Origin of the sequence: Streptomyces sp. NPDC002573, assembly GCF_042889625.1 — a bacterium.
GTDB lineage: Bacteria > Actinomycetota > Actinomycetes > Streptomycetales > Streptomycetaceae > Streptomyces > Streptomyces gibsoniae.
Window position 1 is genome coordinate 1 of record NZ_JBIARC010000021.1, and the last position, 57150, is coordinate 57150.

The window sequence follows — 57150 nt, forward strand, 5'->3', positions numbered from 1 at the left end:
TCAAGGAACGGACGCTTCCTTCGTACTCACCCGAGAGACTCTCTCAGGCTTTCCTCCGGGCGCTTCCCTTCGGTGTTTCCGACTCTATCAGATCTCTTCTCGACCCGATTTCCTCGACGCTTTCCAGGTTCCCGCTCCCGCGTTTCCCTTTCCGGCTTTCCAAACTCTATCAGTGTTTTTCCGTCTCCCTGACCACCGTTCTGCAGACATGCAAAAACGATCCCGAGATAGGATCTGACAAGTTGGGTGCTGCCGGGCAGCAACGCGTGATCGCGTCACCTGCTCCCAGGCAGGGATACGACTGTACATGCATCCACGCCGCGGTGCAAATCAACCGGGCCGCGTCCGGCCGTCCGTCAACCCCTACGTCTCATGCGGAACCGTCACTTCATATGACATACGCTGCTGCCCAGTGCGCCGTCCCGGACAGGCAGTGACGGCCCAACTGGATCTCCACCCCTGGGAGGCTTCCCATGACTACCGTGACGTCCCCTCTTGCTGGGCATGCGATCGGACTTGCCGCAGTGCCGGACCCCGTCTTCGCCGGAGCGATGGTCGGGCCCGGCATGGCGATCGACCCCGTGCGTGAGCCCGTGGAGGCCGTCTCCCCCGTGGAGGGGATCATCGTCTCGCTCCATCCCCACGCATTCGTCGTGGTCGACGGAGAGGGACATGGCGTGCTGACCCACCTGGGCATCGACACCGTGCAACTGAACGGCGAGGGTTTCGAGCTGCTGGTCAACAAGGGCGACACCGTCACCCGTGGTCAGGGCATCGTGCGCTGGAACCCGGCCGCCGTGGAGCAGGCCGGCAAGTCCCCGGTGTGCCCCGTCGTGGCTCTGGAAGCCACGGCCGACGCCCTCTCCGGCCTCCGCGAGGACGGCGATGTGAAGGCGGGCGACCAGCTCTTCTCCTGGCAGTGAGGCCCCTGCCGTGGTGAACGGCACGACAGACAACCATCGCGGTGGCGGGGAAGCCGCACGATTCGGAGACGGGTGAGATGGAGACAACGCTGCGAGGCGTCGGTGTTAGCCACGGTGTGGCGATCGGCGAGGTCCGGCACATGGGAACGGCGGTGCTGGAACCGCCGGCGAAGCAGATCCCTGCCGAGGAAGCGGAGCGCGAACAGGGGCGCGCACGCCAGGCCGTCGAAGCCGTGGCAGCCGACCTGACCGCGCGCGGCAATCTGGCCGGTGGCGAAGCACAGGCCGTGCTGGAGGCCCAGGCCCTGATGGCCCAGGACCCCGAGCTGATGGCGGACGTGGACCGTCGTATAGCCGTGGGCAGCACGGCGGAGCGCGCCGTGTACGACGCGTTCGCCGCTTACCGGGAGCTGCTGGCCGGCGCCGGGGAGTACCTCGCCGGGCGCGTGGCCGACCTGGACGACGTGCGGAACCGTATCGTCGCCCGTCTTCTCGGGGTTCCCATGCCAGGTGTCCCGGACAGCGACGAGCCGTACGTCCTCGTCGCCCGTGACCTTGCGCCTGCCGATACGGCGCTGCTGGACCCGGCCCTGGTGCTCGGCTTCGTCACCGAGGAAGGCGGGCCGACCAGCCACAGTGCCATCCTGGCGCGCGCTCTGGGCGTCCCCGCCGTTGTGGCGCTGCCGGGTGCAGGCGAGCTGGGCGAGGGCACGATGATCGCCGTCGACGGCAGTACCGGCGACATCTTCGTGAATCCGAGCGACGAGAAGAAGGCTCAGCTCCGGGCGGCGGCCGCCGAGCGCAAGGCCGCCCTCGCGGCCACCAGCGGACCGGGAGCCACCGCGGACGGGCACAAGGTGCCCCTGCTGGCGAACGTCGGCGGTCCCGCGGACGTGCCGGCCGCCGTCGAGGCCGGTGCCGAGGGTGTCGGTCTGTTCCGCACGGAGTTCCTGTTCCTGGACGACAGCAAGAACGCGCCGTCCGGGGAGAAGCAGGTCGAGTCCTACCGGCAGGTTCTGGAAGCCTTCCCCGAGGGCCGTGTGGTCGTGCGTGTGCTCGATGCCGGTGCGGACAAGCCTCTGGATTTCCTGACTCCCGCCGACGAGCCGAACCCGGCGCTGGGCGTGCGGGGTCTGCGGACGCTGCTGGACCACCCGGAGGTGCTTCGCACGCAGCTGACCGCCCTCGCGAAGGCTGCCGAGGGGCTGCCGGTCTATCTCGAGGTCATGGCGCCGATGGTCGCCGACCGCACCGACGCGAAGGCGTTCGCCGACGCGTGCCGTGAGGCGGGGCTGCAGGCGAAGTTCGGCGCGATGGTGGAGATTCCGTCGGCCGCGCTGCGGGCGCGCTCGATTCTGCAGGAGGTCGAGTTCCTGTCCCTCGGGACGAACGACCTCGCGCAGTACACGTTCGCCGCGGACCGGCAGGTGGGTGCGGTCTCGCGTCTGCAGGACCCGTGGCAGCCCGCGCTGCTCGACCTGGTCGCGCTGTCCGCCGAGGCGGCCAAGGCCGAGGGCAAGAGCTGTGGTGTGTGCGGCGAGGCCGCCTCGGACCCGCTGCTGGCGTGTGTGCTGACCGGCCTGGGTGTCACCTCCTTGTCGATGGGTGCGGCGTCGATTCCGTATGTGCGGGCCACGCTGGCCAAGTACACGCTGGCGCAGTGCGAGCGTGCCGCGGCGGCCGCGCGTGCGGCCGACACGGCCGACGACGCGCGCAAGGCGGCTCAGGCGGTGCTGTCCGGCGAGTAGCCGGGGCGCGTCAAAGCGTCGATCTTCGTGTGGCCGGGGCGCTCCACCTGTGGGTGGGGCGCCCTTCGCCCGTTCAGGTCCTCAATGAGGGTGCCCGGTCATGGGCGGGTCGTCGCCGAGGTCGGGTGGGGTGCTGTAGTCGACGCCGGACTCGGGTGCGACCAGGTCGCCGGACTCTACGTCGGTGCAGTAGGCGTCGAAGACCTCTCCGGCGGTGAGCGGTTCCAGCCGCTCACCACGCAGGCGCCAGCCGTAGACGCGGTCCGTCCCGTCGGGTGCGGTGGTGCGCATGACGAGTCCGCCGGCCGCGTGGGTGGCGATGCCCAGGGCGAGGACGGTGGTGAATTCGAGGGCCTCCGTCTCGTCGATCCGGTTCGTGCCGTCGGGGTCCTCGTCCGAGTGGAGCACTGCGACGAGGGTTTCGGGCTGTGCCGACACACTGCAGACGAGGTGGCGGTGGCCCGGGCTCGCGGTGTCGAGGATGCGGGTGAGAAGTCGCGAGGCATGGGCGAAGGCGGCGTGTCCGATGTCCTCCCCGCAGGAGGCGCAGACCCCGAGGTGGGCCAGCACGGTCGTGGCGTACTGCCAGGTGGCCTGGCGGACGGCTTCGTCGACCAGGTCAGGGACGAGTTCGTCCAGCGGCTGGCCCTCGTACGGGACGGCCGCTCCGGTGGCGGCCAGTTCCGCCGTGAAGCGGGTGCGGCTGGACGGGGCGTCGGGTTCCAGGCCGCTGTCGGCGCAGAACTCCGCGTACTCCTCCGGGTCGAAGAGGGCGACCGTGGTGTGGCTGCCCTGGGCGGCGAGGGTCCTCAGCAGGGCTTCCACCTGCTGGAGATAGGTCGCGTGGTCGTCGAAGGTGAAGGTGCGGTAGCGCCGCATCGCGACGAAGTCGTGTTCGTCGGTCAGCAGGCCGATGGTGCCGGCGATCTCGCGGCGCAGAACACGTCGCATGGTCCGGTGCTCGGTGTGTGTCATGACTCCCCCTACAAACAGTCGATCGGTCATTACACACAGTAACGAGCACCACTGACAGCGCCCGCCGGTCGCGGTGACCGGCGGGCGAAGGTGGCACCTCACCCCAGCCTGGGCGCGGTGGGTGCGGCGAGGTGGGTCAGGCGCGTTTGCGGGCCAGGTCCTCGTAGAAGCGGAGCAGGTCGAGGTCGTCGATCGAGCCGGGGTTGACGGCCTTGTCCAGCGGGGTGCCCTGCATCAGGCGCTTGACCGGGACCTCGATCCGCTTGCCCGTCAGGGTGTGCGGGACGCCGGGGACCTCGATGATCTCGTCGGGGATGTGGCGCGGCGAGAGCTCCTCGCGGATGGTCCGCTTGATGCGGTCCAGCAGGGGTTCGTCCAGGACGGATCCGGGGGTCAGGTGCACGAAGAGGGGCATCCAGTAGCCCCCGTCGGGCTGCTCGACGCCGATGACCAGGGATTCCTTGATCTCCGGCAGGCGCTCGACGGCCTCGTAGATGTCGGCGGAGCCCATGCGCACGCCCTGGCGGTTGAGCGTGGAGTCCGACCGGCCGTGGATGATCACGGAGCCGCGTGAGGTGAGCGTGATCCAGTCGCCGTGGCGCCAGACTCCCGGATACATGTCGAAGTAGCTGTCGCGGTAGCGGCTGCCGTCGGGGTCGTTCCAGAAGCGGATCGGCATGGAGGGCATGGGCTCGGTGACGACCAGTTCGCCGACCTCGTCGATGACCGGGTTGCCGTTGGGGTCCCAGGACTGCAGGTCGGTGCCGAGGCCCGGGGCCTGGAGTTCGCCGATGTACACCGGGAGGGTCGGGACGGCTCCGGCGAAGCAGGAGCACACGTCGGTGCCGCCGCTGACGGAGGCGATCCACAGATCGTCTCGGACCTCGTCGTGCAGCCAGCTGAAGCCGTCCGGCGGCAACGGGGAACCCGTGGTGGCCACACACTGCACCCGGGAGAGGTCGTAGTCGCGCGCCGGGCGCACACCCGCCTTGCGGCAGGCCATGATGTAGGCCGCGGAGGTCCCGTAGAGGGTGGCTCCGGTGCGTTCGGCGACGCGCCACTGGGCGCCCGTGTCGGGATGGCCGGGGCTGCCGTCGTAGAGGACGATCGTGGTGCCCGTCAGAAGGCCGGAGACGAGGAAGTTCCACATCATCCAGCCGGTGGACGTGTACCAGAAGAAGCGGTCCTCGGGGCCGAGGTCGCAGTGCAGGCCCAGTTGCTTGAGGTGCTCGACCAGGATGCCGCCCTGGGACTGGACGATGGCCTTGGGCAGGCCGGTCGTGCCCGAGGAGTACAGCACCCACAACGGGTGGTCGAACGGCACCTGTTCGAAGACGGGCTCGGTGTCCGCCGAGGTCAGGGCCGACCAGTCCAGGGCGCCTTCGGGGGCCTCGGAGCCGAGCAGCGGGATGTGGACGACGGCGCGCAGGGTGGGCAGTTCGCGGCGCAGCTCGGCGACGATCTCGCGGCGGTCGTGTTCCTTGCCGCCGTAGCGGTAGCCGTCGACGGTGAACAGTACGACGGGTTCGACCTGCTGGAAGCGGTCCAGGACGCTGCGCGCGCCGAAGTCGGGGGCGCAGGAGGTCCACACTCCGCCGACGGCGGCCGTCGCGAGGAGGGCGACGACGGCCTGCGGGATGTTGGGGAGGTAGCCGCTGACGCGGTCTCCCGGGCGTACGCCGAGGGCGCGCAGTTCGGCGGCGAGCGAGCCGACCTGGCGCCGCAGCTCGGACCAGCTGACCGGGCGGAGCTCATGGGTCTCGTCGATCGCGAGGAGGGCCGGTTCGTCGGCGCGGGCCGCCGCGGCGCGGAGGGCGTGTTCGGCGTAGTTGAGGGTCGCGCCGGGGAACCATTCGGCGCCCGGCATGGAGCGGTCGCCGAGCACGCGCGCGTACGGGGTGGAGAACCGTACGTCGAACCACTCCGTGACGGCCTTCCAGAAGGTGTCCAGTTCGTCCACCGACCAGCGGTGCAGGTCCGCGTAGCCGCCCTCGGAGGGGGCACCGTGGTGTTCGGCCGCCCAGGCCTGGAACCTGGTGATCTGGGCCCGTGCGATGCGGTCGGCGTCGGGCCGCCAGAGCGGCGTGGGGTTCGCTGAGGTCATGGGGCGGCTCCCGGACTGTACGCGTCGTGTGCGTGTGTCGCGCACGTGCTGGGTTGTGCGCGTTACGCGGCTGACACGGACGATGCCATGTGATCGACTTCTGCACCAGGGTGTGCCCCACATAGTTGGCATCGTGAAGCTGTGCTCCCAGCACGGGTGAACGGCAGTTGAACGGCGCCCCCATATGGGGACATCGATGACAGGGTGAGGAGTATGGACGGTCGTGACCTGGTGCGTTCGGTGAAGGCGGTCAGTTCGGGGGGCGCGGTGCAGGGCCTGCGCAGCGTACGGGCCGCGTGGCGCAGGAGGCGTACCGACGCCACCGGGTTGCCGCGACGAGGAGCGGAGCGGGCGCGGGTGCCGGGTCTCGTGCAGAGTGCGGAGCCCGGTCCCGGTGGTGGTGTCGTGCGGTTCGCCCGGACCGAGCTGCGGATCACGGTCGCCGTGAACGGGGCCGTGTTCTGGGGCTGGGACGGGGCGGAGCCGGAGCCGTCGTACGCGCTGGCGGGCCACTGTCCGGAGCCGGATCCGCGGGCCGTGCTGGAGCCGGACAAGGACGGCGGCTGGCGGGTCGTGGCGGAGCGTGTCACGGTCGTGGTCTCGCGGCACGGCGCGGTCGAGGTGCGCACGCCGGGCGGGGTGACCCTGCGCCGGGATCTGCCGCCCCGGTGGTGGGAGCCTGCGGAAGGGGGCGCTGCGCGCTGGATGCAGCGGTCCGAGGTGGCCGCGGACGCCCGGTTCTTCGGGCTGGGCGGGCGGGCTGCGGGCACGCGGTTGCGGGACGGGACGTACCGCTTGTGGAACACCGACCCGGGCCGGCCCTTCGGGCCCGGCGACGACCCGCTGTACATCACCATGCCGGTGCAGATGGTGGTCGCCGACGCAGGTACTCATCTCATGTTCCTCGACACGTCGTGGGACGGGACGGTGACCCTGCGCGAGGGCGCGGAGGGCGCGGGTTCCGGCCACGACCGGGCGGGCACCTGCGAGGTGCGGATGGACGGCGGGCCGCTGCGCTGCTGGGTGATGGTGGGCGCCCCCGCGCGCGTACTGCTCGTCTGGGCGTCGCTGACCGGGGCGCCGGCCGTGCCGCCCGCGTGGGCCCTGGGGCACCATCACGCGCGGTGGGGCTTCGGCAGCGAGCAGGAGGTGCGGCGGATCGTCGCGGGTTACCAGGAGCACGGCCTCCCGCTCGATGCCGTCCATCTGGACATCGATCACTACGACGCCCACCGGGTGTTCACGGTCGACCGGGAACGCTTCCCGAAGCTGCCGCTGCTCGCCGAGGAGCTGGGCCGGCAGGGCGTTCGCCTGGTATCGATCGTGGACCCGGCGGTCCGGGCCGAACCGGGCGACCCGGTGTTCGACAGCGGGAGCGCCGAGGACGCGTTCGTGCGGGACGCCTCGGGCCGGATGGTCGAAGGGGTGGTCTGGCCCGGGGAGGTGGTCTATCCGGACTTCACGCACGCGCGCGTACGGCAGTGGTGGGGCCGGCTCCTGGAGGAGCGTCGCGCGCAGGGCTTCGCGGGTCTGTGGCTCGACATGAACGAGCCGGTGTCGTTCACGGCCTTCGGGGAGAAGACCCTGCCCCGCTCGGCCCGGCACGCGCTGGAGGGCCGTGGGGGCGACCACCGGGAGGCGCACAACGTGTATGCGCTGTGCATGGCGCGGGCCGGGTACGAGGGCCTGCGGAATCTGACTCCCGAGGAGAGACCCTTCCTGTTCTCGCGCTCGGGCTGGGTGGGGCTGCAGCGCTACGGGGGGACCTGGTCCGGGGACGTGGCCACGGGCTGGCCCGGGCTGCGCGCCTCGCTGTCGCTGGTGCTGGGACTCGGCCTGTGCGGGGTGCCGTACTCGGGGCCGGACGTGGGCGGCTTCGACGGGAGCCCGTCGCCCGAGTTGTATCTGCGCTGGTTCCAGTTGGCCTCGTACCTGCCGCTGTTCCGTACGCACGCGAGCATCCGCGCCGGACGTCGCGAACCCTGGGAGTTCGGTGACGACGTCCTGGAGCACGCGCGCGTGGCGCTCGCCGAACGGCGCCGACTGCTGCCGTACTTCGTCACGCTCGCCCATCTGGCCCGCCGCACGGGGGCGCCCTATGTCCGGCCGCTGTGGTGGGGCGCGCCCGAGGACCGGGCGCTGCGGGACTGCGAGGACGCCTTCCTGCTCGGCGACGGTCTCCTGGTGGCGCCGGTGCTGGACCCCGGCGCTGAGCGGCGGACGGTGCTGCTGCCGCGGGGGCGTTGGTACGACACGGCGACGGAGGAGGCGTACCAGGGGCCGGGCCCGGTGGTGGTCGATGTCTGCGAGGCGCGGATCCCGGTGTTCGCACGCGCCGGTGCGGTGCTGCCCGTGCGCGGTGAGGACGGCGGTCTGGAGCTCGAGGTCTGGGCGCCGGCGCGCGGGAGGTCCGGGGGCGGGCTGGTGGTGCCGGACCCGGGCGACGGCTGGGACGAACCGGAGGCCGAACGCTATGTGACGCGCTGGAAGGGCCGTCGGGTCGTGGTGCGGCGGGACGGCCGGGAAGGCCGGACCGAGCCCGCGTATCCGGTACGCGTGCGGGGACTCGGCCGCGGGTGACGCGAGGCAGGACGCGCGCGTAGGCGCCTCCGGGTGGGGACGGGAGGCGGGACGGCTCAGGTGCCGTCCCGCCGTCGGCTCACATGTAGCGGCCCTCGAACCAGCCCTGCACGGCGAGTGTGTGCAGCGGAAACGCGAGTTGGGCCGGCCGGCGCAGAAGGTGCCAGCCCGTCGTCTCGTCCGTGCCGAAGGACGGCGGCAGGTCGGCTGCCGGTCGCTCGGGCAGGAGTCCGAAGAGCAGCAGATGTCCGTCGGGCGAGCTCATCGCGTCGACGAGCCGCACGTCGCGCCCTGCCGCGTCGATTCCGGTCTCTTCTTTGAGCTCGCGGACGACCGCATGCCGCCAGTCCTCGCGGTGGTCGATGAACCCTCCGGGCAACGCGACGCCGCCGCGGGCGGGAGGGATGGTCCGGGTGATGACGATCAGGGCGGTGCCTTGGGCGTCGTACACGGGCTGGAGAGCCACCGCGACGGGCAGCGGATTGCGGTAGGCCACCGTGCCGCAGGCGGTGCAGGTACGGGGCCAGCCGGAGATGCCCTCTCCGTAGGGCGCCCCGCAGCTCGAGCAGTGGGAGCCGGGCACGGAGGCGGAGGATGGGAACGGGGATTCGGACACGGGCGGACTGTATCCGATGACACGGAGGGCGTCTGCCCTGGCAGGGCGGCGCTTCTTCGTGACGCCTCCCGGATTCCGGGAGCCCGTGCCACACTGCATTTCTGACGTTCCGTCAGCCCTCTGATCGGGAGGCGCCGTGCCGCGTGAACTCACACCTGTGGTGCCCGGATGGTTCGCCGGCGGCGAGGACGACTTCCACCTCGTCGGCACGCGCTGCGCCGCGTGCGGCTCGGTGCACTTTCCGCGCGAGGACGTCCTGTGCCGGAATCCCGGCTGCGCGGGCGGCGACCTGATCGCAGTGCCCCTGTCCAGAGTCGGGCGGATCTGGTCGTACACCGACGCCCGCTACCGGCCTCCGTCACCCTATGTGACGAATGTGGAACTTCCGTGGGAGCCCTACGCGTTGGTCGCGGTGGAACTGGCAGCAGAGCGGATCGTGGTGCTCGGGCAGGCCGTTCCGGGAGTGACCGTCGCCGATCTGGCGGTGGGCATGGAGATGCGGGTCGTACCCGGCGTGCTGCACGAGGACGCGGGCACGACCTGGACGACCTGGCACTGGCGGCCGACGGGGGTGGCGGCATGACGGACGATGTGGCGGTGCTCGGTGCGGGGCTGCACCCCTGGGGCAAATGGGGGCGGAGCTTCGTCGAGTACGGGACGGTGGCGGCGCGGGCGGCGCTCGCCGACGCGGAGATCGACTGGCGGGACATCGGCTCGATCGTGGGTGCCGCCACGGTGCGGGGCGGCTATCCGGGTCATGTGGCGGGGGCGACGTTCGCCAAGGCCCTGGGCTGGCAGGGTGCCCGGGCCGCGAGCGTGTACGCGGCCTGCGCGTCAGGGGCTCAGGCCGTCAACGCGGCGCGGGCCCAGATCCTTGCGGGGCTTGCCGACGTGGTGCTGGTGGTCGGTGCGGAGTCGGCGCCCAAGGGCTTCTTCCGCCCGGCGGGCGGCGACCGGCCCGACGATCCCGACTGGCTGAGGTTCCGGGTCCTGGGGGCGGCGAATCCGACGTACTTCGGGCTGTACGCACGCCGGCGCATGGCGCTCCACGGGGACACGGTCGACGACTTCGCCCAGGTCAAGGTGAAGAACGCGGCGCTGGGTGCGCTCAATCCGTACGCCCGCTATCGCAAGCGGGTCACCCTGGACGAGGTCGCCGCCTCGGCCGTCGTCGCCGACCCCCTGCGGCTGCTCGACATCTGCGCGACCTCGGACGGAGGCGCGGCACTCGTGCTGTCGAGCATGGAGTTCGCGCACCGGCACGGAGCGGCGGGTCCGGTGCGCATCCGGGCGGTGTCCACGGTGACACCGCGCTTTCCCAACACTGTGCTGGATCTGCCGGACATCGCGACGGACTCAGCCGTGGCGGTGGAACCGCCCGGCGAGACGTTCCGCGCCTCGATCGCGCGCACCGCCTACGAGGAGGCGGGCATCGGGCCGGAGGACCTCTCCCTCGCCGAGGTCTACGACCTGTCCACGGCCCTGGAGTTGCAGTGGTACGAGGATCTGGGGCTCTGCGGGGAGGGCGAGGCGGCGAAGCTGCTGCGTGAGGGCACGACGGCGCTCGGCGGGCGCATACCCGTCAACGTCAGCGGCGGTTTGGCGTCTTTCGGAGAGGCGGTTCCGGCGCAGGCGATCGCCCAGGTGTGCGAACTGACCTGGCAGTTGCGGGGCGACGCGGGCGACCGGCAGGTGGCGGGAGCCCGGGTCGGGATCAGTGCGAATCAAGGCCTGTTCGGACATGGCTCCGCGGTGATCGCTGTGCGGTGATTCCCATCCCTGCAGATCACCGCGTGTCGGCCCGGCATGGCATGGGATGGGATTTCCGTGCCCCGGCGAGCGAGCGACAGGCCCGGTGGTCCGAAGAATCGTTCCGTCGACGCTTCGCACATATGCGAAGGCCGTTTGCGGCTATTCACACGCTCCGTGACCACCCGGGAATCCTGTGTGAACAGGTCATGAACTGGGCCTCCGGACGCGCCGACGGCGCCATCATGCTCCCGTGCCCTCCTGGACGGATACTCTCCGCTTCGCCTTCCAGCCGGTGGTCAATCTGACGACGGGAGGGGTCACCGCGCTGGAGATCCTCGCACGCCCCGAGACCGGCGACGTCCTGGCTCAGGCCCGCCGGGACCCCGAACTCGACGGAAAACTGGCCGCGTTGGCGATCCGCGCCGCGGCGCGGATGGATGCGCTGCTGCCCCTGCATGTCAACGTGTTCGCAGGGACCCTCGCCGACCTCGGGGGCCTCTCCGCACTGCGGGATGCCGTACGCGAGGCGGGGCGGCTGCCCTGGGAGGTGACGGTCGACGTCGGACCGCCCTACACGCACGTGCCGCACCGGGCACTGCTCGAGGCGGTCGCCGTGCTGCGCGGGGAGGGCTTCCGGATCTGCGCGGACGGAATCGGCGACGGCGACGTACCGCTGAGGGTGCTCTCGGACCTGGCACCGGACCTGATGAAGCTCGATGTGTCTCTGGTGACCCGGCCGGCCGCGATACGGGCCATGCGCACGCTGTGCGAGGAACTGGGCGCGCTGCTGTCGGTCGAGGGGGTGGAGACCGAGCGGCAGTACGCGGCCGTGGTGGCGGCCGGGGCCCAGTTGGCGCAGGGGGAACTGTTCGCGCCTCCGTCCCGGCTCCCCGTAGCGGACGTATACCTTCCGACGCTGTCCGCCGCGGTGCCGTCCACACAGCGCACCGGGCCATCGGTGCGGCAGTTTCTGCGACCGGCCGCGCTGCTGCCGGCGACGGCCTCGGCCGGACACGTGCGGGCGCTGCTCACCGGCTCCCCCGACGTGTCCGGGGTACTGCTGGTCGACCCGGCCGGGGTGCCGGTCCGTTCGGTGCACCGCTCGCGCTTCCTGCTGTCGATGTCGGGACGCTACGGGCATGCCCTTTACGCCGACCGGCCCGCGGCGAAGCTCGGTGACCCGCCGCGTACGGTCGGGGTCGACGCCACGGCGTGGGAGGTGCTCGACGTGGTGGCGGACGGAGAGCGGGACCGCACCTCGGACGACGTCGCGGTGGTCGACCACCACGGGCGTTGCGTGGGGGTCGTCCGGCTCGCGGATCTCGTACGGGCGCTGGCCGAGAGCCAGGTCGAGGAGGCGGCGGGGCTCAATCCGCTGACGCGGCTGCCAGGTTCGGACGCGATCACCGGCGAGGTGGACCGGCGCATCGCCGACGGGCGGATGTTCGCGCTGAGCTGGCTCGACGTCGACCACTTCAAACAGGTCAACGACGGGGCGGGGTTCGCCGCCGGGGACGAGTTGATCCGTGCGGTGGGGCAGGCGTTGCAGGGCGCCGCGTCCGGGAGCACACGCGTGGGGCACATCGGCGGGGACGACTTCCTGGTGCTCGCGGATCCGGAGGGCCTCGATCCGCTGGCCGAGTCGATGCTGGACGCGCCGTGGTCGGCCGGCGGACGTGCCGTCACCCTCTCACTGGCCACGGTGCTGTGCCCGCCCGGGAGTGTCACCGACCACCGCCAGGCGGCCGCCTGCCTCGCACCGCTCAAGCAGGCCGCCAAGGCGCTGAGCGGCGCCAGTTGGGTGCTGGGCCGGGCCGGTCTGCCGGGTCATGAGATACGCCGCGGTTCATCGGGGGCCCGGGCCGAGGCCGGCCAACCGGCCTGGGGCTGACCGTCACCACGGCCCGGCGGTCCGCGACACGTGCCGACCGGTCCGGTGGTCCCCGGCCCGGTGGCGGCCTCAGGACGCCCTGTGACGCCGGTCCGTGAGGGTCGGCCGCAACCGGTCCCGTCACCGACCTTGACGCTCCGTGGGTGCCGGTGAACACTTCCGGATGTCAGCCGGCATCGCCGTTTTCAGGCGTATTCATGTGATGCGCCCCTGAGGCCCGCCTCCGCATGGGCCGTCCCCCACCGGGCGATTCCGCTGCACAGGCACGCTCGTCGCGGACGCCGGGCGGGGCGCGGGACCCGCCCTGCCTTCGGCTGAAGTCGCCAAGGGACACGCACCCTGCACGGAGGACGGACTCGGGGCGGGACCGCCCCGGGCGAGGGCCCAGGAGCCGCCATGACCCATGGAAGCATCATCTTCGGCGAGTTGATCGGAACAGCCATCCTCATCCTGTTCGGCGCGGGTGTCTGCGCCGCCGTCACGCTCAACCACTCCAAGGCCCAGGGCGCGGGCTGGGTCGTCATCGCCTTCGGCTGGGGCTTCGGCGTGCTGGCCGGCGCCTACACCGCCGCCCCGAAGTCGGGCGGACACCTCAACCCGGCGGTGACCCTCGGTCTCGCCATCGCCGGCATCACCCGTTGGGGCGACGTGCCGTACTACCTGCTGGGTCAGCTGGCGGGCGCGATCCTCGGCGCCGTGCTGACCTGGCTGCTCTACTTCGCCCAGTTCCAGGCCAACGCCGAGGAGGACAAGGCGCTGCCCACGCTCGGGATCTTCTCCACGGCTCCCGAGATCCGCAATCCGGCCGCCAACCTGATCACCGAGATCATCGCGACCATGGGTCTGGTGCTGCCCATCCTGTTCTTTGGCAAGAACCTCGGCACCGGCATCGGCCCGATACCCGGCACGACCGCGTACGGCTCGGGTATCGGCATCCTGCTCGTCTCCCTGCTCGTCGTCGGCATCGGCCTCTCTCTCGGCGGGCCGACCGGCTATGCGATCAACCCGGCCCGCGACCTCGGCCCGCGCCTCACCCACTCCGTGCTGCCGATCCCCAACAAGGGTTCCTCCGACTGGGGCTACGCCTGGATACCGGTGGTGGGTCCGCTGATCGGCGGGGCGCTCGCGGCCCTTGTGTACAAAGCAGCCTTCTGACCCTTTGACGAAGGGGACGTCATGACGGACACCGCTCAGAAGTACGTCGCCGCGATCGACCAGGGCACCACGTCCAGCCGCTGCATCGTCTTCGACCGGGACGGCGCGATCGTCGCCGTCGACCAGCGCGAGCATCGCCAGATCTTCCCCAAGCCCGGCTGGGTGGAGCACGACGCCACGGAGATCTGGTCCAAGGTGCAGGCCGTGGTCGCGGGCGCGATCGCGAAGGCGGGACTGCGCGCCGACCAGCTCAGCGCGCTCGGCATCACCAACCAGCGCGAGACGACGGTGCTGTGGGACCGCGCCACGGGCAAGCCCGTGCACAACGCGATCGTCTGGCAGGACACCCGGACGGCCGCACTGTGCAACGAACTCGGGGGATCCGACGGGCAGGATCGTTTCCGCGAGCAGACCGGTCTGCCCCTCGCGAGCTACTTCTCCGGCCCCAAGGCGGCCTGGCTGCTCGACAACGTGCCCGGCCTCAGGGCCCGGGCCGAGCGTGGCGAGATCGCCTTCGGCACCATCGACTCCTGGCTGATCTGGAACCTGACCGGGGGCACGGACGGCGGGCGGCACGTCACCGACGTCACCAACGCGGGGCGCACGATGCTCATGAACCTGGAGACGCTCCAGTGGGACCCCGCGCTCCTGTCCGCCATGAACATCCCCGAGGCCGTACTGCCGGAGATCAGGTCCTCCTCCGAGGTGTACGGAACCGCCGTGGGCCAGTTGGCCGGTGTGCCCGTCGCCTCGGCGCTGGGCGACCAGCAGGCGGCCGTGTTCGGACAGGCCTGCTACGACGTGGGCACGGCGAAGAACACCTACGGCACGGGCAGCTTCCTGCTGCTCAACACCGGCAACCGGCCGGTGCCGTCGAAGAACGGCCTGCTCACGACCATGGGGTACAAGATCGGCGACGAGGCACCGGTCTACTGTCTGGAGGGCTCCATCGCGATCACGGGCGCCCTGGTGCAGTGGTTCCGCGACCAGCTCGGCATCATCCGCGGCGCGGACGAGATAGAGACGCTGGCGGCGAGCGTCGAGGACAACGGCGGCGCGTACATCGTGCCGGCCTTCTCCGGCCTGTTCGCGCCGTACTGGCGCTCCGACGCGCGCGGCGTCGTCACCGGTCTGACGCGCTACGTCACGAAGGCACACCTCGCGCGGGCGGTGCTGGAGGCCACGAGCTGGCAGACGCGGGAGGTCGTGGACGCGATGTTCCAGGACTCCGGGGTACAGATCACCACCCTCAAGGTCGACGGCGGCATGACGAAGAACCAGCTGCTCATGCAGCACCAGGCCGATGTGCTCGGCGTTCCCGTGATCCGTCCGAAGGTCTCCGAAACGACCTGCCTGGGCGCGGCGTACGCGGCCGGGCTTGCGACGGGGGTGTGGCACGACCTCGACGAACTGAAGTCTCACTGGCAGCAGGAAGTGGAGTGGACACCCGTCATGGAGTCCTCGGTGCGCGACCGTGAATACCACAACTGGCGCAAGGCCGTGGAGAAGAGCTTCGGCTGGCACGAGGACGGCGTGGGCTGAATACGTCCTCCACGCGTGCGTGCTTCTCGCGTGTGCCCCACGCGCGCGTGGACGTCCCCGGTCCGTGCCCCGGGCGGCGGGGTACGGGCCCGCGGACGGCCGGTACGAGGCTCAGGTGGTGACGCCGGCGCGCCGGCCGGCCGAGTACGCCATCGCGTGCCGTACGACGTCGACGAGGATCTCCTTCACCGACTCGCGCTCGCGTGCGTCACAGAGAACGACCGGCACACCGTCGTCGAGGTCGAGGGCCCGCCGGACGTCCTCGGCCGGGTATCGGGGCGCGCCCTCGAAGCAGTTGACGCCGACGACGAAAGGTATGGAGCGGCGCTCGAAGTAGTCGACGGCGGCGAAGCAATCCTCCAGGCGCCGGGTGTCGGCGAGGACGACCGCTCCCAGGGCTCCCGTGGCCAGTTCGTCCCACAGGAACCAGAAGCGGTCCTGGCCCGGCGTGCCGAAGAGGTAGAGCGCCAGGTCCTCGCGGAGGGTGATACGGCCGAAGTCCATCGCGACGGTGGTGGTGTGCTTGCCCTCCACACCGCTGGTGTCGTCGACCGGGCGACCGGCCTCGGTGAGCACCTCCTCGGTGCGCAGCGGCCTGATCTCGCTGACCGCGCCGACGAGGGTGGTCTTGCCCACGCCGAAACCGCCAGCCACGAGGATCTTGAGCGTGACGGGCTCGACGGGAGGCTTGCCGCGCTCACTGCGCCCCAAGATCATCGTTCTCTTCTCCTGCTTGATGGAGGTCGGTCGGCGGCGGTCCATAGCCTCCGCCGCCGGGGGTTTCGACGACCAGTACGTCGCCGGGGCCCACGTCTGCCGAATCGCTGCCCTCAAGATGCAGCACCGTTCCGTCCGCGCGTTCCACGCGGTTGGCTCCGAGCGCGCCCGGCCCACCGCCCGCCATGCCGTAGGGAGGGACTCTGCGGTGCTGGGAGAGCGTGGAGACGGTCATGGGTTCCTGGAAGCGGATCCGGCGGACTGCTCCGTCCCCGCCACACCAGCGGCCGGCGCCGCCACTGCCGTACCGTACCGCGAACTCGTCCAGCAGAACGGGCAGTCGCCATTCGAGGATCTCGGGATCGGTCAGTCGCGAGTTGGTCATGTGGGTCTGGACGACGGGGGCGCCGGGGAAGCCGTCGCCCGCGCCGGAGCCGGAGGCCACTGTCTCGTAGTACTGGTACCGATCGTTGCCGAAGGTGACGTTGTTCATGGTGCCGGAGCCCTCCGCCTGCACACCGAGCGCCGCGTAGAGCGCGCCGGTGAGGGACTGGGAGGTCTCGACGTTGCCGGCGACGACGGCGGCCGGGGGTTCGGGCGCGAGCATGGAGCCGGGTGCTACGACGATGTCGAGGGGGCGCAGACAGCCGTCGTTCAGCGGAATGTCGTCGGCGACCAGGGTGCGGAAGACATACAGGACCGCGGCGTTGACGACCGCAAAGGGCGCGTTGAAGTTGGTGGTCAGCTGCGGGGACGTACCGGTGAAGTCGATGGTCGCGGAGCGGCTGTCGCGGTGTACGCGCACACGGACGCGGATGACCGCTCCGGAGTCCGTCTCGTAGGCGCACTCGCCGTCGTCCAGGGCGTCGACGACGCGGCGGACCGCTTCCTCGGCATTGTCCTGGACGTGCTTCATGTACGCCTGGACGACGTCCAGGCCGAAGCTCTCGATCATGCGGCCGACTTCGTCCACACCCTTGCGGTTGGCGGCGATCTGGGCGCGCAGGTCGGCGAGGTTGGTCTTGGGGTTGCGTGACGGGTGGGGTGCCTCGGTCAGCAGCCGGAGGGTCTCCTCCTCGCGGAAGCGGCCGTTCTCGGCGAGCAGCCAGTTGTCGAAGAGGATGCCCTCCTGCTCGATGGTGCGGCTGTGCGCGGGCATGGAGCCGGGGGCGATGCCGCCGATCTCCGCATGGTGGCCGCGGGAGGCGACATGGAACAGGATGCGCTCACCCTCCGTGTCGAAGACCGGGGTGATGACGGTGACGTCGGGCAGATGCGTACCGCCGTGGTACGGGTCGTTGACGGCGTAGGTGTCTCCCGGGCGCATGGCGCCGGCACGCCGGCGGATCACCTCTTTGACGCTGGTGCCCATGGAGCCCAGGTGGACGGGGATGTGGGGGGCGTTGGCGACCAGGTTGCCGTCGGGGTCGAAGAGGGCGCAGGAGAAGTCCAGCCGCTCCTTGATGTTGACGGACTGGGCCGTGGACTCCAGCCGGGCGCCCATCTGTTCGGCGATGGACATGAAGAGGTTGTTGAACACCTCGAGCAGGACGGGATCGACTTCTGTGTCGAGTTCGGAACTCTCCGTAACCGCCAGCCGTTCCATGACCAGATGCCCGTCGTCGGTCGCCGCGGCCCGCCAGTCGTCGTCGACGACGGTCGTGGCACTGGTCTCCGTGATGATCGCGGGGCCGGTGACGGTCTCGCCGGGAGGCAGATGCTCCCGGCGGTGCAGAGGTACGTCGCGCCAGGCGCCGCCCGTGTGGAGACGGACGGTCTCGGGGGCGGCGGCGCGGCCTTCGTACGGGGCGAGGGCGGACAGATCGGGGGGTTGAGTGATGCCGGTGGCTTCCACGGAGAGGGCTTCGACGACGATCGGGCGGTCGAGCGTGAAGGAGTACGTGGCGCGATGACGATCTTCGAAGGCGCGTCTCATCCTGTCCGGCTCGGTCAGCTCGACGGTGAGGGTGGTGTCCGTGCCGTCGTAGCGCAGCTGGGCCCGGCGGGCGACGCGGATGCGGTCCTCGGGCACGTCCTCCGCGAGGAGTTCGGCGCGGGCGGCGTCCTCCAGGTCGTCGGCGGTCTCGCGGACCCGGGGCATCGAGTCGGGTTCCAGGGGCGCCTCGACGGACTGCTCGCGCATGGCCGTGGTGTCGGCGAGCCCGATGCCGAGCGCGGAGAGGACACCGGCCATGGGGGGTACGAGGACGGTGCGGATGCCCAGGGAGTCCGCCACCTTGCACGCGTGCTGGCCGCCGGCCCCGCCGAAGGTGGTGAGCGCGTAGCGAGTGACGTCGTGGCCCTTCTGGACCGAGATCCGCTTGACGGCGTTGGCGATGTTGGCGACCGCGATCTGGAGGTAGCCCTCGGCGACCTGCTCCCGGGTGCGGTCGTCTCCGGTCCGCTCGCGGATCTCCTGGGCAAGGGCGGCGAAGCGTTCGCGGACCAGGGCGTCGTCCAGCGGCTGGTCCCCGTCGGGGCCGAACACCCGGGGGAAGTGGGCGGGCTGGATCCGGCCGAGCATGACGTTGGCGTCCGTGACGGTGAGCGGGCCGCCGCCGCGGTAGCAGGCCGGCCCCGGGGCCGCGCCGGCCGAGTCCGGCCCTACGCGGTAGCGGGAGCCGTCGAAGTGGAGGACCGAGCCGCCGCCGGCCGCGACCGTGTGGATGTCGAGCATCGGCGCGCGCAGCCGGACGCCTCCGATCTGCGTGGTGAAGACCCGCTCGTACTCACCGGCGAAGTGGGAGACGTCGGTGGACGTGCCCCCCATGTCGAAGCCGATGACGCGGTCGAAGCCGGCGAGCTGCGACATCCGGGCCATGCCGACGATGCCACCCGCGGGCCCGGAGAGGATGGCGTCCTTGCCGCGGAACTGTCCGGCCTCCGCCAGTCCCCCGTTGGACTGCATGAACATCAGCCGCACGCCTTCGAGTTCGTCGGCGATGTGCTGGACGTAGCGCCGCAGGACGGGCGAGAGGTAGGCGTCGACGACGGCCGTGTCACCGCGCGGGACCAGTTTCATCAAAGGGCTGACCTCGCTGGAGAGCGAGATCTGCGGAAAGCCCGTACGGGCGGCCAGCTCCCCGAGGGCCCGCTCGTGCGCCGGGTGCAGATGGCTGTGCATACAGACAACGGCGACGGCGCGGATCCCGTCGTCGTACGCCTCTTGGAGCGCTCCGGCGAGGGCCTCCAGATCGGGGGCGCGCAGGACGGTGCCGTCGGCGGCGATGCGCTCGTCGACCTCGACGACCCGCTCGTAGAGCGGCTCCGGGAGCTCGATCGCGCGGGCGAAGATGCTCGGGCGGTTCTGGTAGGCGATGCGCAGGGCGTCGCGGAAGCCGCGGGTGACGACGAGGAGGGTGCGTTCGCCCTTGCGTTCCAGGAGCGCGTTCGTGGCGACGGTGGTGCCCATCCGGACGCCGTCGATCGATCCGTCGTGGTCGAGGAGTTCACGCACGCCCGCGACGGCCGCGTCGGCGTAGTGGTGGGGGTTGTCCGACAGCAGCTTGTGGGTGAGCAGATGGCCGTCCGGGCGGCGCGCCACGACATCGGTGAAGGTGCCGCCGCGGTCGACCCAGAACTGCCAGCCCGTGGTCACGTCCGTGTCTCCGATCGCGCTGCTCGGAACCGGGTCCGCGGGAGGATGATCGGCTCGCCGCAGCCGGTGGTCGACGATCGAGCAGATCATAACCGGCGGTGCCTGGCGCCGCCGGTCCACGCGCGGCAGGCCGCACCGGCGCGCACTGAAGCCACCGGGCTCTGCCTGGCCCGGACGGCTCCCGCTGCGGGCTCCTCCCGCGCCCGGGCAACACCTTCTCGCCGGTCCTCCCGGGGCCGGACGCTTCCCGCTTCCGGGTGTCCGCGCCTCTTCCGGGGCGGCGCGGACATCCCGGGTTCACAAGGCCCGCAGGCCGTTGATCACATCGCGCAGGATGCTCTCGTCCACCAGCTCGGCGGGCGGCACGGGACGGGACACATGCACCAGCTCCTCGTCCACGAGGTCTCCCACGAGAACGCGGACCACTCCGACGGGCAGATCGATTTCGGCGGCGAGTTCGGCGACCGACTGGGGGGTGTCACGGCACAGCTCGACGATGTCCACGTGTTCCGGGGACAGCGACGGATCCGCCTCGGGGTGGTCCACATGCGGTTCGGTGACGACCACCGCGATCAGATCGAGGCGGTGCTGCACACCGTGGCTGGTGCGGCCGCGCGTCACGGCGTACGGACGGACCACGGGCCCGGCCTCGTCGTCGAACCAGTGGCTGCTTCCCTGACCATCTCCGCTCATACCATCTCACTACCCGCCCGAGGGCAGATCGGTGCGCGGAGTGGAGGCGAGATGTGCGCCGACGCGCTTGACCAGGAGGGTCATCTCGTAGGCCACCTGCCCGACGTCGGAGTCCGCGTCCGACAGGACGGCGAGGCAACTGCCGTCACCGGCGGCCGTGACGAACAGGAACGCCTCGTCGAGTTCCACGATGGTCTGCCGGACGCCGCCGGCGTCGAAGTGCCGTCCGACCCCCTTGGCGAGGCTGTGGAATCCGGAGGCGACCGCGGCGAGGTGCTCGCTGTCCTCGCGGCTCAGCTCTGTGGAGACCCCTGTCGGCAGGCCGTCGCTGGAGAGCACGAGCGCCTTGCGAATGCTGGCGACGCGCTCCACCAGGTCGTCGAGAAGCCAGTTGAGCTCCCCCGACGCCTTGTTCGTCGCGGTGGGCCCTGCGGCCTTCGGTGCGGTCATCGACCGTCTCCCTTTGTCGTTCCTCGTGCTGAGCCGTCACGGGCCTCGTCGCCCCCGGCGTTCTCCTCGCGGCCACGCTGCCAGCCTCGCTGGAGCGAGGCGAACCGGCTGCGGACCTCGTCGGCGTCGCGCTCGGCCGGGCCTGCCCCGTTCGCGGTGCGGGACCGGTCCCGTTCGGCGAGCCGGTCGGGGCCTTCCTTCAACTGCGGTGCCAGGCTGGCCTGCCGAACCCGGCGGGGCAGGGCGCCCGCGCCCGATTCTGCCTGGCCCTCCTCCGTGTGCCGCTGCGAGACGGTCCCCTCCGGTCCTGCCGGGGGCCGGGTGCGAGGCCGCTGCGGCAGGGCGGGGACCTCGGACTGTTCCCCGTGTGAACGTGGAGCGCCACCCGTGGGTTCCGTCGGGCGACCGGGCGGCCGTCTGGCCTCCTGCAGATCCGTCACCCGCCGTTCCAGGGGCTCCGCCTCGGCGTCGGTCCGCCCGCGCCGTGGCCCCGATCCCGTCACCGGGCGGCCGTGCGAGCTGACAAGCTTGGGGGTGTGGTGGCGCGGCAACGGAACAGGTCCGCCAGGGTGGTCGGCGTCGGCGGATCGGGCCGGTTCGCGCCGGGAGTCGCGTGCGGAGGGGCGATGGACTCCCGGGCCGTCGGCGAGCGAGCGGCGGGGGCGGAAGAGACCTCCGCGTTCGCTGTCCTCGTCGCCGAGGGTGCCGGGGAAGTCGTCGATCGCGTCCAGGTCGACGGGGGCCTCCAGCTCCACCGGACCGTCCAGGATCGACGCCGGGATGCCCGGAAGCTGGACCGGCATGGCGGAGAGCCCCGGCGTGTGCTCCTCGGCCCCGGCCTCCTTCGTGTCGGGCAGCGGGCGGTCGAGACGGAAGCCGATTCCGTGGGTGTCCGGGGCGTCGTCGGTGAGCAGCACCTCGGGGATGAGGACGACGGCCGTGGTCCCGCCGTAGGGGGAGGGCTGGAGGGAGACGCGGACGTTCTGGCGCCGGGCGAGTCTGCTGACCACGAAGAGGCCGAGCCGGTCGGTGTCGGACAGCTCGAACTCGGGAGTCTCGGCGAGTCGGAGGTTGGCGTCCAGGAGCGCCTCGGCCCCCATGCCCAGGCCGCGGTCGTGGATCTCCAGGGTGAAGCCGTTGGCCACGCGTTCGCCGATGACCTGCACGGCGGTGTGGGGCGGCGAGAACACCGTGGCGTTCTCCAGGAGTTCGGCGACCAGGTGGGTGAGGTCGGCGACCGCGGGGCCGGTGACGGCGACGCGGGGCAGCCGTCGTACCTCGATGCGCTCGTAGTCCTCGACCTCGGCGACGGCGGCGCGCACCACGTCCATGAGCTGCACCGGCTTGCGCCACTGCCGGGAAGCGGCGGCGCCGGAGAGGATGACCAGGCCCTCGGCGTGGCGGCGCATACGGGTGGTGAGGTGGTCGAGCCGGAAGAGGTCGGCGAGTTCCTCGGTGTCCTCGGTCCTGCGTTCCATGGTGTCGAGGAGGGTGAGCTGTTTGTGCAGCAGGACCTGGCTGCGGCGGGCGAGGTTGACGAAGACCTCGGAGACCCCGGCGCGCAGCTCTGCCTGCTTGACGGCGGCCTCCACGGCGGCGCGCTGGAGGGTGTTGAGGGCCTGGCCGACCTCGCCGATCTCGTTCTGGTCGTACTCCAGACGCGGGACCTCGGTCTCGATGTCGACCTGTTCGCCCACCGAGAGACGGCGCATCACGCTGGGCAGCCGGACCCCGGACGCCTCGTGGGCGTCCAGACGCAGCCGGCGCAGATCGCGGATGAGGCCGCGGCCGATGCGTACGGACATGATCAGGGAGACCAGCAGGGCGAGGAGGCCCAGGAGGCCCGCGACGGCCGCTTTGACGATGACGTCGACGGCCAGGGGGCGGACCCGGCCGTGGTAGCGGTCGTCGGCCTGGCTGCCCATCGAGTCGAGCCGGTCGAGGACCGGCCCCGCGGCCTCGTCCCAGCTCTTCGCGGTGACGCCGTGCGGGGTGCCGGGCGTGGCGTCGACGACGGACTGCTCGGCCGTGCGCAGGGGCGCGGTGTCGGCGTTGCTCCAGTAGCGCCGGAAGCGGTCGCTCTCCGAGCCCGGCAGCAGGGCCAGGCTGACGTCGTACATCACGGTGCGCTGCGCGACGAGGCCGGAGACCTGGTGGATGTCGTCGCGGGTGATCCGTCCTCCGACGAGCGCGGAGCCGAGGAGCGCGTCCTCGCGGGAGAGGAGTTCGCGGGCGCGCGAGACACCGGCGAGCGCACGGCCTTGTTTGTCCATGTCGACGTTGTCGAGGAGCTGAAGGTTGGCCAGGAGCGTGAAGCAGGGGTCGATCAGACGGTTGTAGAGGTCGAAGGCCTGGGTGCGCTTGACAGTGCCTTCCTCGACGCTGCGGCGCAGCGACTTCATGCCCTCCAGGGCGTCGAAGATCGAGGTGAGGCGGTTGGTGGTGCCCGGACCCATCTCATCGTGCAGGTCCTCGTCCTTGCCGTTGCGACGGAGCTTCGCGACGACCTCGTCGGTGGCGGCGCGGCTGCGGTGGAGCGTGGCGAGGGCGTCGGAGGCGCGCGGGTCCGCGAGGTAGACGAGGGTCTGGCGGCGTTCCTCCTGAAGGAGGCGCACGGTGTCCTCGGTGGGGTAGCCGACCTTCTCGACGATGTACGAGGCATGGAACACGGACTGGGCGGCACGGCCGGTGAGCACCGTCGCAAAAGCCCAGATGGCGGTCAGCGACAGGAGCGGCACGAGAAGGAGCGCCACGATCTTCCGGCGGATGGACTTCCCGCGAAAGCGCATGGCCTCCCCCAGCTCGACCCCCTCCGGCCGGGGGTACACGTGTGCGTCAACAAACGGCGTGAGCCTACTACCGACACACAGGTATCTCGAAGGGTCGACCGGGCGCACCACCCATGGACACTGAACAGGACATGGGGAGTTGTCCCGCCATTACGGGGAATTTGCTCCCCGGAACCCGCATGCGGCGCAGGAGGACAACGGATCGGGCATCCTGGGCGGTTGGCCGGAATTTTTCGTTCTTCGGGAATCTTCACAGATCGTCGATCGTCCATCTCTACGGGAATCGGGGGCGGATTCGGCCACAGGCGCCGCAAGCCACGCTCAGGCGGCGTAAAGCAGCGCAAGCCGGGCAGCCACTGAGGAGCCGGAGTCGTACGACACCGGGACAAGGGGCCTGCGGGCGGTGGGGAGTGACGGGTTGATGGGCACGGCGGAGCGGCGTGGGACGCCGGGGCCGGGTGGTGCTACGCCCACCACGGCGCGAGGGGATGCAGGGAAGCCGGATCGCGGCGCCTCGGTGCGCGCCTCCCGAGAGGCGACGCGGGAGCAGGGCGCGGCGCGCGCAGGGGCTGTCCCGGCGGCCCGGCAGGGCTCGTCGAGGGACGAGAAGCGGTACGAGACGCCGCGCTACCGGCCGTTGTGGGTGGAGGAGCCGGCACGCAGGCGGCGGCTTCCGGATCCGGTGCGTACGGCGGCGGTGCGGGCCGTGCTCATCATCGCGGTGACACTGATCCAGGCGGTCATCGCCTTCCTGTGCACGATGGCCGACTCCTGGCTGGCCTTCCCGATGGTCCTCTCGAGCGTCGCCAGCACGGTCGTGGCGACGTGGGGCGTGCTCGACGTCTGGGTGACGCGCCAGATATGGCATCAGCGCCATGGAGTGGTGTCGGCCCCCAGCAGCACCGCTCGCCAGCTGCGCCGCGAGCGCCGCACGGAGCGTCGGCGTGCGCGGGAGGCGGAGCGGGCTCAGCGTCGAATACCCGGGCAGGGCGGCGCCGGCCAGTTGTCGCACCCGTAGCCATCGACGTCTGTCGTGACGAACTTCATGTCGCGTGTCTCGCCTGTCGCTTCAGACGAACCGCACGCTCGGGCCGGCCCGGTACGCCCGGTCAGGGTCAGGCCCGCAGATACGTGAGGACGACCAGGACCCTGCGGTGGGTCTTGCTCGTCGGACGCGGGGTGAGTTGCTCCAGTGGGTCGCGACGGCGGCGCAGCAACTGGCGCACCACCTCGGGATCGACCACCGTTCCGCCGTCCGCCGCCTTGTGCAGCGCTTCCACGAACTCCTCGACCTGGCCGACCCGGTTCTTGAGCAGATAGCCGACGCCCGATCCGTCGCCGGAGTCCAGGAGTTCGGCGACGTACGTCCGTTGCACGTACTGCCTGAGGACCAGCACCGGCAGAGTGGGCCGCTTCTCGCGCAGCCGCACTGACGCGTGCAGGCCCTCGTCCTGGAAACCGGGCGGCATGCGTACGCCACGTACCCCGAGACCGACCGGACGACCCGGATGGGCTTCGTCCTGGTCCTCGGGATCGCCCTCCTCTACACCGGCATCTCGCTGGCCGACACCATGGTCATGACGACCTCAGTCCAGTCCGCGAACTGGCCGTGCTGCGACTGGCGGGCGCCGAGGCGCTGATGGTGGTCATGGTCGGCGGACTGCTGGGAGCGTCGGTCGCCGGGCTCAACCTGGTGGGCATGTGGAGCGCGCCGGGCCTGCTCTCGGTGTGGACGCCCATCTAGATCCCCTGGGCGACGATCACGGCGGCCATGGGCGCCTGCGCGGTGCTCGCCGTGATCTCGGCGGTCGCTCCGGCCGCCCTCTCCCTGCGGCGCAGAGCATTGGAGCCGGCGAACGTACGCGAGTGACCGAGGTCGACGGGTTGCCGGTCGTGGACGGCTGCGTCATGGCGGATCCGATCCGCGTCCACCCGTGTATCACCACGACGGTGAACGGCGGGAAGAGCGCGGATCGGCCTCGGGGAGGGCGCGTGGGGTCACGCGGGTCGTTTGAACATCCTCGTCGCGGTGATCTCGCTGTGCACCGCCTCTTCAGTCTGGGGCTGCTCTGGAAGACCCGGCCGCAGGTGTTCCTCGACGCGGATGTACTTCAGCCCAGCCCTTAGGTCGGCGTCGTTGCGCAACCGGATGACCAGCGGGAACTCCGCAAGCGCGGTGGTGTCGAACAGCCCCGTGGTGTACAGGAGCTGGACGCCGAGCGCGTCCGAGACGGCCCGCTGGAGCTCCAGCAGATAGGTCGCGTTGGCGCGGCCGATGGGATTGTCCAGGAACAGCGTGCCCGCGTGGCGGTGCTTGTCCCGGCCTCGGTCGTTGGAGCGCAGCGCGGCCATCGTGCAGTACAGGGCGATGGCGGCGGTGAGCAGCTGGCCGCCCGAGAACACGTCTCCCATCTGGCCGACCGGGACCCGTTCGGCGCGCAGCACGGCGTCCGGTTTGAGGATCTCGACCGCGACGCCCTTGGGCTGGAGCGCCGCGCCGACCCCCCTCAGCAGCAGCGACATACCGTCGCGCCGCAGGTCGGAGTTCTTCTTGACGGCCGCGCGGGTCGCCTCGTCGATGACCTCGCCCAGGCGTTCGATCAGCGTGGACTGGTCGGGTTCCTCGAAGCGGATCCGCAGGAACTCCTGCCCGGACCACTCCCCGAGGCCCTCGGGGAGCCTGGACAGCCGCTGCGCGGACCGCAGGGTCGCGAGGGCCGACTCCACGAGGCCCCGCAGACGGTCCACGATGGAGTCCCGGTTGCGTTCCAACTGCGCCAGTTCGTCGGTCAGGACGCGCAGCCGGGGTGCGAAGGCGTCCGCCCAGCGCTGTGCGTGCTCCGGCAGCGCGGATGCGGGCAGTTCGCGGATCTGCTGCCGGGCGGGGGTGCGAACCTGCTCGTAGCGGGTGGAGTTGGCGTGCCGGACCAGGACGTCGCAGGCCTCGCGCACGGCGCCCTCGGCGGCGGACAGATCGGCGGCGCAGCCACGCAGCGACCTGCGGGTCTCCGCGGCGGCCCGGCGGGCCTCCTCCAGCGTGCCGGGATAGGGCTCCGGCTCCTCCGGTTCCTCCTCCGAGGCGTGCTCGCGCAGCAGATCGCGGAGCATCGCGGCGACCTCGTCGAAGCCGCCGGCCGCGTCCTCGGCGGCCCGGTGGGCCTCGAGGAGTTCCGCGTGGGCCTCGCGGGCCTGGCCGAGCGCCTCGACGCGGGAGGCGAGTTCGGCGGTCGCGGTACGCAGCAGGGCCTGCGCGTGGTCGGCGTCCCGGGGCATCAGTTCCTCGGGCAGCTCGGTGTGAGCCTCGCCGTTCTGGGGCGCGTGCCGCTCGGCCTCGCCGCGCAGCCGCCCGAGCTGCTCGCTGGCCGTGGACATACGGGTCTCCAGCAGCTGTACCCATTCCTCGGCGCGCGCGGCGGCGGCCTGCCGGGACGGGCCGTCGGAGCCGTCGGGTGACTGAAGGAGCTGTTCGGCGCGTGTGCGCACCTTGTTGCTGAGCCGGTCCAGTTCGGCGAGGGCGGCGGACTCGTCGCTCTCGGCCCGCGCCTGCTCGGCCCGCAGATCGGCGTCGACGCCGACCTTCTCGTACACCTGGGAAGCGGCCCGGTAGGCCTCGCGGAGGGCGGGCAGGGACGTCCTGGGCGCGTCCGCGTCGTCCTCCGGTACGTCGTCGGGGGCGCCCGCGATCTCCGCGCGCTCGGCGCGCAGCGCACGCGCCGTGCGACGGGCGTCGTCGGCGGCGCGCTGTGCGGCGCGGCGGTCCTCGTCGGCGGCGCGGGCGCGCTCCAGGCAGGTCTGGGCACGGGCCTCCGCGTCGACCGCCTCGTCGGCGAGTTCCCGCAGCTTGACCTGCCAGCCCGCCCGCTCGCGCAGCCGGAAGGCGAGCCCGGCGAGGGCATCAGCGGCGCGGCGGGCCTTCTGGGCGGCCTCCTGCCGCTCGTCCCGCATCTGCGCGGCCTCGGCCGCGGCCTCGTCGGCCTCGGCGCGGGTGGTGCGTGCCTCGCCCAGCTCGGCCTCCGCCTCCTCGGCGAACGCGCGGGTGTCGCCGGCGGCCGTGGCGAGTTCGGTGAGCCGTCCGGCGGGGCATCCGGCGCGCCAGGACGCAAGCCTGGCCGCCAGTTCGCGGTCCTTGCCGAGCCGGGCCGCGAGCGCCCGGATCTCCTCGTCGCGCGCGGTGGCCCGGGCGCGCAGCGCCTGCCGCTCCTCGTCGGCGGCATGCTCGTCGTGCATGGCCGGGTTCGGCGGTACCAGGAAGACACTGCCGGCGTCGCTGTCGGTCTCGTCGAGAGCCGGGGTCGGGGCGAGCAGCGCGGCGGCGGTGCCGACGGCGACGGCCGAGCGCGGCAGCAGCGCGGCGTCGCTCAGCGTCCGGCGGGCCCGGGCGTGCGAATCCGGATCGGTGATGATCACACCGTCGACGAGTTCGGGACGGGCGGCCAGCACACGCGCGTGGTCGGCGGGGTCGACGGCCTGGGCGAGATAGCGCCAGCCGGGCAGCGCGGGAATGCCGTGCTCGCCGAGGAACTCGACGGTCGCCAGCACATCGGGGCCCGGCGGCAGCAGTCCGCCGTCACCGAGCGCGCCGAGGATGCGTGCGTCGTCGGCCGCGGCCGTGCGCAGTTCGAACAGCTGTCGTTCGGCGGAGGCGACGGAGTCCTCCAGCAGCGCGCGCAGTTCGTCGGCGAAGCCGTCCAGCTCCTCGGGGGTGAAGGGACCTTCGCCGGTACCCGGAGCGTCGGCGGGGTCCGTGTCCGTGTCGCGCCGGGGGCCGGGGACCCGCTTCCGGGCGGCCGTGTCCGTGCCCGACAGGCTGAGCAGTTCCGCCAGCCGCTCCTCCGCGGCCAGCGCCTCGGCGGTCCGGCGCTCGGCCTGGTACGCCCGTTCCGCGGCCGTGGCCGCGTCCGCCGAACGGGCCGCCGTCAGTTCCGCCCGGGACTCGGCCGAGGCCGCCTCACGCGCGTGCTCGGACGCACGGCGGGAGGCCTCCCGGGCGGTGTCCCAGGCCGCGACGGCCTCCTTCTCCGCATCGCTCGCGGCCAGCGCGGCCCGCGCCGGGTCGGCGTCGGGGGTGCTGTCGTCCAGCCATCCCGCCCGGACGGCCTGAGCGGTCTCCTGCTCGACCTCGTCGAGCCGCTGGCGCAGATGCCCCGCCTCGCTGCGGGCGCGCTGCGCCTCCGTGGCGGCGGCGGTGGAGTCCCGGTGGGCGGACTCGCCGGCGTCCTGGAGGCCGGCGGAGCGCTCCTCCTCCTCGTTGGCGAGGGCCTCGGCGCTCTCGGCGGCCGCGTGCAGTGCCCGTACGAGATCGACGGCGGCCTTGGCCCGGGCGGCGAGCGCCGGTGCGGCGTCCCGCTCGGCCTCGCGGATCGCGGCGGCCACGCGCGCGGAGCGGTCGGCGGCGGCGCGGTGCCGCAGCACGGCCTCGGCGGCCTGCCACGCGGAGTACAGCTGGCGGGCGTCGGCCAGTTCGCGCTTCTGCGCGGCGGCGGCCTTCTCGGCGCCGGCGAGGGCCAACGAGGCGTGGCGGTAGGCCAGTTCGGCCGCGACCAGCGCACTGCGCTCCCGGGCGCCCTCGGCGTGGGTGACGGCGTACGCGGCGGCGGTCACCCGCTGGGCCAGATCGGCTGCCCGGACCCGCTCCCGCACCCCGCGTGCGGACAGCCGCCGCGCCAGGGTGCGCGTGCGCCGCTCGGCGCCCGCGTGGATGTCGCGGGCCCGTGACCGCCCCTCGCCGGCCTCGACGATGCGCCCGAGCAGGTCCACCGACCCGGCGGTGAAGTCCCGTTCGGCGATCAGCTCGGAGCGGCGTCCCAGCTTGTTGCCGAACCCGCTGACCAGGTCGGCGAGTCCGTCGGTGTCCCGGGTGTCGGTGACGGCGCGCAGCAGCAGGTCGGTGAAGTCGGAGTCCTTCTTGACCGCGAAGAGGCCGGCGGCCTCACCCTCGTCGGCGTTCATCTCCCGCTGGTAGCGGAAGAGTTCGGGGTCGAGACCGAGGTCGGTCAGATGCTCGTTCCAGCGGTCGTGGATCTCCTCCCAGTGCACTTCGAGGTGCGGGTACGCCTTGCCGGCCTCCGTGAGGGCGTCCCGGAAACCCTTCATCGTGCGGCGCCGCCCCTGCGCGCCGGACGCGCCCTCGACGGGCGGCCGTACGGCGGTGGACTCGGCGACGGGCAGGTTGTCGAGGCTGAGACCGGGCCCCGGCCGGAAGGAGTACCAGGCCTCCGCGAACTTGCGGGGGTCGTTGGAGACCTGCCGGCCGCGCCACTCGCTGGCCTTGCCGACCACGACGCACTCGCCGGTCAGCGTGTGCTGCCACTCCAGCGCCACATGTCCGCAGTCGTCGGCGAGCAGGAACTTGCGCAGCACGCCCGAGCTGGCGCCGCCGAGGGTGTTGCGGTGACCCGGCAGCATCACCGAGAAGATCAGCTTCAGCAGGACGGACTTGCCGCCGCCGTTCTCCAGGAAGAGCACGCCGGCGGGCGCGGGGCGGCGCGGCGGCCCGGCGGGCTCATCCTCGAAGAACTCCGCCTGGATGGGCGCGGGGTCGGGCACCAGATCACCCACGCCCCGCAGGTCCAGCACGGTGTCGGCATAGCGCGCACCGGCCGGCCCGATGGAGTAGAGGCGGACCCGGGACAGCTCGTACATGGGGGGCTCTCGTCGTCAGTCGTGCTGAGTGGTCGGAAACATGGGGGAGGTTCGTGAGGTCCCGGAGCCTCAGGAGTGGAACGGCAGTCCGGCGTCGGCCACCAGGTCCAGATCGTCGGCGTCCTCGGCGGGCAGCAGGGTGGCCGAGCCGTCGGTCACCGGGACGATGCCCAGTTCGAGCAGTTCGGCCATGGCCGCGCTGCCCGCCATGTCGCGCACCTGGAGCTGGTAGCGGGCCGTCGTGCGATAGGTGCCGCCGTTGTCGTCGCCCGTGCGCTGCAGGAAGCCGGAGTCCGTGAGGAACGCGACGGCCTTGGCGACGATGCCGGTGGTCGAACCGGCCAGTCTGCGCGCGTCCTTGGTGGCCCCGGTCGCGCTGCGTCTGGCCCAGATGCGCCAGGCCGCCTCCAGACCGGGGGCGTCCGTCGCCGGGTCGGTGTTCTCCCCCTGCTCCTCGGCCCGCTCCTCGAGACGGCGGCAGGCCTGGCGTACGAACGCGTCGACGCCGTTGACCGTGACCCGGCCGATGTAGCCGTCGTCCGCCAGGTCCTCGGGGCGCGGGAAGGCGAGGGCGGCGACGGCGAGATGGGCCAGCCCGTGCAGAAAGCGGTCGCCGGAGTCGGCCGACGTACGACGCGCGTAGTCACCCATGCGGACGGCGAACACGGAGTCCTCGGCGGCGGTCACGGCCATGCCGGCGCGCGGGGACACCTCCAGGACGACCAGACCGAGTCCGGTGGCGACGGCGTCGGCGAGGCGCCCGAACGGCGGGTCCTCGCGGTAGCGGCGCAGCAGGTCCGCGTACTCGTGGTCGCGTGCGGGCTGCAGCTTGGGCTGCAGCCCGAAGGCCACGAGCCGCGCCGCGTCGGCGGCGTCGGCGGGGGTGACGGCGGCGCTCGCCGGAGCGGCGGCGTTCTCCGGGTCGCTCCACTCGACGTGCTCGGTCACGGTCGGGGCTCCTTGTCACGCTGGTACTCGTTGCCGTTCATGCCGCCTCCGTCCGGTCCGCCGCCATTCCGGCCGCGTCCAGCAGAGCCGTCCCCACGATCAGATCCGCACCGCCGAACTCGGGGTCGTCCAGCTCCGTTCCGTCGTCCACGGCGAAGAGCAGCTTCTCCTCGCCCTGCCGGTAGGCCGTCCCCACCGGCGGGCTGGCCGCGTGCACGGCCAGCAGGGCCACCAGGTAGGGCAGTTCGGGATCTCCTGTGCCTCGCGCCTCGGCGAGCAGTCCGGACAGCCGCCGCGGGGCGTCCGCCGGCAGATCGAGCAACTCCGTCGCGGCGGCGAGCTGTTCCTCGCTGAAGCGGCTGTCGTCCGGCGTCGCGACCAGATCCGGCTCGGGCATCTCCGCCCCGAGGTGCTCACGCTCCACCGGGGGTGTCAGCAGCAGCTCGACGAGGTCCGCGACCCGTACGGAAGCGGGCGTGCGCAGGCCCGTGCCCTGGGCGAAGAAGGCGTCGGTGACGCGCACCGCCTGCTCCAGGGGGAGCGGCAGCAGCGGGGCGAGGAGGTGTCCGTAGAGGTCCGTGCCGGACATCGCCGTCGGCGTGGCGAACGCCTGCCGGTCCTGTTCGGCGCGGAACAGCGGGCCCGCCTCCAGGAGCCGCGACTGCAGCTGGGTGTGCCGGCGGATGCAGTCCTTGACGATGTCTACGAGTTCGGCGGCGCGTCGCTTCTGCTCGGGGTCCTCGGACTCGTCGCGGGCCTTGCGGATGTTGGTGAGGATCGCGTTCTCGTGGCGGTAGCGGTCGGCCACGTGGTCGAGGGCCTCGGCGATCATGTCCGGCACCGCGTTCAGCCAGTCCACCGCGCGGACGTTGCGCCGGGTGGCCTCCAGGGCCTTGCGCAGCGACTCCGAGTACTGCACGGTGCGGTAGCGCGCCTGCTCGGCGGCGAGCTGGGCGTCGGCGAGGCGCCCCCGGCTGATCAGCACCTCCAGCTTGACCTCGGCGGCGATCTGGGCGCTGGTGACGTCAGTGTCGAGGGCGCCGACGAGGACGTTGACCGCCTCGTCCGTCGTGCGGAGGTAGACGGCGCCGCCGTATCCGGGCACCTCTTCGATCAGCTTGAAGTCGTAGTCACGGCGGACATAGGTGCCGTCCGGCTCGAAGGTGCCGTAGACGGCGCGGAAGCCGCGGTCGACGCTGCCGACGTTGATCAGGTTCTCCAGCACCCAGCGGGCCACGCGCTCGTGCTCGGCGACCGGGCGCCGCGGGGCCTGGGCGGCGATGCGCGGGAGGAGCCGGGCGACTATCTGGTCGTGGTCGGCGCCCGTGTCGAAGTCCATGTTCAGAGTGACCAGGTCGATGGCGGCGAGGGCGACCTCCGACATCCCGTAGACCGAGTACTCACCCGCGAGATTGGCCTTGCGCGCGTCCAGGTCGTGCAGCGGCGCCGTGCAGGCGAGCGCGCGCAGCCGCCGCGCCAGCCCCTCGTCGGCGGCCGGGCCCGGAGCAGGCCGCGGCCCCGCGCTGAGCTGGGGCGGAACACGGTCCGTCGATGCAGGCGAAGTCACGGTGCACAGATTAGGTCCTAGGTCTGACAACAGCCCAAACGGCGCGGGACCACTCCGAGGGGGCGGGCCGGGCGACACGCGAGGTGGCCCGAGCCACGGACGGTTCGACGGCACCGGCGGGCGCTGGTCGGACGGCACCGGAGCACGCCGGTCAGGCAGCGACCGAACAGCGCCGATCAGCCGCCGCTCGGGCAGCACCGGAGCGCGCCGGGAATCGGCCGGTCAAACGGGCCGGGCGGGCAGCGGTCAGCCGCCTGCCCTGCCCCCGTCGGCCACCCGGCGCCCGTAGACCTCGACGAGACCCGCCCGCGAGTCGTCGAGGTAGACCGCGAGCAGTTCCTCGGCCCGGTCGCGCTCCCCGGCCCGCAGGGCCTGGAGGATCTGCAGATTGCGCGCGAGATACGGCTCGTGCAGCCGGCGCGGGTCGTCCACCACGTGGAAGGCGAGCCGCAGTTCGGCGAAGACGCTGCGCATCAGCTCGTCGGTGCGTTCGCTGCCCGCGAGGGCCACCAGCTCACGATGGAAGTGGATGTTGGCCGTGGACACCCCTTTCCAGTCACCTTCGCGCGCCGCCCGCTGCCCGTCGGCGACCGCCTCGGCGAGCCCGTCCACGGCGTACGGCGGCTTCCCGAGGCCGCGCACGACGGCGCACTCCACGAGTCCCCGGACGCGGTAGATGTCCTCGACGTCCTCGACGGCCAGGACCCGTACGAAGACCCCGCGGTTCAACTCGTGGACCAGCAGCCGTTCGTGCGTGAGCAGCCGGAACGCCTCGCGCAGCGTGTTGCGGGAGACGCCGAGCGCGCCGCCGATGCTGTCCTCCGACAGCCGGGTGCCGGGCGGGAAGTAGCCCTCGGCGATCCGGCTCCTGAGGATGTCCGCGACCCGCTCGGCGGTGCTGGTGCGCCCGAGGAGCGCGCGGTCGTCGGCCAGTCCCGTCAGCTGCTCTGCCATGCCCGGAATTCAAGCGCAGACACGAGGACGAAACAACACGGGTATTGAAGGATCGTTCAACGATCCTCTACCTTGCTGCGCACGGCGCCGCCCGCTTCTCCCCGCGGCGCCGTGGCTTCCCCACGGCACGGCTCGGTTCCCAGCACCCTCCGTCCCTCATCTGCGAGGTGCCCATGAGCTCGACCCCACCACCCGAGGCCCTGACCTCCGACGCCCGGCCGGACACGGCCGAACCCACCGCGGCCGACGGCGCGTCGGGCTGGCTGCGGGCCCTCGGCCCGCGCGGCCGGCGCGCCTTCGCGGGCGCCTTCGGCGGCTACGCCCTGGACGCGTACGACTACTTCACCCTGCCGCTGAGCATGGTCGCGCTGGCCGCGTACTTCCGCCTGGACAGCGGCCAGACCGGCCTGTTCACCACGGTCACCCTGATCGTCTCCGCGGTGGGGGGCGCCGTCGCGGGTGTGGTCGCCGACCGCATCGGACGGGTCAGGGCCCTGATGATCACCGTGGTCACGTACGCCGTCTTCACCGTCGCCTGCGGCTTCGCGCCCACCTACGAGACGCTGCTGGTCTTCCGGGCCCTGCAGGGCCTCGGCTTCGGCGGCGAATGGGCGGTCGGCGCGATCCTGGTCGCCGAGTACGCGAGCGCCCGGCACCGGGGCCGTACGCTCGGCGCGGTCCAGAGCTCCTGGGCCGTGGGCTGGGCGCTGGCCGCCGGTGTCTACACCCTGGTCTTCTCCTTCGTGGACGACGGCCTGGCCTGGCGGGTGATGTTCTGGACCGGCGCGCTGCCCGCGCTGCTGGTGCTCTGGATGCGGCGGCGGGTCCACGACGCCCCGCAGGCGCGGGCCCGGCGCGAACAGAGCGCGGAGAAGGGCTCCTTCACGGCGATCTTCAAGCCGGGGACGGACGGGACACCGGGGCTGCTGCGCACCACGGTCTTCGCGAGCCTGCTGTCCACCGGCGTCCAGGGCGGCTACTACACCCTGGCGACCTGGGTGCCGACGTATCTGAAGACGGAGCGGGGCCTGTCCGTCGTCGGGACCGGCTCCTATCTGACCTTGCTGATCTCCGGGGCCTTCCTCGGCTATCTGACCGGCGGCCATCTCACCGACCGGCTGGGCCGCAGGCGCAACATCTGGCTGTTCGCACTGCTCTCGGCGGTCTGCGTCCTGGCGTACGCGAACATCCCGAGCGGCGCCGACACCCTGCTGCTGGTGCTCGGCTTCCCGCTCGGGTTCTGCATGTCGGCGATCTTCAGCGGCTTCGGCTCCTATCTGAGCGAGCTGTACCCGACCGCCGTGCGGGGCACGGGCCAGGGCTTCACGTACAACACCGGTCGCGCCGTGGGCGCCGTCTTCCCCACCCTGGTGGGCTTCCTCGCCGACAGCTGGGGCGTGGGCGGTGCACTGGTCTTCGGCGCGGTGGGATACGGCCTCGCGGCGCTGGCGCTGCTGGGGCTGCCGGAGACCCGCGGAAAGGAGCTGCTGTGAACCGCACGGAGGACCGCCTCGTGACCGCCGTCGACGAGCACGCGCACGCGTGGAGCCCGCGGGAGGCCCGGGCCCGTTTCCGCGAGGGGCTGACCGGCGCCACGGCCGGGACAGCCGCGGGCCACACCCAGGTCAACCTGATCTCGGTCCCGGCGGACTGGGCCTACGACATGCTGGTGTTCTGCCAGCGCAATCCGAAGCCCTGTCCGGTGCTGGACGTCACCGACGCCGGGGCCTTCGGCACGGTTCTCGCGGACGGCGCCGACCTGCGCACCGATCTGCCGCGCTACCGGGTGTGGCGGGACGGCGAGCTGGTGGACGAGCCCACCGATGTGCTCGCCCACTGGCGCGACGATCTGGTGTCGTTCCTCATCGGGTGCAGTTTCACCTTCGAGTGCGCGCTCTCCGACGCGGGTGTCCCTCTGCGCCACATTGAGCAGGGCCGCAACGTCCCGATGTATGTGACCGCCCGCCAGTGCCGGCCGGCCGGGCGGCTGAGTGGCCCCATGGTGGTGTCCATGCGTCCGGTTCCGCCGCAGCACCTGGCCGCCGCGATCCGGGAGAGCGGTCTGCTCCCGGCGGTGCACGGCAGCCCCGTACACTGCGGCGATCCGTCGGGCCTCGGCATCGACGACCTCGACCGGCCGGACTTCGGCGACCCGGTGGATGCCGAAGCGGACGACATCCCGGTGTTCTGGGCCTGCGGAGTGACCCCGCAGGCGGCGGTGATGGCCTCGCGGCCGCCGTTCGCCATCACCCACGCACCGGGGCAGATGTTCATCACCGACGCCCGCGACGACCAGTACCGCGTCGGGTGAGGGCCAGGACCGCGCCGGGTGACGCCGGTGACCAGGAGGGATCATGATCGATCTGAACGCCGACCTCGGCGAGGGCTTCGGCCGCTGGCGGCTCACCGACGACGAGCGGCTGCTGTCGGTCGTCACGAGCGCCAATGTGGCCTGCGGCTTCCACGCCGGGGACGCGGCCACCATGCGGCGCGTGTGCGAGCTGGCGGCCGAGCGCGGGGTACGGATCGGCGCCCAGGTCTCCTACCGTGACCTGGCCGGTTTCGGGCGGCGCGCGATGGACGTGCCGCCCGCCGAACTCGCTGCCGAAGTGGCCTACCAGATCGGCGCGTTGGAGGTGTTCGCGCGCGCGGCGGGCTCCCGTGTGTCGTATGTGAAGCCGCACGGCGCGCTCTACAACCGGGTGGTCCACGACGAGCGGCAGGCCGAGGCGGTCGTCGACGGCGTGCTGCTCGCCGACACGGCACTGCCCGTCCTGGGGCTGCCCGGATCGCACTTCCTGAAGGTCGCCGAGAAGGCCGGACTCCCGGTCGTCACCGAGGCGTTCGCGGACCGCGCGTACACGGACGAGGGCACCCTCGTGCCGCGTGGCGAGGACGGCGCGGTGATCACGGAGCCCGACACGGTCGTCGGACGCTCGGTGGGCCTCGCCCGCTCCGGCATCGTGACCGCCCGCTCCGGACGCGAGATCCCGGTACGGGCGCGCTCCCTGTGCCTGCACGGCGACACGCCCGGAGCGGTCGACCTGGCCCGCCGGGTGCGCGCCGAGCTGGAGGCGGCGGGCGTGCGCGTGGAGGCCTTCGCATGAGGGTGCTGCCGGTCGGCGACGCGGCCCTGCTGGTCGAGGTCTCCTCCGGGGAGGAGGCCCAGGCCCTGCACGCCGAGCTGCTGCGCCGCCGGGCCGGCGGGGAGCTGACGGCGGAGGAGATCGTGCCCGCGGCCCGCTCGGTCCTTCTGGACGGGGTGCCCGATCCCTCCCGGGTCGCGGCCCGGCTCGCCGGCTGGGACATCCCTCGCGTCATCCCGCGCGCGCGGGAGGCCGTCGAGATCCCCGTACGGTACGACGGCCCCGATCTGCCGGAGGTGGCGGCGCTGTGGGGCGTGCCGCCCGAGGAGGTGGGGCGCATCCACGCGGCGGCCGAGTTCCGCGTCGCCTTCTGCGGGTTCGCGCCCGGCTTCGGCTATCTGACCGGTCTGCCGGACCGCTACGGCGTGCCGCGCCGCGCGACCCCGCGCACGGCCGTGCCTGCGGGCTCGGTGGCCCTCGCGGGCCGGTACACGGGCGTGTACCCGCGCTCGTCGCCGGGCGGCTGGCAGCTCATCGGCTCGACCGACACGGTTCTGTGGGACCACGCGCGCGTACCGGCCGCGTTGCTCACTCCGGGGGCCCGGGTCCGCTTCGTGCCGGTGGGGGCGGAATGACGGACCGTGCGCTCTCGGTCGTACGGGCCGGCGCGCTGACCACCGTTCAGGACCGGGGGCGGCCCGGCCACGCCCACCTCGGGGTGCCGCGCTCCGGGGCGCTGGACGCGCCCGCGGCGGCGCTCGTGAACCGGCTGGTGGGCAATCATCCGGAGGCCGCGGTGCTGGAGACGACGCTCGACGGCTGTGCCGTGCGGCCGCGTTCGGCGGTCACCGTGGCGGTCGGCGGCGCGCCCTGCGCGGTCACCGTGGACGGCCGCCCGGCGCCCTGGGGAGCACCGGTACACGTCCCGGGCGGTGCGCTGCTCGGCCTCGGGCGCGCCCGGTCCGGGGTGCGCAGCTACCTCGGCGTCGCGGGCGGGGTGGCCGTCGAGCCGGTGCTCGGCAGCCGCTCCACGGATCTGCTGTCCGGGCTCGGGCCGCCGCCGCTCGCGGACGGCTCCGTGCTTCCGCTCGGGAGGCCGGCCGGTCCCCCCGCGCGTGTGGACACGGTTCCCCAGCCGGCGCCTCCGGCCGAACTGTTGTTGCGGGTGACTCCGGGCCCGCGTGCCGACTGGATCACGGCGGGCGCGTTCCGCACCCTCGTCACACGCGCGTACCGGGTGTCGGCCGCGAGCAACCGCATCGGCCTGCGCACGGAAGGTCCCGCCCTGGAGCGTGCCCGGGCGGAGGAACTGCCCAGTGAGGGCATGGTGCTGGGGGCGGTCCAGGTCCCGCCCGACGGCAGGCCCGTGGTGTTCCTGGCCGACCATCCGACGACCGGGGGGTACCCGGTGATCGCGGTCGTGCGCGCAGCCGACCTCGCTGCGGCCGCACAGGCGACTCCGGGCACCCCCCTGCGGTTCACGGTCGTGGGGGGGGGGGGGGGGGGGGGGGGGGGGGGGGGGGGGGGGGGGGGGCCGGGGTGGGGGGGGGGGGGGGGGCCCCCCCCGGGGGGGGCCCCCCCGCCCCCCCCCCCCCACGCCCTGGGCGGCCCGCTCAGGCGGCGTCCGGCTGCTGGTCGGCCACCGACAGCGCGGCCAGCGCGGACGCGACCGCGTGCGAGGCGCTCAGGTCGAGCCGGGCGCTGGTGCCCCTTGCCTTGTGGCGCACCTCGGCCGCCGCCAGGGTGAGCAGTTGGGGCAGCAGGTCCGTGCACCGCCGGGCCACCCAGCCCGTCCCGGCGGTGGCGAGCCACCAGAGGTTCGCCGAGCGGGTGGGCGCGGGGAACTCGGGTTCGGGCGAGGGCGCGGGACCGGTGGGGACGCCCGCCTCGGCGAGCAGGGCGTGGAACCGCCGGGCCAGCTGCCGGTGTCCGCGCTCCCCCGGGTGCAGCCGGTCCGCGCTCCACATCGCGCGGTCGCTGATCCACTCCCCGTCCGCGGCGTGCAGATGGACCGCCCCGTACCGCTCGGACAGCGCATGCACGACCGTGTTCACGGCCCGCTGCCGCCTGGCGAGCGGACGTGCAAGCGCTCCCGGCAGCCGCAGCATCGACCCGGGGTCGGGCAGACAGGCCGTGAGCAGTACGGCGTTCTGGGCCCGGAACGCCGCGTACACCTGGTCGAGCCGGGCGGCGACGGCGTGGATGTCGAAGGTGTAGCGCAGGGTGTCGTTGACGCCGATGACGACGGAGACGACGTCCGGGCGCAGGTCGAGCGCCTGCGGGGTCTGCCGTTCCAGGACGTCCCGCGTCTGGGCACCGCTGACGGCCAGGTTGGTGAACTCCGCCGCCGCATCGACGGAGCCGAGCCCACCGGCGAGCAGGGGAGCCCAACCCCGCCAGGTCTCCCCGACGCGGTCGCCCACCCCCTCCGTCAGCGAGTCACCGAGTGCCACGAACCGCAGCGGTCTCATGCGACGCCCTCCCGAGCGGCGTCCCGGAGCCGGGGCGCGGCCGACGGAGGCGTGACACGGGCCCGCGCGTCGTGCGACGACGTGTCGTGCGCCCGGGCAGTCTCCGGCAGGGCGTCGTGCGCGGCGAGGAACGCGTCCACCGCGGTCTTCCATCCGAAGCACTCGGCACGCGCGCGTGCCGCCTCCCGGCGCTCGGACTCCGACCGCGCCATCAGCAGGTCGACCGCGTCCGCGAAGGCGTCGCCGCTGTTCACGGCGGTGGCCCCGGCGGAACCGATCACCTCGGGCAGCGCGGACAGGGAGCTGGCCACCACGGGCGTGCCGCAGGCCATCGCCTCCAGGGCGGCGAGTCCGAAGGTCTCCGCCGGTCCCGGGGCCAGGCAGACGTCCGCCGAGGCCTGGAGCGATCCGAGCAGCTCCCGGTCGCGGACGTGACCCAGGAAGGTCACGGGCAGCTCCCGTTCCCGGGCCCGCTGTTCCAGCCGGGCGCGCAGCGGTCCGTCCCCGGCGACCACCAGCACCACGCGCCGTCCGCGCCGCAGCAGTGCCTCCAGCGCGTCCAGGGCCGTACCGGGCCGCTTCTCCACGGACAGCCGGGAGCACATGACGAGCAGGGTCTCGTCCCCGCGCGCGTGCTGGTCGCGCAGCCCCGGGTCCCGCAGCGCGGGGTGGCGCTGCTCCAGGTCGACGCCCAGCGGGGCCCGTACGACGTTGCGGGCGCCGATCCGCACGAACTCCCGCTCGGCGAACTCGGTGGTGCACACCACGCGCGCGTACGTGTGGGCCGTACGGGTGTTGAGGGCGTCGGCGGCGCGCCGGGAGAGGTTCTCGGACAGACCCCAGGTGCGCAGGACGCCGTCGGCGGTCTCGTGGGAGACCATCACGGCGGGGATCCGCGCCCGCCGCGCCCATTTGCCGGTCCAGCGCAGCGTGGTGCGGTCGGAGACCTCCAGGCGGTCGGGGACCAGGTCCTCCAGGAGGGCGGCGACGCGCCGCTTGTCCGTGAGGACCCGGTAGCCGCCGGTGCCGGGCAGCAGCGGCCCGGGGAGGGTGATGACCCGGCCCTGCTCGGTCATGCGGTCGGTGTGGTGCTCGCCCGGCACGATGAGCACGGGCTCGTGCCCGGCCTCCTTGAAGCCCTTGCCCAGTTCCCTCAGGGCGGTGCGCAGCCCGCCGGAGGAGGGCGCCACGAAGTTGGCGAGCCGGACGATCCGCAGACCGTCGCCGAAGCGCTCGGTGGCGAAGCTCATGCCGCCACCACCGTCCTGCGGGCGGCGAGCACGTCCTCGTAGTGCCCTATGAGCTGGTCGACGACGGCCGCCCAGGTGCGGCCCTCGACGGTGGCGCGGGCGGCGGCTCCGTACCCGGTCCGCAGCGCCGGATCGGCCGCCAGGGCCGCCACGGCGTCCCGCACGGCGGTCGCGTCACCGGGCGGGACGAGCAGCCCGGTGCGGCCGTGGGCCACCAGGTCGAGCGGTCCCCCCGCGGCGGGGGCGACGACCGGCACTCCGCTCGCCATGGCCTCCTGCACGGTCTGGCAGAAAGTCTCGAACGGGCCGGTGTGCGCGAACACGTCCAGGGAGGCGAAGATCCGGGCGAGTTCGTCACCCGTGCGGCGGCCCAGGAACACGGCGCCGGGCAGGACGCTCCGCAGCGTCGTCTCGCTGGGTCCGTCGCCCACCACGACGACGCGGACTCCCGGAAGGCCGCAGACCCCGGAGAGGAGTTCGACGTGCTTCTCGGGGGCGAGCCGGCCGACGTAGCCGACGATCAGCTCGCCGTTGGGGGCGAGTTCCCGCCGCATCGACTCATCGCGCAGGTCTGGCCGGAAACGGACGGTGTCGACACCGCGCGGCCACAGCTGCACCCGGGGCACGCCGTGCGCCTCCAGGTCGTTGCGAGCCGCGCTGGAGGGCGCGAGGGTGCGGTCGGCGGCGGCGTGCACGGAGCGGATGCGCCGCCAGGCCGCGGCCTCGCCGGCGCCCATGTAGGTGCGGGCGTATCCGGCCAGGTCGGTCTGGTAGATGGCCACGGCGGGGATGCCGAGCCGGGCGGCGGCGGCCATGCCGCGGACGCCGAGGATGAAGGGGCTGGCCAGGTGCACGATGTCGGCGCGGTGAGCGGTGATCGCCGCGGCGACGCGTCGGCTGGGGAGTGCCACGCGCACCTGGGGATAGCCGGGGAGCGGAAGGGAGGGGACACGGACCACGGGGCACGGCGCGAGAGCGTCGGCCGCGGTCTTGGCCGCGCCACCTCCCGGCTCGGGCGAGGCCGAGGACCTGGAGGTGGCCGGAGCGACGACGAGGGGAGCGTGACCGCGATCGACGAGGTGCCGGGCGGTCTGGAGCGCGCAATGGGCCACGCCGTTCACATCGGGGGGAAAGGATTCGGTCACGATGACGACACGCATACCCGTGTTCTCGCCGCGCCGGACGTGGCCGCGTCAACGTCGATCTTTCCGGCCGGGGAACGTCCCATGAGCGTTGGGCTGCGCAGCCGAGCAGGTCAGCCCCTGTCCATACGTTCCTGACCCCCGGGTCACCGAACGTTCATACGGGGAGCATGAGTGTTCACATGGTCGGCATGTCGGGTCCGATCCGGCTGCGTACGGCTGTCTGCACCTCGGCCTCCTCGGCCGGATCCGAAGCGAGGCGGCGCAGCTGCTCCACGACGCGGATGTCGCCGGTCTCGGCGTGCCGTGCGGCGATCTCGCGGGTGGACTCCTCGCAGTCCCACAGGCACTCGACGGCGAATCCGGCGGGGAAGGAGGGGTCGGTGGCCGCCAGCGCTCGGGCGGCTCGGCCTCGTAGGTGGGAGGAGGCCGTCTCCCGGTAGATATGGCGCAGTACCGGCGCGGCGCAGGAGATGCCGAGCCGTCCGGCCCCGTCGACGAGGGTCCACAGGGTCGGTGCGTCGGGGCCCTCGCCCCGCACCGCTTCCCGCAACGCCGCGAGGACCAGGTCGCGGTCCTGGCCGCCGCCCCGGCAGGCGAGCACACGTCCGGCGGCGGCCCCCAGGGCGTCGGGCCGGCGGGCCCAGCCGCGCGCCCGGTCGACGGCGGACACACTGCGCATGCGTTCGAAGGCGTCCACGGCGGCGTCCACGACGAGCGCGGACCCGGTGGCCACGGCGTCCTCGACGAGGTCGAGGGCATCGGGGTCATTGCTGTCGGCGAGGTAGCGCAGGGCGGTGCAACGCGCCCCGTCGCTCCCGACGCGCGCGGCCCGGACGATCTCGGCCCGGTCCTCGGGACCCGCGACGGCGGTGAGACAGCGGGCGGCGGGCACATGGAGGGCAGCGCCGCGCTCGATGCCCTGCTGGGCCCAGTCGAAGACGGCCTGGACGCTCCAGCCCGGCCGGGGACCCTGGGGCCGCAGCTGCCGCTGCCACCGGTCGAAACAGCCGGCCTCCTGCGCGGCACGCACGCGTGTGGCGACGGACTCGCGGGCGTCGTCGGCCCACAGCCGCCAGGGCCGGGGTTCGAAGGCGTCCCGGACGGCAACGGCGAGTTCGGCCTCGCCCTCGGCGTCGGCCGGGAAACGGGCCAGCACGGGAGCGGCGAGGGCGCGCAGCCCCGCGTCGTCGTCCCGCAGCGCCAGTTCGTCCAGCGCCCAGGCCCAGTTGCTGCCCGAGGCCGCGTACCTGCGCAGCAGTGCGAGCGCGTCACGCCTGCCGTAGGAGGCGAGATGCCCGAGGACCGCGAGGGCGAGCCCGGTGCGGGACTCCTCGGTGTCGAGGACGTCCTCGGCGCCGAAGAGGTGGGCCTCGATCTCGTCGAGCTCGCCGTTCAGATCGAGATAGAGCCGGGCGTAGTACAGGGAGCGGTTCTCCACCTGCCAGTCGTGGCGGGGATCGCGCAGTACACAGTGGTTGAGAGTCGCGAGCGCCTCGGCTCGCGGTGCGGTGAGCGCGTGCAGCGTGCCGTCGCCGCGGCCCCTCTGCAGGAGACCGAGCAGCGTTCCACTGGGCGCTATGACCGGTTCGAACATGGGAAACAGCCTCACATCAAGCGTCGACGCAACCGGGGAACACGCACTACCTGGCCGCGTGACAACACGTCGGAGCGCCCGCCGTCTCTTGCTTGCTGTAGACCATCTTCCTCTGCCTCTCGTCGGTGGCCCGTGCGGACCGCATCACGGGCCGCGCGGTGCGGCAACACCTGCCCAGCCATCGCGTCCGTGAATCACGACGTCATGATGACCCGGCCTCTCACACTGCCGCGACCTTATTTCGGGCGGCCCCGTACCGCCTCCCCCGTTTTCGTTGTCTTCGCTGGTCAGAGCGTTCGGATCAGTGTGCGCCGAACAGTTCGAGCAAATCGTTCTTGCCGAACATCCGGGCGGTCTCGACGGCCGAGGGCATTCCTGCGGCCGGGTCGGCGCCGCCGTCCAGGAGCGCCTGGATGACCTCGAGCTCGCCCTTGAAGACTGCCCCGGCGAGCGGGGTCTGGCCTCGGTCGTTGACCCGGTCCGCCTCCGCGCCGCGCGCCAGCAGGGCCCGTACGGCGTCGGCGTGGCCGTGGTAGGCGGCGAGCATCACCAGGGAGTCACCGCGGTCGTTGGTGAGGTTGGCGGGAACGCCCGCGTCGACGTACGCGACGAGCGCCTCGGTCTCGCCTCGGCGCGCCAGATCGAAGATCTTGGTCGCCAGCTCCACGACCTCGGGGTCGGGGGCTTCACTCATCGGCCGGACCGCCTCTCACTACGACTGCTGGGGACTGCGGGAGCGTACGACAGCGAGCGGTGCCGCCGTACAGGGGCGCGTACGACGGCGAGCGGTGCCGCCGTACGGGTGAATCGCCAGCGTACTGGCTTCCATGGCACATGACCGGCACCCCGCCAGGCAAAGATCACGACAGGGTCCGTCGCGGCGCGCGCCCGGGCTCCGTCCCTACAGGATGGCTCCACCAAGCGAGGGAAATTCTGACGATTTCACTCGTTTGCACCTTTTATCGTATGGATACATGCTGTGAGCCTGGAAGTACTCATGGTGACAGTCCCCGCGATCCAGGAGATCCCATGGTCCTCAACGTCTCCGGTGTGCTGCTGCTCGGCACCTGCGTCTTCCTCTTCTCCAGGAAGGACGGCCTCAAGGGCTCGCACGCCGCAGTCTGCTCACTCTTCGGCTTCTACCTCGCCAGTACCGGCATCGCTCCGGGCATCAAGGCCGGCGGCCAGAGCCTCGCGAGCCTGCTCGGAGGGATCAATTTCTGACCCCGCTCCCGCCCCCGCACGCACCCCCAGGAGAACGACGTGGCCCGGCGCCCCCTCCCCCGCATCCTGCGCAACGGCAGCGCCCAGATGGCCCGCAGCCGCCAGCTGGCCCGGACGGCGGCCGGCGGCGCGGGCGACGTCCTCCAGCCGCTGTTCCTCCTCACCCGCGGTCTGCACCGGCTGGCCGGAGCCGGGCGGCGCAGGTGGTCGGCCACCCCGAAGGACCGGCGGGGACCGCTCCTCTTCCTGGTCACCTCGGTGATCCTGGTCGTGGCCCTGGTGCCGTACGGGCCCCTGCTCGCCGGGCTCACGCTCATGGCGGCCGCGGCCTGGAAGGGCCGCGACCGCAGAAAGCCGAAGCCCTCGGGGCCCGACGACGCGCAGACCAAGCGCCTGCGGACGCTGTACGAGGCGCTGGTCCCGTACTTCTCGACCGCCCAGGACCCCGATCCGCTCTACGCGCACGGCGGAGACTGGACCCGGGCCCTGTCCTCGTACGACTTCGACGACACCGGCCGGATCTCACGGCTCCGGGTCCGCTACCCCGCCTACTTCACCGACGGCGAGGCCGCCTCGCGGGCCCGGATCGAGCAGCTTCTGCACGCCAAGTCCGGCCGGGGGCGCGAGTACCACTTCACCTGGGACGAGGAGGCGAACGAGCTGACGGTGACCGTGCTGCCGCCCCTTCCCACGGACATCGCCGCCCAGCGCTTCGTGACCGCACCGGGCGAGACGGTCCTGGGCTTCACCGACCCCACCGGCGTCCAGCGCACCCTGCCGCTCACCCACGGCGACGAGCAACGCGATGTGCCCCCCGTGGTGTGGCGCACGGGTTCCCGCTCCACCGAACCGCATCTGCTGATCGCGGGCGCCCCCGGCAGCGGGACGACGACGCTCGTACGCTCCATCGCCCTCCAGGCGCTGCAGCACGGCGACGTCCTGATCGTCGAGGGCGGCGACACCGGCGAGTACGCGTGCCTGACGGGCCGGGACGGGGTGCTGTCCGTGGAGTCGGGCCTCGTCGGCGCGGTGTCCAGCCTGGAATGGGCGACCCATGAGACCGAGCGGCGGCTGATCTCCGCGAACCGCGCGCGGCAGGCCGGACACCCCTCGCCGGACGACATCAGGCGTCCGCTGTGGATCCTGCTGGACCGGCCCGGTGCCCTCGGGCACCTCGCCGCCGCCGACGGCCGCGAGGATCCCCAGGTGCTGCTCCAGGTGCCCCTGCGGCACGGGCGCGCGGCGAACGTCACGGTCGTGGTGGCCGAGCAGCTGGACGCTCTGGACGGACTGTCGGACGCGGTGCGGCAGTACACCCGCGCGCGCGTGGTGCTCGGCCCCGTGGTCGCGGACGAGCTGCAGGCGGTGCTCGGGGTGCCCCCGCACACCACGCCCGTGCTGGACGTCCCGCCGGGCCGGGGCTACGCCCGCCTGGGCTCGGGTCCGGTCCACCGGCTCCAGGTGCCGGCCACTCCGGACCCATACGACGACGCGACCAGCGAGAGCCACCGGCAGGCGGTCCTCGGACTCCTGCCGCAGCACAGCACGCCGGCCGCGGCGGTGGGGATCGAGGCGATGGCCACGGAGGGCTGACGGACCGGCACACCGGCCGGCTGCCCGCCCCTCAACGACCCTTCCCTCGGCCGGCCTCCCGCACGACGAACCAGGCCCGCCCGACCGAACCCCGGCGCCCGACCGAACCCCGGCGGGCCGCCGAGCCCCGGCTTGGCCGCCAAGGCCAGGCGGCGAAGATTCGCACCTGTCAGGCGACAAAGGTGCGCGGCGCCTCCGTCGGCCCCGACACCCCCGTCTCCACCAGACGCGCGGCGGCGGCCAGCCGTACCGCCGCCTCCTCGGCCACCGCGCCGCCCACCGTGAACGGCAGCCGGACGTACCCCTCGAAGGCGCCGTCCACGCCGAAGCGGGGCCCGGAGGGCACCCGGACGCCGACCCGCTCCCCCGCCTCCGCGAGCCGGGAGCCCGACAGGCCGCCGGTGCGCACCCACAGCGTCAGACCGCCCTGCGGCACCGAGAACTCCCACGTCGGCAGCTCCCTGCGCACCGCGGCGACCAGGGCGTCCCGGTTCTCCCGGGCCTGCTCGCGGCGCAGCCCCACCGCCTGCTCCCAGCCGCCCGTGCTCAGCAGCCAGTTCACGGCCAGCTGCTCCAGCACCGGTGTGCCGAGGTCCGCGTAGGCGCGGGCCGCGACCAGGCTGCGGATCACATCGGGGGCGGCCCGCACCCAGCCGATGCGCATGCCCGCCCAGAACGCCTTGCTCGCCGAGCCCACGATGATGACGGCGGAGCCCGCCGGGTCGAAGGCGCTGACCGGGCGCGGCATCTTCAGGCCGTCCTCCAGATGCAGCTCGCTCATGGTCTCGTCGACGACCAGGACCGTCCCCGCGGACCGGGCCGCCTCCACCAGGCGGCGCCGCTGGTCCTCGTCGGCCAGCGCGCCCGTCGGATTGTGGAAGTCGGCGACGACGTAGGCCAGGCGTGGCGCGGCCTCGCGCAGCACCTGGCGCCAGCGGTCCAGGTCCCAGCCGCCGAGTCCCTCGCCCATGGCCACCGGCACCAGCCGGGCCCCAGCCTCCCGCATCAGCTGCAGGATGTTGGCGTACGACGGCGACTCGACGGCGATGCGTTCGCCACGCCCGGCGAAGAGGTGGCAGATCGCGTCCATCGCGCCCATGGCGCCCGTGGTCACCATGATCTGCTCCGGCATGGTGGGGATGCCGCGTGCCGTGTAGCGCTCGGCGATCATGGCGCGCAGCGCGGGCAGCCCCGCCGGGTAGTCGCCGTGCGTGTGCGCGTAGGGCGGCAGCTCCTCCAGGGCGCCCTGCACGGCGCGGGTGAGCCAGGGCTCGGGCGCGGGAAGCGCGGCGCAGCCCAGGTCGATCATCGAGCCCAGGGCCTCCGGCGGGAGGGGTTCGAGGCCGCGGGCGGGCAGCGGGTTCCCGGCCGGCACGGCGGTCCAGCTGCCGGCGCCGCGGCGGGACTCCAGGAAGCCTTCGGTGCGCAGCGCCTCGTAGGCGGCGGCGACGGTGGTCCGGCTCACGGACAGGGCGAGCGCCAGTTCCCGCTCGGCGGGCAGCCGGGCCGCGACGGGCACGCGGCCCTCCAGGACGAGCAGCCGGATGCCGTCGGCGAGCGAGCGGTAGGCGGGCGGGCGGCGGCTGCCGGGGCCCCCGGGGCGGTCCTGCTGGGAGGTGAGCAGCCGGGCCAGCTGTGCCGCACCCACTGCCGAGGTCCACTGCGCCATGTTTTCCAGTCCACCTTCCCGGAATTGGCCATGGATGGCTTCTCTTTCCAAGCCACAGAGTGTCATGCGCCAGGCCACTACCACCACAGGGGGGTTCCTTTTGTCCGCCGAGCCGTCTCTCGATACGTCCATTGACACGTCCATGAAGGGCAGCCGGCGGCTCGGGCGCCGGCTGTTCCAGCTGTACGCGGGCCTGGCGCTCTACGGCGCGAGTTCCGCGCTCCTCGTGCAGGCGGGCCTCGGCCTGGAGCCCTGGAACGTCCTCCACCAGGGCCTTTCGGAACTGACCGGCCTCAACATGGGTGTGGTCCTCACGATCGTCGGCGCGATCGTGCTGCTGCTGTGGGTCCCGCTGCGCCAGCGTCCCGGCCTCGGCACCGTCTCCAACGTGCTCGTCATCGGTTTCGCCATGGACGCCACCCTCGCGGTGCTCCCCGAGGTCCACTCCCTGGCCGTGCGGGTGCCCCTTCTTCTCGCGGGCGTCGTGCTCAACGGCATGGCGACCGGCCTCTACATCACCGCGGACTTCGGGCCCGGGCCGCGCGACGGCCTGATGACCGGACTGCACCGGCGTACCGGCCGCTCCGTCCGGCTGATCCGCACGGCCGTCGAGGTCGCCGTCGTCGCGACCGGTTTCGCCCTCGGCGGCACCGTGGGCGTGGGCACGGTCCTGTACGCGCTGTGCATCGGCCCGCTCGCCCAGTTCTTCCTGCGCGTGTTCGCCGTCCCCCGGGCATCGGGCCGCAGCGCGGTCGTTGCCACGGGGCAACCGGAACGCGCGATACTGCCTCGGTGACGACCCTCATACGCCATCCCTATCTCGACCATCCCGGCCCGATCGCCTTCGCCCACCGGGGTGGAGCGGCGGACGGCCTGGAGAACACCGCGGCCCAGTTCCGGCGCGCGGTCGCCGCGGGCTACCGGTACATCGAGACGGACGTGCACGCCACGGCCGACGGGAAGCTGGCAGCGTTCCACGACGCGACCCTGGACCGGGTGACCGACGGGGCGGGCCGGATCGCCGACCTGCCCTGGAGCGAGGTCAGCCAGGCTCGGGTGGCGGGCACCGAGCCGGTGCCGCTGTTCGAGGAACTGCTCGAGGAGTTCCCCGAAGTGCGCTGGAACGTGGACGTCAAGGCGGAGCCCGGCCTGCTCCCCCTGCTCGATCTGATCGGGCGCACGAACTCCTGGGACCGGATCTGCGTCGGCTCGTTCTCCGAGGCGCGCGTGACACGGGCCCAGCAGTTGGCCGGGCCGCGCCTGGCGACGTCCTACGGCACCCGCGGGGTGCTCGGTCTCCGGCTGCGCTCCTGGGGGCTGCCCGCACCGGTGCGGCGCTCGGCGGTCGCCGCGCAGGTTCCCTGGTCCCAGTCGGGCGTGCCGGTGGTCGACCGCCGTTTCGTGCGCACCGCTCACGCGCTCGGACTTCAGGTGCATGTCTGGACGATCAACGAACCCGAGGACATGCACCGGCTCCTGGACCTGGGAGTCGATGGCATCATGACCGATCACATCGACACTCTGCGCAAGGTCTTCCAGGACCGGGGCACCTGGGTCTGACGCCCGCGCACGATCATGTACCGCGGGGAAGCGAGGGCACGGGTGGACATCGACACCGAGCGGGCGATGGGGGTGTCCCCGGGAGGGAGCGTGCCCCCGTCCCCGGAGGAGAACGGCGAGGCCGCCCAGCGGCGGCGTGAACAGCACGGCTGGTACTTCTACGACTGGGCGTGCTCGGTCTATTCGACGAGCGTGCTGACCGTGTTCCTCGGGCCCTATCTCACCGCCGTGGCCAAGGCGGCGGCGGACGCGGACGGCTATGTGCACCCGCTGGGCGTCCCGGTGCGGGCGGGCTCGTTCTTCGCGTACGCGGTCTCCGCCTCCGTCGTCGTGGCGATCCTGGTGATGCCGCTCGCGGGTGCGGCGGCCGACCGCAGCGGCCGCAAGAAGCCCCTGCTCGCCCTGTGCGCGTATCTGGGCGCCGCGGCCACCGCGGGCCTGTTCTTCCTGGACGGCCACCGCTATCTGCTCGGCGGTCTGCTGCTGATCATCGCGAACGCGTCGATGGCCGTCTCGATGGTCGTCTACAACTCCTATCTGCCGCAGATCGCCCCGCCCGAGGAGCGCGACGCGGTCTCCTCGCGCGGCTGGGCCTTCGGCTACGCGGCCGGCTCCCTGGTCCTGATCGCGAACCTCGTCCTGTTCACGGCGCACGACTCCTTCGGCCTGTCGGAGTCCATGGCCGTCCGTGTCTGCCTGGCCTCGGCGGGCCTGTGGTGGGGCGCCTTCACGCTCGTACCGCTTCGGCGGCTGCGCGACCGCCGTAGGGAGCCCTCCGCCTCCTCGGCGCCCGCGGTGAACGGCTGGCGGCAGTTGGCGGCCACCGTGCGGGACATGCGGGGCAAACCACTCACCCTGGCCTTCCTGCTCGCCTACCTCATCTACAACGACGGCATCCAGACGGTGATCTCGCAGGCGTCGGTGTACGGCTCCCAGGAGCTGGGGCTGAGCCAGTCCACGCTGATCACCGCCGTGCTGCTGGTGCAGGTGCTGGCGGTGGGAGGGGCCCTGGGCATGGGACGGCTCGCGCGCACCCACGGCGCCAAACGGACCATCCTCGGCTCGCTCGTCGCCTGGACGCTCACGCTCGGCGCCGGCTACTTCCTGCCCGCGGGCGCGCCGGTGGGGTTCTTCCTCCTCGCGGGCTGCATCGGGCTGGTGCTCGGCGGCAGCCAGGCGCTCTCCCGCTCCCTGTTCTCGCATCTCGTGCCGCCCGGCAAGGAGGCGGAGTACTTCTCCGCGTACGAGCTGAGCGACCGCGGGATGAGCTGGCTGGGGCCGCTGCTGTTCGGGCTCACCTACCAGGTGACCGGAAGCTACCGGGACGCGATCATCTCGCTGGTGATCTTCTTCGCCCTCGGTTTCGTCCTGCTGGCACGCGTTCCGGTCCGGCAGGCGGTGCGCGACGCGGGGAATCCGGTACCCGAAAGGATTTAGCACCTGATGGCAAAGGGCGGTAGTGTACGCGTTTGGCCTGCCAGGCGTACCGTTACTGCGCGTCAAAGGAGCCGAATCGCTGGGTGACATCTGCTAGCAGATGTGACAAACCGGGCGCCGGTGGGTACAACAAGGGGCGGCTACGACGGCGACGCTTGACCCGGAACGGGAATCTTTACCGCCGACCGGACGTTGACCGGATGACGACGACAGCGACACCTGTCCTGTGGGCGACAAGCCCGGGAGGCACGATTCATGAGTGAGCGAGCTCTTCGCGGCACGCGCCTCGTGGTGACCAGCTACGAGACGGACCGCGGCATCGACCTGGCTCCGCGCCAGGCCGTGGAGTACGCATGCGAGAAGGGGCACCGGTTCGAGATGCCCTTCTCGGTCGAGGCGGAGATCCCGCCGGAGTGGGAGTGCAAGGTCTGCGGGGCCCCGGCACTCCTGGTGGACGGCGACGGCCCGGAAGAGAAGAAGGCCAAGCCCGCGCGTACACACTGGGACATGCTGATGGAGCGGCGCACCCGCGAGGAGCTCGAAGAGGTCCTCGAGGAGCGTCTGGCCGTTCTCCGTTCCGGTGCGATGAACATCGCGGTCCATCCGAGGGACAGCCGCAAGTCCGCGTAGTCCCCACCGGGGACTGGGCGGCCAACACAGCGCACGCCGGTTCAGCGGGCGCCGTACGTCGGTGTGACGTGCGGCGCCCGTTGCCGTGTTCGCGACAACAAGCGGACCCGGTGACGACGACTCGGCGGTCCGGGGACGCGGCCTGCCCCTGAACGTCACAGCGGGCCCCGTCGGCCTCAGCGGCTTCGGGGCCCGGTTCTGCGTGCTCGGGAGCTTCAGGGGGTCAGCGGCCGGCGCGGCTCGCGCGGGGTGTCCCCGGGCTCGTCCCTGATGACCTCACCCTGAACGACCTTTCCGTCCGGACGATGAATTCGAGCCTGCCGGAAGGCGTCACCGAAACTGCCGTACGGTGCCTCGCGCAGCTTGCGGTCGAGGGTGCGCTCGGCGCGCCGGCTCACCGTCCGCTGGACCGGTGGGAGCAGAAGCAGCAGGCCCACCGCGTCGGAGAGCAGACCCGGCAGCATCAGGAGCAGACCGCCGAGCATCATCAGACCGTTGCCGCCACTTGACGGCTCGGGCACCGAGGACCGGGCTCCCAGCGTCTCGCTGAGATTGCGGAAGGCGCGGCGCCCGGCGCGCTTGACGACCATGGAGCCGAGCACGAGACCGGCGACCAGCAGCAGGATCACCGTCAGCCCTCCGGCCGCCCGCCCCACCAGCGTGAGCAGCCAGATCTCCAGGACCAGCCAGACGGCGATGCCCAGCGGCAGATACCTGCGCGTGCGGGAGCGCCGCGGTCGGGCCGGTCGGGCCTGGTACGAGGAAGTCGGTGCGCCAGTCGTCATGCTCCCAGTGTGCCTGGACCAGGCTCAGTACGGGATAAGCGGGATGACCGGGACAGGCGGGGAAGCGACACGAGGGCGCTCGGCCCTTCGGTCGCGGTCCCGACGCTGTGCAGGAGACCCGTACGGGCGACCGCCAAAGGCGGCTCGCGGTTGACGCGTGGCCCGTACGGATCCGGGAGCGGGGCTCCGGACGTTCAGGACGCGGTGCCGCGGCCCTTGACCTTGGCCACGCGGTCCCCGAAGCCCCACGCCGTGACGCGCCACAGCGCCTCGACGAGGATGTCCTTGCTCATCTTGGAGTCGCCCAGTTCGCGCTCGACGAAGGTGATGGGCACCTCGACGACGTGGTAGCCGGCCTTGACGGCGCGGCGGGCCAGGTCGACCTGGAAGCAGTAGCCCTGCGAGGCGACCTCGTCGAGGCCCAGGCCCTCCAGGGTCTCGCGACGGAAGGCGCGGTAGCCGCCCGTGATGTCGCGCAGCGGCAGATCGAGAGCGAGGCGCGAGTAGAGGCTGCCGCCGCGGGAGATGAACTCCCGGCTCTTGGGCCAGTTCACGACCCGCCCGCCCGGCACCCAGCGGGAGCCGAGCACAAGGTCGGCGCCCTTGAGCGCGGTCAGCAGACGCGGCAGCTCCTCCGGCTGGTGGGAGCCGTCGGCGTCCATCTCGACCAGGACGCCGTAGCCGCGCTCCAGGCCCCAGTGGAAGCCCGCGAGGTACGCGGCGCCCAGTCCCTGCTTGCCCGTGCGGTGCAGGACGTGCACGTTGTCGTCCTCAGCCGCGAGTTCGTCCGCGAGCTTGCCCGTGCCGTCGGGGCTGTTGTCGTCGGCCACGAGGATGTGCGCCTCGGGCACGGCCGACCGCACGCGGCCGACAATCGTCTTGATGTTCTCGGCCTCGTTGTAGGTCGGGATGATCACCAAGGCGGTGCCGAGCGGGCCGAACTTCCCCCCCTGGGCTTCTGCCGCGAGGGTCCCGTCGCCGTCGTTCACTGCTGCCCCTTCATGTCCGTACGCAGGCAACCACCATAATGGCCGTCGCCTGGACGGACGTGGCAGCAGGTTCGTACGGGGGTGTCGATTCCACAAGAGTCGGGTAAGAGGGCGGGTTTGCGCATTCTGCCCACTTCAGGGGTGGCGCCCCGTGCTCCGCCGGGCGCCCGGCGGCCCCTCGCCGGACCCGGCAGGGACGTTGCTGCGGATGGGGGCCCGGCGCCCTTCGGGCCGACCTGGGACCCGCCGGCTGCGGGTCGACCGAGAGCCGTTGTCTACTGGACGTCCGGGCCCCACCCGGGTCGCACCCTGCCGACCGGCCGGAACGTCCCCGTGCCGTGGCGCGGGCGCTGAGCCTGGCTCCCAGTGGTGGTGCGCCGGTGCGGCACACCATCCCTGACCCAGCGGCGCTCCGGCGACTGCGCGGAGGTTCCCCGGTCGGACGTCCGACGGTGGACCCGGCCGAACCTACCGGCCCCCTGCGCCTCACTGTCAACAGCCGTGCGACCTGCGGTTTCTGCATCCGCGCCCTGGTCAGAGGGGAGGATGCGCAGGTCGCACGACGGGGTCCCGGGGAGCGGGGACGAGCCCGCCGCCCCGGCAGATCACTCGCCCGGCCGTACGAACACCGTCCGGCCGCCCACCACCGTGCGCAGACAGACGGGGAGGTCGGAGCCGGGGGTCAGATCGGGCAGTCCCGGAGTGCCGGAACGAGGGTCGGTGGACCAGCGGGCCACCCGGTCGTCGGGCGCCTGGACGACGAGGGCGTCGGTGCGCCAGACGGCGTAGTCCGCGGGCGCGCCCGGCACCAGCACCCCGGCGTCGTCGCGTCCGATCGCCCGCCAGCCGCCGCGGGTGTGCGCCGTGAACGCGGCGCGTACGGAGATCCGGTGCTCGGGGGTGCGATGGAAGGCCGCCGCCCGCACCGTGCCCCAAGGGTCCAGGGGGGTGACGGGGCTGTCGGACCCGAAGGCCAGGGGGACACCGCTGCGCAGCAGGGCCGCGAACGGGTTGAGGGTCCCGGCGCGCTCGGCGCCGAGCCGCTCCGCGTACATCCCGTCCGCGCCGCCCCACAGGGCGTCGAAGGCGGGCTGCACGGAGGCGGTGAGACCGAGTTCGGCGAAGGCCGCGATGGTCTCGGGGGTGAGCATCTCGGCATGCTCGATGCGATGGCGGCCGGCGCGGACGCGGGCGAGGCCGACCTTCTCGGCGGCGGCGCGCACGCCCTCGACCACGGCGGTGACGGCGGCGTCGCCGATGGCGTGGAAGCCCGCCTGCAGCCCGCTCTCGGTGCAGGCGACGACATGTGCGGCGACGGCGGCGGCGTCCAGGTGGGCGCTACCGGTGTGGCCCGCGTCGGCGTACGGCTCGTGCAGGCATGCCGTGTGCGAGCCGAGGGATCCGTCGACGAACAGATCGCCCGCGGCGCCGAGCGCGCCGAGCTCCCGCGCCTTGTCGACGTCCTGCTCGGCCCAGTAACCCACGACCCGGGGGCCGGACTCCTCGGCGGCCAGACGGAGCAGCCCGGTGAGGTCCTCCTCGGAGGAGATCTCCGGGCCGGCGCACTCGTGGACCGAGCCGATGCCGAGGGAGGCGGCGTGCGCGAGGGCGGCCCGCTGGGCCTCGGTGCGCTGGGCGGGGGTCACCGCCGCGAACGCCGCGGCGCGCACGGCGTGGTGGGCGTCCCGGATGAGCGGTTCCCCGTCGCTGAAGCCGTCCCGGTCGCGTACGCCCGGCGTCAGGTCCAGCAGCGCGGTGGTGACGGCGGCGGAGTGGACGTCGATGCGGCTGAGGTAGAGCGGGCGGCCGCCGGTGGCCTCGTCGAGTTCCTCCCGGCGCGGCGCCCGCCGCTCGGGCCAGCGGGCGGCGTCCCAGCCATGACCGAGCAGAACGCGGTCCTGGGGGCGGTCGGCGGCGAACTCGCGGACGCGGGCGAGGGCGGCGGCCAGGGAGGGCGCGCCGGACAGGTCGAGACCCGTGAGCGCGAGGCCCGTGGAGGTGGTGTGCACATGTGCGTCGGTGAAGGCCGGGGTGACGAGCGCGCCGTCCAGGTCCACGACCTCGTCCACGCCGTCCGCGAAGGCGTCGGCCGCGCCTTCGGAGCCGACCCAGGCGACCTGCCCGTGCTCGACGACCATGGCCGTCGCGAAGGGGTCGGCGGGGCTGTGGACTTCTCCTCGGCGCAGCAGGACGGTCTGCGGCGGGGCGGTGCGCTCGTTCATGGGGACAGTCTCGCGCCTCGCCGGGGCGGACCGGCACGCAGGTCCCGCAGGAGGGGTCAGATCCGGGGCGGCCGTGACTCGTACGGGGTGGAGAGGACCACCGTCGTGCGCGTCGACACCCCCGCGAGCGTCCGCAGCCGCGCGAGCAGTTCCTCCAGCTCGTGGGGCGTGGCCACACGGACCTTGAGGATGTAGTTCTCGTCGCCCGCGACGCTGTGACACGCCTCGATCTCGGGAACGCCGGCCAGGCGGTCCGCGATGTCGTCGGGGGCGCTGGGGTCGAACGGCTTCACCGAGATGAAGGCGGTCATCGGCAGACCGACGGCCTCCGGGTCGACGACGGCGGCGTACCCGCGGATGACGCCACGCTGCTCCAGCCGGCGCACCCGCTGGTGCACGGCCGACGTGGACAGGCCCGTGGCCTTGCCCAGGTCGGTGTAGCTCATCCGCCCGTCCTTGACGAGCAGCTGCACGATCTGTCGGTCCAGCTCCTCCATGGCGCTAGAACCTACAGGGCCGCAGATCCCCACCGATACCTCAGGCGCAGGTCATACCCGGTTTGTGACGTTCAGGGAGGCGACTTGTGGGCCCTCGGGGGCGGACACGGGAGCGCTGCGCGGCAACCGGGTGCCGCTCGCAGGTGCCCGACGCGGCGGCCGGCGGCGGGCGCACCAGGCACCTGCGAATGGCATGTGACGAACGCCACAGTACCCGAACAGGCTTCGTGATGTCCTCGTGATTACCGCAGAGACCGGACGGGAAGTGCTTGCTGTGGTCGAGGCCGCGGTGCCTTGTCGGCCCAGCCCGAGGGGGAGAATCCCAATGCAGAGTCTGAAGCGCCTTGGTCGCAGCACGTCCAAGCGGCAGCAGCCGGTCGTCGAGCCCGAGCCGGAGGGCGTCGAACCCACCGCCGACGACGACGAGTTCGACACGTACGACACCTTCGAGATGTACCGGGTGATCTGCCCGGACTGCGCGCAGCCCATCGCACTTCTGGCGGACGAGGAGGTCCTGCCGGAGCACGCGCTGTGCGCCTCGCCGTGGAACCCGTTCGGGCTCACGGTCTGTTCGGGCACGGGTCGCGCGGCGGCCGAGGCCCGGCCCGCGGACGAGTCCGCGGCGCCGCAGGAGCAGGACACCGCCCTGCTGCTGACGCTCCCTCAGGGGCTCGACTGGCGGATGCAGCCGTTCTCGCACGTCGGCGGCCCGGGCTCGCGCCCGCTGCGGCTGACGGCCTGAGCCGCCCCCGTTCGCCCGCCGCCCCACGGCCCCGGACAACGTCCCGGCCGGCCTCGCCGCCGGGACACCGCGGCACCCCGCTGCCCGTCCCAGCGGGGTCCCCGTCGGCCTGCGGGACCTGACCTCGCGTCAGGTGCGTCGCCGGACCCCCGCCATCCGATACCGCGTCAGCGGGCCCTGTGGCGGAGGACGGCGCACCGTGCCCCGTACGGGCCCTTCGGGAACTCACGCTCGAATACCGAGGCCGGTGACCCGCGCACACGCCCCGGCGTTCCCCATGCATGACCGCCACACAATCGGCGACCGGCCCTCGGCGACGGGTGTTCGTCCCGGCGTCGGCAGCACTGCTTCCGCCGCCGCCCCAGCCCCAGGATCCGCCCATCTACCGTGCGCTGATGCGGACCTGGGCCGACGGCGGCCGTACGCTGCCGGGACGTCACGACCCGGAGTGGGTGCGGCTCGCCGCGCCCCCGGCCGGCTCGGGGCGGCGCGCGGCGGGCCAGGATCCGTTCAGCGCGACTCGGGACCCACGAGGTGACGGGCGATGACCATCCGCTGGATCTGATTGGTCCCCTCGACGATCTGCAGCGCCTTGGCCTCGCGCATGTAGCG

At 72.4% G+C, this 57150-nt stretch carries 47 protein-coding genes and 2 pseudogenes (1 of these 49 only partly in view); 24 read left to right on the plus strand and 25 right to left on the minus strand.

What is annotated here, in order from left to right; translation table 11 throughout:
* Positions 1 to 473: 473 nt before the first annotated feature.
* A complete protein-coding gene (locus ACFYX0_RS20720) occupies positions 474 to 923 on the plus strand; it encodes a PTS glucose transporter subunit IIA (RefSeq protein WP_388972104.1) in 450 nt (149 codons plus the stop codon).
* Positions 924 to 1000: 77 nt separating this feature from the next.
* On the plus strand, positions 1001 to 2671 hold the full coding sequence (gene ptsP / locus ACFYX0_RS20725) for a phosphoenolpyruvate--protein phosphotransferase (RefSeq protein WP_388972106.1): 1671 nt from the start codon (positions 1001 to 1003) through the stop codon (positions 2669 to 2671).
* Between the two features lie 81 nt (positions 2672 to 2752).
* Here the strand turns inward: ptsP and ACFYX0_RS20730 are convergent, their stop codons facing one another.
* Together ACFYX0_RS20730 and ACFYX0_RS20735 are read right to left on the minus strand one after the other, a co-directional pair.
* Positions 2753 to 3646 (minus strand): hypothetical protein, encoded by an 894-nt coding sequence (locus ACFYX0_RS20730; protein WP_388972108.1) that lies wholly within the window; start codon positions 3644 to 3646, stop codon positions 2753 to 2755.
* A 136-nt stretch (positions 3647 to 3782) separates the two neighbouring features.
* Entirely contained in the window at positions 3783 to 5750 is a 1968-nt protein-coding gene (locus tag ACFYX0_RS20735) for an acetoacetate--CoA ligase (RefSeq protein ID WP_388972110.1), read from the minus strand.
* Between the two features lie 213 nt (positions 5751 to 5963).
* On the opposite strand from ACFYX0_RS20735, the gene ACFYX0_RS20740 reads away from it, so the two are divergent.
* Complete coding sequence (locus ACFYX0_RS20740; RefSeq protein WP_388972113.1) at positions 5964 to 8330, plus strand: glycoside hydrolase family 31 protein; 2367 nt, start codon at positions 5964 to 5966, stop codon at positions 8328 to 8330.
* 79 nt (positions 8331 to 8409) lie between these two features.
* On the opposite strand, the gene ACFYX0_RS20745 is transcribed toward ACFYX0_RS20740, so the two are convergent.
* Positions 8410 to 8946 (minus strand): NUDIX domain-containing protein, encoded by a 537-nt coding sequence (locus ACFYX0_RS20745; protein ID WP_388972116.1) that lies wholly within the window; start codon positions 8944 to 8946, stop codon positions 8410 to 8412.
* Between the two features lie 157 nt (positions 8947 to 9103).
* Here ACFYX0_RS20745 and ACFYX0_RS20750 point away from each other — a divergent pair, with 157 nt between their 5' ends.
* The 5 genes from ACFYX0_RS20750 (at position 9104) to glpK (ending at position 15286) form a co-directional block, all read left to right on the plus strand.
* Positions 9104 to 9529, plus strand: coding sequence for a Zn-ribbon domain-containing OB-fold protein (locus ACFYX0_RS20750; protein WP_388972190.1), 426 nt, complete (start codon positions 9104 to 9106; stop codon positions 9527 to 9529).
* Positions 9526 to 10716: a lipid-transfer protein gene (locus ACFYX0_RS20755; RefSeq protein WP_388972120.1), complete on the plus strand. Its 1191-nt coding sequence runs from the start codon at positions 9526 to 9528 to the stop codon at positions 10714 to 10716. The genes ACFYX0_RS20750 and ACFYX0_RS20755 overlap by 4 nt, the downstream gene beginning before the upstream one ends.
* Before the next feature lie 232 nt (positions 10717 to 10948).
* Positions 10949 to 12589, plus strand: a complete 1641-nt coding sequence (locus tag ACFYX0_RS20760; protein WP_388972123.1) for an EAL domain-containing protein — start codon at positions 10949 to 10951, stop codon at positions 12587 to 12589.
* 396 nt (positions 12590 to 12985) lie between these two features.
* Positions 12986 to 13744, plus strand: coding sequence for an MIP/aquaporin family protein (locus ACFYX0_RS20765; RefSeq protein WP_355922179.1), 759 nt, complete (start codon positions 12986 to 12988; stop codon positions 13742 to 13744).
* A 21-nt stretch (positions 13745 to 13765) separates the two neighbouring features.
* Positions 13766 to 15286 (plus strand): glycerol kinase GlpK, encoded by a 1521-nt coding sequence (gene glpK / locus ACFYX0_RS20770; RefSeq protein WP_355922182.1) that lies wholly within the window; start codon positions 13766 to 13768, stop codon positions 15284 to 15286.
* A gap of 111 nt (positions 15287 to 15397) precedes the next feature.
* Here glpK and ACFYX0_RS20775 read toward each other — a convergent pair whose 3' ends face one another.
* The 5 genes from ACFYX0_RS20775 to ACFYX0_RS20795 form a co-directional block, all read right to left on the minus strand.
* Positions 15398 to 16003 (minus strand): ATP/GTP-binding protein, encoded by a 606-nt coding sequence (locus tag ACFYX0_RS20775; protein WP_355922185.1) that lies wholly within the window; start codon positions 16001 to 16003, stop codon positions 15398 to 15400.
* Positions 15984 to 19601, minus strand: a complete 3618-nt coding sequence (locus ACFYX0_RS20780) for a hydantoinase B/oxoprolinase family protein (RefSeq protein WP_388972124.1) — start codon at positions 19599 to 19601, stop codon at positions 15984 to 15986. The genes ACFYX0_RS20775 and ACFYX0_RS20780 overlap by 20 nt, the downstream gene beginning before the upstream one ends.
* Before the next feature lie 297 nt (positions 19602 to 19898).
* Positions 19899 to 20294 (minus strand): DUF742 domain-containing protein, encoded by a 396-nt coding sequence (locus ACFYX0_RS20785; RefSeq protein WP_388972125.1) that lies wholly within the window; start codon positions 20292 to 20294, stop codon positions 19899 to 19901.
* 9 nt (positions 20295 to 20303) lie between these two features.
* Positions 20304 to 20744, minus strand: a complete 441-nt coding sequence (locus ACFYX0_RS20790) for a roadblock/LC7 domain-containing protein (RefSeq protein ID WP_311699114.1) — start codon at positions 20742 to 20744, stop codon at positions 20304 to 20306.
* On the minus strand, positions 20741 to 23533 hold the full coding sequence (locus ACFYX0_RS20795) for a nitrate- and nitrite sensing domain-containing protein (RefSeq protein WP_388972126.1): 2793 nt from the start codon (positions 23531 to 23533) through the stop codon (positions 20741 to 20743). The genes ACFYX0_RS20790 and ACFYX0_RS20795 overlap by 4 nt, the downstream gene beginning before the upstream one ends.
* 403 nt (positions 23534 to 23936) lie before the next feature.
* Between ACFYX0_RS20795 and ACFYX0_RS20800 the strand changes: the two genes are divergently transcribed.
* Entirely contained in the window at positions 23937 to 24551 is a 615-nt protein-coding gene (locus tag ACFYX0_RS20800) for a hypothetical protein (protein ID WP_388972127.1), read from the plus strand.
* A gap of 97 nt (positions 24552 to 24648) precedes the next feature.
* Here ACFYX0_RS20800 and ACFYX0_RS20805 read toward each other — a convergent pair.
* Positions 24649 to 25017 (minus strand): annotated as a pseudogene (locus ACFYX0_RS20805) (DNA-binding response regulator); the annotation flags it as partial.
* A 24-nt stretch (positions 25018 to 25041) separates the two neighbouring features.
* Here ACFYX0_RS20805 and ACFYX0_RS20810 point away from each other — a divergent pair.
* Both ACFYX0_RS20810 and ACFYX0_RS20815 read left to right on the plus strand, forming a co-directional pair.
* Positions 25042 to 25173 (plus strand): hypothetical protein, encoded by a 132-nt coding sequence (locus ACFYX0_RS20810; protein WP_388972128.1) that lies wholly within the window; start codon positions 25042 to 25044, stop codon positions 25171 to 25173.
* Positions 25143 to 25277 (plus strand): hypothetical protein, encoded by a 135-nt coding sequence (locus ACFYX0_RS20815; protein ID WP_388972129.1) that lies wholly within the window; start codon positions 25143 to 25145, stop codon positions 25275 to 25277. The genes ACFYX0_RS20810 and ACFYX0_RS20815 overlap by 31 nt, the downstream gene beginning before the upstream one ends.
* Here ACFYX0_RS20815 and ACFYX0_RS20820 read toward each other — a convergent pair.
* The 5 genes from ACFYX0_RS20820 to ACFYX0_RS20840 form a co-directional block, all read right to left on the minus strand.
* Complete coding sequence (locus tag ACFYX0_RS20820; protein ID WP_355922203.1) at positions 25274 to 25465, minus strand: hypothetical protein; 192 nt, start codon at positions 25463 to 25465, stop codon at positions 25274 to 25276. The genes ACFYX0_RS20815 and ACFYX0_RS20820 overlap by 4 nt on opposite strands.
* Positions 25466 to 25531: 66 nt before the next feature.
* A complete protein-coding gene (locus tag ACFYX0_RS20825; protein WP_388972130.1) occupies positions 25532 to 30175 on the minus strand; it encodes a hypothetical protein in 4644 nt (1547 codons plus the stop codon).
* A gap of 69 nt (positions 30176 to 30244) precedes the next feature.
* Positions 30245 to 31123 (minus strand): hypothetical protein, encoded by an 879-nt coding sequence (locus tag ACFYX0_RS20830; RefSeq protein WP_388972131.1) that lies wholly within the window; start codon positions 31121 to 31123, stop codon positions 30245 to 30247.
* A gap of 37 nt (positions 31124 to 31160) precedes the next feature.
* Positions 31161 to 32690, minus strand: a complete 1530-nt coding sequence (locus ACFYX0_RS20835) for a hypothetical protein (protein ID WP_388972132.1) — start codon at positions 32688 to 32690, stop codon at positions 31161 to 31163.
* A gap of 246 nt (positions 32691 to 32936) precedes the next feature.
* Positions 32937 to 33644 (minus strand): GntR family transcriptional regulator, encoded by a 708-nt coding sequence (locus ACFYX0_RS20840; RefSeq protein WP_355913880.1) that lies wholly within the window; start codon positions 33642 to 33644, stop codon positions 32937 to 32939.
* Positions 33645 to 33817: 173 nt separating this feature from the next.
* Between ACFYX0_RS20840 and ACFYX0_RS20845 the strand changes: the two genes are divergently transcribed.
* The 5 genes and pseudogenes from ACFYX0_RS20845 to ACFYX0_RS20865 all read left to right on the plus strand — a co-directional run.
* A complete protein-coding gene (locus tag ACFYX0_RS20845; protein ID WP_355913877.1) occupies positions 33818 to 35137 on the plus strand; it encodes an MFS transporter in 1320 nt (439 codons plus the stop codon).
* Complete coding sequence (locus ACFYX0_RS20850) at positions 35134 to 35955, plus strand: putative hydro-lyase (protein ID WP_388972133.1); 822 nt, start codon at positions 35134 to 35136, stop codon at positions 35953 to 35955. Before ACFYX0_RS20845 ends, ACFYX0_RS20850 begins: the two co-directional genes overlap by 4 nt.
* A gap of 43 nt (positions 35956 to 35998) precedes the next feature.
* The gene (locus tag ACFYX0_RS20855) at positions 35999 to 36751 is read left to right on the plus strand and encodes a LamB/YcsF family protein (RefSeq protein WP_388972134.1); all 753 of its coding nucleotides are present in this window, start codon (positions 35999 to 36001) and stop codon (positions 36749 to 36751) included.
* Positions 36748 to 37365: an allophanate hydrolase subunit 1 gene (locus tag ACFYX0_RS20860; protein ID WP_388972135.1), complete on the plus strand. Its 618-nt coding sequence runs from the start codon at positions 36748 to 36750 to the stop codon at positions 37363 to 37365. The genes ACFYX0_RS20855 and ACFYX0_RS20860 overlap by 4 nt, the downstream gene beginning before the upstream one ends.
* Positions 37362 to 38219: pseudogene (locus ACFYX0_RS20865) on the plus strand (biotin-dependent carboxyltransferase family protein); the annotation flags it as partial. The gene ACFYX0_RS20860 and the pseudogene ACFYX0_RS20865, both read left to right, overlap by 4 nt.
* A 124-nt stretch (positions 38220 to 38343) precedes the next feature.
* Here ACFYX0_RS20865 and ACFYX0_RS20870 read toward each other — a convergent pair.
* From ACFYX0_RS20870 to ACFYX0_RS20890, 5 genes are all read right to left on the minus strand, one after another.
* Positions 38344 to 39201 (minus strand): SGNH/GDSL hydrolase family protein, encoded by an 858-nt coding sequence (locus tag ACFYX0_RS20870; RefSeq protein ID WP_311699101.1) that lies wholly within the window; start codon positions 39199 to 39201, stop codon positions 38344 to 38346.
* Positions 39198 to 40451: a glycosyltransferase gene (locus tag ACFYX0_RS20875; protein WP_388972136.1), complete on the minus strand. Its 1254-nt coding sequence runs from the start codon at positions 40449 to 40451 to the stop codon at positions 39198 to 39200. The genes ACFYX0_RS20870 and ACFYX0_RS20875 overlap by 4 nt, the downstream gene beginning before the upstream one ends.
* Complete coding sequence (locus tag ACFYX0_RS20880; RefSeq protein ID WP_388972137.1) at positions 40448 to 41611, minus strand: glycosyltransferase family 4 protein; 1164 nt, start codon at positions 41609 to 41611, stop codon at positions 40448 to 40450. The genes ACFYX0_RS20875 and ACFYX0_RS20880 overlap by 4 nt, the downstream gene beginning before the upstream one ends.
* Positions 41612 to 41771: 160 nt before the next feature.
* Positions 41772 to 43190, minus strand: a complete 1419-nt coding sequence (locus tag ACFYX0_RS20885) for a HEAT repeat domain-containing protein (RefSeq protein ID WP_355913854.1) — start codon at positions 43188 to 43190, stop codon at positions 41772 to 41774.
* A gap of 301 nt (positions 43191 to 43491) precedes the next feature.
* Positions 43492 to 43884 (minus strand): ankyrin repeat domain-containing protein, encoded by a 393-nt coding sequence (locus ACFYX0_RS20890; RefSeq protein ID WP_355913852.1) that lies wholly within the window; start codon positions 43882 to 43884, stop codon positions 43492 to 43494.
* A 335-nt stretch (positions 43885 to 44219) separates the two neighbouring features.
* Here ACFYX0_RS20890 and ACFYX0_RS20895 point away from each other — a divergent pair, with 335 nt between their 5' ends.
* Both ACFYX0_RS20895 and ACFYX0_RS20900 read left to right on the plus strand, forming a co-directional pair.
* Complete coding sequence (locus ACFYX0_RS20895; protein ID WP_355913849.1) at positions 44220 to 44414, plus strand: hypothetical protein; 195 nt, start codon at positions 44220 to 44222, stop codon at positions 44412 to 44414.
* Between the two features lie 39 nt (positions 44415 to 44453).
* Complete coding sequence (locus tag ACFYX0_RS20900) at positions 44454 to 46007, plus strand: hypothetical protein (protein WP_388972138.1); 1554 nt, start codon at positions 44454 to 44456, stop codon at positions 46005 to 46007.
* A gap of 169 nt (positions 46008 to 46176) precedes the next feature.
* Here the strand turns inward: ACFYX0_RS20900 and ACFYX0_RS20905 are convergent, their stop codons facing one another.
* Positions 46177 to 47676 carry a PLP-dependent aminotransferase family protein gene (locus tag ACFYX0_RS20905; RefSeq protein WP_388972139.1) on the minus strand — a complete coding sequence of 500 codons (1500 nt, stop codon included), beginning with the start codon at positions 47674 to 47676 and terminating at the stop codon, positions 46177 to 46179.
* Positions 47677 to 47818: 142 nt separating this feature from the next.
* Between ACFYX0_RS20905 and ACFYX0_RS20910 the strand changes: the two genes are divergently transcribed.
* The 4 genes from ACFYX0_RS20910 to ACFYX0_RS20925 all read left to right on the plus strand — a co-directional run bounded on the left by ACFYX0_RS20910 (position 47819) and on the right by ACFYX0_RS20925 (position 51303).
* Entirely contained in the window at positions 47819 to 48472 is a 654-nt protein-coding gene (locus tag ACFYX0_RS20910; RefSeq protein ID WP_388972140.1) for a YitT family protein, read from the plus strand.
* Complete coding sequence (locus ACFYX0_RS20915; protein ID WP_355913838.1) at positions 48469 to 49236, plus strand: glycerophosphodiester phosphodiesterase; 768 nt, start codon at positions 48469 to 48471, stop codon at positions 49234 to 49236. The genes ACFYX0_RS20910 and ACFYX0_RS20915 overlap by 4 nt, the downstream gene beginning before the upstream one ends.
* A 66-nt stretch (positions 49237 to 49302) precedes the next feature.
* Positions 49303 to 50673 carry an MFS transporter gene (locus tag ACFYX0_RS20920; RefSeq protein WP_388972192.1) on the plus strand — a complete coding sequence of 457 codons (1371 nt, stop codon included), beginning with the start codon at positions 49303 to 49305 and terminating at the stop codon, positions 50671 to 50673.
* Between the two features lie 255 nt (positions 50674 to 50928).
* Positions 50929 to 51303 carry an RNA polymerase-binding protein RbpA gene (locus tag ACFYX0_RS20925; RefSeq protein ID WP_009187548.1) on the plus strand — a complete coding sequence of 125 codons (375 nt, stop codon included), beginning with the start codon at positions 50929 to 50931 and terminating at the stop codon, positions 51301 to 51303.
* Positions 51304 to 51518: 215 nt separating this feature from the next.
* On the opposite strand, the gene fxsA is transcribed toward ACFYX0_RS20925, so the two are convergent.
* From fxsA to ACFYX0_RS20945, 4 genes are all read right to left on the minus strand, one after another.
* On the minus strand, positions 51519 to 52088 hold the full coding sequence (gene fxsA, locus ACFYX0_RS20930) for an FxsA family membrane protein (protein ID WP_388972141.1): 570 nt from the start codon (positions 52086 to 52088) through the stop codon (positions 51519 to 51521).
* A gap of 194 nt (positions 52089 to 52282) precedes the next feature.
* The gene (locus tag ACFYX0_RS20935) at positions 52283 to 53077 is read right to left on the minus strand and encodes a polyprenol monophosphomannose synthase (protein WP_388972142.1); all 795 of its coding nucleotides are present in this window, start codon (positions 53075 to 53077) and stop codon (positions 52283 to 52285) included.
* 605 nt (positions 53078 to 53682) lie between these two features.
* A complete protein-coding gene (locus ACFYX0_RS20940; protein WP_388972143.1) occupies positions 53683 to 55299 on the minus strand; it encodes an amidohydrolase in 1617 nt (538 codons plus the stop codon).
* Positions 55300 to 55355: 56 nt separating this feature from the next.
* Positions 55356 to 55796, minus strand: a complete 441-nt coding sequence (locus tag ACFYX0_RS20945) for an Lrp/AsnC family transcriptional regulator (RefSeq protein ID WP_311699088.1) — start codon at positions 55794 to 55796, stop codon at positions 55356 to 55358.
* Positions 55797 to 56121: 325 nt separating this feature from the next.
* On the opposite strand from ACFYX0_RS20945, the gene ACFYX0_RS20950 reads away from it, so the two are divergent.
* Together ACFYX0_RS20950 and ACFYX0_RS20955 are read left to right on the plus strand one after the other, a co-directional pair.
* A complete protein-coding gene (locus ACFYX0_RS20950) occupies positions 56122 to 56538 on the plus strand; it encodes a hypothetical protein (RefSeq protein ID WP_388972144.1) in 417 nt (138 codons plus the stop codon).
* A 281-nt stretch (positions 56539 to 56819) separates the two neighbouring features.
* Positions 56820 to 57086 (plus strand): hypothetical protein, encoded by a 267-nt coding sequence (locus ACFYX0_RS20955; protein ID WP_388972145.1) that lies wholly within the window; start codon positions 56820 to 56822, stop codon positions 57084 to 57086.
* On the opposite strand, the gene ACFYX0_RS20960 is transcribed toward ACFYX0_RS20955, so the two are convergent.
* On the minus strand, positions 57049 to 57150 hold the end of the coding sequence (locus ACFYX0_RS20960) for an acyl-CoA dehydrogenase family protein (RefSeq protein ID WP_388972146.1). It continues 1071 nt past the right edge of the window; 102 of the gene's 1173 nt are visible here — the last part of the coding sequence; the start codon falls outside the window, past its right edge; its stop codon occupies positions 57049 to 57051. The genes ACFYX0_RS20955 and ACFYX0_RS20960 overlap by 38 nt on opposite strands.

Coding starts and splice junctions, on each gene's coding strand:
- ACFYX0_RS20720 (WP_388972104.1), top strand. CDS start 474: ATGACTACCGTGACGTCCCCTCTTGCTGGGCATGCGATCGGACTTGCC.
- ptsP (WP_388972106.1), top strand. CDS start 1,001: ATGGAGACAACGCTGCGAGGCGTCGGTGTTAGCCACGGTGTGGCGATC.
- ACFYX0_RS20730 (WP_388972108.1), bottom strand. CDS start 3,646: ATGACACACACCGAGCACCGGACCATGCGACGTGTTCTGCGCCGCGAG.
- ACFYX0_RS20735 (WP_388972110.1), bottom strand. CDS start 5,750: ATGACCTCAGCGAACCCCACGCCGCTCTGGCGGCCCGACGCCGACCGC.
- ACFYX0_RS20740 (WP_388972113.1), top strand. CDS start 5,964: ATGGACGGTCGTGACCTGGTGCGTTCGGTGAAGGCGGTCAGTTCGGGG.
- ACFYX0_RS20755 (WP_388972120.1), top strand. CDS start 9,526: ATGACGGACGATGTGGCGGTGCTCGGTGCGGGGCTGCACCCCTGGGGC.
- ACFYX0_RS20765 (WP_355922179.1), top strand. CDS start 12,986: ATGACCCATGGAAGCATCATCTTCGGCGAGTTGATCGGAACAGCCATC.
- glpK (WP_355922182.1), top strand. CDS start 13,766: ATGACGGACACCGCTCAGAAGTACGTCGCCGCGATCGACCAGGGCACC.
- ACFYX0_RS20775 (WP_355922185.1), bottom strand. CDS start 16,003: ATGATCTTGGGGCGCAGTGAGCGCGGCAAGCCTCCCGTCGAGCCCGTC.
- ACFYX0_RS20785 (WP_388972125.1), bottom strand. CDS start 20,294: ATGAGCGGAGATGGTCAGGGAAGCAGCCACTGGTTCGACGACGAGGCC.
- ACFYX0_RS20790 (WP_311699114.1), bottom strand. CDS start 20,744: ATGACCGCACCGAAGGCCGCAGGGCCCACCGCGACGAACAAGGCGTCG.
- ACFYX0_RS20795 (WP_388972126.1), bottom strand. CDS start 23,533: ATGCGCTTTCGCGGGAAGTCCATCCGCCGGAAGATCGTGGCGCTCCTT.
- ACFYX0_RS20810 (WP_388972128.1), top strand. CDS start 25,042: ATGGGCTTCGTCCTGGTCCTCGGGATCGCCCTCCTCTACACCGGCATC.
- ACFYX0_RS20825 (WP_388972130.1), bottom strand. CDS start 30,175: ATGTACGAGCTGTCCCGGGTCCGCCTCTACTCCATCGGGCCGGCCGGT.
- ACFYX0_RS20840 (WP_355913880.1), bottom strand. CDS start 33,644: ATGGCAGAGCAGCTGACGGGACTGGCCGACGACCGCGCGCTCCTCGGG.
- ACFYX0_RS20845 (WP_355913877.1), top strand. CDS start 33,818: ATGAGCTCGACCCCACCACCCGAGGCCCTGACCTCCGACGCCCGGCCG.
- ACFYX0_RS20855 (WP_388972134.1), top strand. CDS start 35,999: ATGATCGATCTGAACGCCGACCTCGGCGAGGGCTTCGGCCGCTGGCGG.
- ACFYX0_RS20860 (WP_388972135.1), top strand. CDS start 36,748: ATGAGGGTGCTGCCGGTCGGCGACGCGGCCCTGCTGGTCGAGGTCTCC.
- ACFYX0_RS20870 (WP_311699101.1), bottom strand. CDS start 39,201: ATGAGACCGCTGCGGTTCGTGGCACTCGGTGACTCGCTGACGGAGGGG.
- ACFYX0_RS20875 (WP_388972136.1), bottom strand. CDS start 40,451: ATGAGCTTCGCCACCGAGCGCTTCGGCGACGGTCTGCGGATCGTCCGG.
- ACFYX0_RS20880 (WP_388972137.1), bottom strand. CDS start 41,611: ATGCGTGTCGTCATCGTGACCGAATCCTTTCCCCCCGATGTGAACGGC.
- ACFYX0_RS20885 (WP_355913854.1), bottom strand. CDS start 43,190: ATGTTCGAACCGGTCATAGCGCCCAGTGGAACGCTGCTCGGTCTCCTG.
- ACFYX0_RS20890 (WP_355913852.1), bottom strand. CDS start 43,884: ATGAGTGAAGCCCCCGACCCCGAGGTCGTGGAGCTGGCGACCAAGATC.
- ACFYX0_RS20895 (WP_355913849.1), top strand. CDS start 44,220: ATGGTCCTCAACGTCTCCGGTGTGCTGCTGCTCGGCACCTGCGTCTTC.
- ACFYX0_RS20905 (WP_388972139.1), bottom strand. CDS start 47,676: ATGGCGCAGTGGACCTCGGCAGTGGGTGCGGCACAGCTGGCCCGGCTG.
- ACFYX0_RS20910 (WP_388972140.1), top strand. CDS start 47,819: ATGAAGGGCAGCCGGCGGCTCGGGCGCCGGCTGTTCCAGCTGTACGCG.
- ACFYX0_RS20920 (WP_388972192.1), top strand. CDS start 49,303: ATGGGGGTGTCCCCGGGAGGGAGCGTGCCCCCGTCCCCGGAGGAGAAC.
- ACFYX0_RS20925 (WP_009187548.1), top strand. CDS start 50,929: ATGAGTGAGCGAGCTCTTCGCGGCACGCGCCTCGTGGTGACCAGCTAC.
- fxsA (WP_388972141.1), bottom strand. CDS start 52,088: ATGACGACTGGCGCACCGACTTCCTCGTACCAGGCCCGACCGGCCCGA.
- ACFYX0_RS20940 (WP_388972143.1), bottom strand. CDS start 55,299: ATGAACGAGCGCACCGCCCCGCCGCAGACCGTCCTGCTGCGCCGAGGA.
- ACFYX0_RS20945 (WP_311699088.1), bottom strand. CDS start 55,796: ATGGAGGAGCTGGACCGACAGATCGTGCAGCTGCTCGTCAAGGACGGG.
- ACFYX0_RS20950 (WP_388972144.1), top strand. CDS start 56,122: ATGCAGAGTCTGAAGCGCCTTGGTCGCAGCACGTCCAAGCGGCAGCAG.
- ACFYX0_RS20955 (WP_388972145.1), top strand. CDS start 56,820: ATGACCGCCACACAATCGGCGACCGGCCCTCGGCGACGGGTGTTCGTC.